We start from the raw sequence: 43170 nt of genomic DNA on the forward strand, positions 1-43170 counted from the left end.
GTCGGCCGGCAGGCCCTCGGCGATGGAGGACCACGTGCCCCCGGCGTCGTCGCTGCGGAAGACCCCGAAGTGGTTCTGCGCGTAGAGCCGGTCCGGATCGCCCGCGTCCACGGCGACCTTGTGCACGCACTGGCCGTACTCGGGCAGCGGTTCGGGCAGGAAGACGGCGGTGATGCCGCGGTTGCGCGGTTCCCACTCCGACCCGCCGTCCTCGCTGACGTAGACCCCGCCGGTGCTCATGGCCACCGTCACCCGGTCCGACGCCGGGTCGGGCAGCACGGTGTGCACCGCGCCTCCTCCGCCGCCCGGCTCCCAGGTCTTGCGATGCGGGTGCTCCCACAGGCCCCGGACCAGCTCGAAGGAGCAGCCGCCGTCGGTGCTGCGCCACAGCGAGTGCGGCTCGCAGCCGGCCCACACGACGTCGGGACGGTCCGCCGAGTCCGGCCGAAGCTGCCAGACCCGGGCCAGTGCGGCGTCCTCCCCCTCCGGGAACCTGATGGCCCCGTGGTCGGTCTCCTGCCAGGTGCCGCCCAGGTCGTCGGACCACATGACGGTCGGGCCCCAGTGCCCATACTGGATCCCGGCGAGCAACCGGGGAGCCCGGCGCCGGGTGTCTACGCAGACCGCCGCGACCTCCTGGCCGAGGAGGTGTGGCCCTTCCACAGCCCAGGTGCGGCGGTCATCGTCACTGCGGGCGAGCCACAGCCCCTTGCGCGTACCGATGGCCAGCAGGTCTGCCATGACGCCCCTCCGGTCGACGGATCGACGTGAGGGCGACCGTATGACCCGGGACCGACGGGAACGAGACCTCTCGGCGCGGGCCGGCACCCTCACGGAGGGTTGGACCGTCCGGGGCCCCGGAACTCAGCGGCGGGTGGCGCCACCTCCACCGGGCTGGTCCGGCCGGGGAGCCTGGCCGGGCTGCTCCGGGTACGTGGCCTGGCCTGGCTGCTCGGGGTACGCGGCCTGGCCGCCCTGACCGGGGTACGCGGCCTGCCCGCCCTGACCGGAATAGCCCCCCTGGTCGGCGCCCTGCCGGGAGCGACCGTCGTGGACGACGTCCGGCGCGAGCTTCTCGGCCTTCGCGCGCAACTGCTCCGCCTCCGATCGGACCTCACCGGCCCGCGCGGCACGCTCGCGCGCCTCCTGCTCGGCCAGCGCCGTCCGCTCCTCGGCCTCGGCTCGTTCGCGGCGCGCACGGGCGGCCTGCTCCTCGGCGAGCGCCTGCTCCTTCTCCGCCTGCGCGCCACGGACCTGCGCCTCGCGGAGGTGCTCCCGTGCCTGCTCCCGCTTGCGGACCTGCGCCACGCGGGAGCGCTTGGCCAGGGCGAGCGCCAGCAGGGCCAGCAGCACCACGACGGCGACGACGATCAGGACGATGACCCAGGTGTCCACGATGACCCCTCCTCGGAACCACCGATCTTGTTCCCTCGAGCCCGGGAACGGAAACGCCGGGAGATCGTCAGGCGGTCACTTCAGGGCGCTGCCGGCCTGCCACTGGTCCCACGGGATCGTCCAGTCGTAGACGGGCGAGCGGAGGGTGCCCGCGCTGGAGCCCCGGATCTCGACGACGTCGCCCGGCTGCGAGAACTCGAAGAACCAGCGGGCGTTCTCGGTCGACATGTTGATGCAGCCGTGCGAGACGTTGGTGTTGCCCTGCTGGGCCACCGACCAGGGGGCCGCGTGCACGAACTCGCCGCTGTCGGAGATCCGGACGGCGTACTCGACCGGCGTCCGGTACCCGTTCGGGCTGTCGACCGGGACGCCGTAGGTGCTCGAGTCCATGATCCGGTTGCGGTTCAGCTCGGTGACCACGTGCGCACCGTTGTAGCTCGGGTTGTCCGGGCTGCCGGCGCTGATCGGGAAGGTCTTCACCAACTGGTCGCCGTCGTACACCTGCATCTGGTACGTACTGGCGTCGGCGATCGACACGTGCCGTGCCCCGATGGAGAACGACACCGTGCGGTTCTTCTCCCCCCAGATACCGTCGCCGAAGTGCACGCCGTAGAGGTTGGCGTCCAGGCGCACCTCGGTGTGGGCCGGCCAGTAGGCGGACGGGCGGAAGTGCACCTCGGAGTCGCTCAGCCAGCTCCAGACGCCGTCGGTCGGCGTGGAACTGGTGACCTGGAGGTGGCTCTCGACGGCGGCCTTGTCGGCGACCGGGTCGTCGAAGAAGACCCGGATCGGCATCCCGACGCCGACGGTCTGCCCGTCCAGCGGGCCGACCGAGGGCGTGGACTGCCTGGCGGGGGTGACGGTGGTGAACGTCGAGGTCGCCGTGGCCTCCTCGCCGTCCTCGTTCGACGCCGACGCCGTCAGCGTGTACCGGGCCCCGTAGGCCAGCGGGGTCTCCGGGGTCCACACGGCGGTGTCCTCGCCGTCCCCGGCCGCCACAGCGCCCGGCACCGGGGCGCCGGCGCCGTCGACCAGCGTGACGTCGCCGAGCTCGCCGTCGGTCACCGAGATCTCGAGCGGGACGACGGGTGACACGTCCGCGGACCCGTCGGCGACCGCCAGGGACACCTGCGCGGGCGGTGCCTCGGCGGCGGTCTCCGTCGCCCGGCCACCCCCGCCGCCGTCGTCGTTCCCGCTGCACCCGGCCAGGAAGATCATCGCTCCCGCGGTGATCATGGCGGCTGTCCGTCGCACCGTGCCCCCGTCCTCTCCTGGAACATCGGCCCGGTGGCACCGGGACCGTGGACCGGACACCAGTGTCCACGGCCAGGCAACCGAGTAACGCGAGGCAAGCGTCACGCCGGGGGCCCGAACCGCCACCGGACGGCGCTGGTATCGTTCTCCCTCGTTGCCCAGCAGTCGGGCGGCACGCGCCATTAGCTCAATTGGCAGAGCAGCTGACTCTTAATCAGCGGGTTCGGGGTTCGAGTCCCTGATGGCGCACCACACCGAGCGGCCGCGTCCACCAGGACGCGGCCGCTCTGTCGTTCGTGCGTCCGCGCAGGCGGCTGCAGGTGAAGACGTCCCCTGGCGCGCCCCCGCGTGGTCGGTGACCAGCCCGCCCTCGTCCGTACCGCCTGGACCGAGGTGACACGAGGGATGATCACGCCACCGGTCGCGGTCGCGTGGGTCGCTAGTCGGTCCGCTTGATCAGCCGCAGGTGCGGGCGCGTGGTGATGTCCTCCCGCTCGTCGCGCACCGGCGGGAGGCCGGCCGCCCGGCGCACCCGGTTCTCGGGAACTTCCAGGGCCCGCGCCAGGAACTCGGCCAGCCCCTCGGTGATGAAACTGGTCCCGCCCGTGCGCGCCATCAGCTTGAGGGTCTCCGGGGGCACGACCCAGCGGGACAGGCGTGCGGCGTCGTCCGTGGTGCGGGCGAGTTCCCAGAGGCGGCGCCGCACGAGGTCCTGCAGGTCCTTGCCGGGCATCCCCGCAGGTTAGGCCCGCCCGGCCGGCGTCGCATCCGGGGAGCTCTCCGTGCGCGCGTCCTCGTCGGGTCCGGGGGTCCGGCTCAGGCGGCGCCAGATCCAGCTCGACGGCACCCGCCGGCCGGAGACCACGTACTCGAGGACGCCGTCGACCACGAGGGTCGTCTCGAGCGCGCGACGCGCCGCCGGCCACCCGGCCAGCAGCAGCTCGTCGCCGGGCCGGAGGACGAAGTCGTCGTCCGGCGCGAGCGTGACGTCCCCGCCGCGCATCACCAGCAGCGTCACGACGTGCAGCGGCTCGTCCCGGTCCTCCGGATTGCGCAGCAGCGTGCCCAGGCGGGCCGTTCCCGAGGCGAGCCAGCTCCCGACCGCGGGCGCCTCCTGCGTCGTCAGCCGCACCTTCCACAGCGCCTGCAGCCGGGTGCCGCAGACCGCGGTGAGGCGGTCGACCAGCGTCTCGGCCCACGCGTTCCCCCGCGCGGGCATTTCTCGCAGGAAACGCCACAGCAGCGGGGTGGACAGCTGCGCGTACACCTCGTGCGCGATCACCTCCGTGGGCACGAGCAGGGCGTCGATCTCCATCGCGGCGAACAGCGGGGCGCTGGCCGGCCGGTTCTGCCGCGCGGCGAGGAACAGCGAGGGATTGCTGCGGCGGGCCGCGGCCACCAGCGACAGGTTCGTCGTGTCGTTGTCCGTCCCGGCGACCAGGCCCACCGCCCGGTCCAGGTCCGCCTGAGCGAGCACCCACGGGTCGGAACCGTCACCCACCAGCAGGTCGGCGTCCTCCACGTCGACGGGATTCGCCTCGATCACGGTGACCTCCAGCCCCTCGGCCCGCAGGTCGATGGTCAGCTCACGGCCGAGCCGGCCGTAGCCGCAGACGATCCAGCGCCCGCTGCGCGGCGGCGCCCCCCGCTCCGGCAGCTGCGCGCCCGGGCCGCTCTCCAGCCACGTCAGCAGCTGGTACGACGCCGGTGAGCGCAGGGCCAACCGCAGGTGGTCGCCGAAGCGGTCGAACGGGTTGACGGTGCTCGGGTTGCCGAACGCCCCCATCCGCTCGGCGATCGTCCGCGAGGTCACCCGCGCGATGACCGGGAGGTCTGGCCGCAGGAGCGCCGCGGCCATGACGACGGCCAGGTTGGCCTCCTCGTCGTCGGTGAGCGCCACGACGGCCTCGCAGCAGGAGTGGCCGAGGCCGGCCACCGCCAGGTGCCCGGGGTCGCGGGCGTCGGCGGTCAGACCAGGGACGTCGGCGTGGTAGGAGGTCAGCTCGAGCTTGTCGATGCGCTCGTCCGAGCGGTCCAGGACGACGAACCGCCGGCCGAGCGCGTCGATGGAGTGCCCGAGCAGCTCCCCCGTGCGGCCGTAGCCGGCGATGAGCAGGAACGGCTCGCGCAGCCGGGAGACCTTGCGGCTGAAGTGCTGCAGCGCCAGCGCGTTGCGGAAGGCGCGGTCCTGCATCAGGGCCAGCAGCGACCCGATGGCATAGGCCCAGCCGACGACGGTCAGGTAGATCGAGATCGTCACCCACATCCGCTGGTTGTAGGTGAACGGGTACGGGATCTCGCCGAAGCCGATCGTCGTGGCGGTGTAGCTCATGATGTAGAAGGCGTCGAAGAAGCCCATCCGCCAGGGGTTGCCATCGTCGTCGACGCCCGGGATCAGGGTCAGGCCGAGCACGCTCACCGAGAAGATGACGATCAGCACGATGAGCGGGGCACGCATGCGCCGCAGGATGAGGAAGATGGTCGCCGAGGCCTGCGCGGCCGAGGTGGCGGCCACCCGGAACGTGGCCCGGCGGATCCGGCGCTCCTCCTCCTCCCGCCCGAAGATGTTCTTCCAGAAGGCCAGCAGCGGGTTGCCCATGGCGCCCTTCGGTCAGCCGCGGTGGAAGGAGACCGTCTCCACGACCAGCAGGACGACGGAGACGATGTTGGCGAGCAGCGCGCCGCCCGACATGGATACGACGCTCGCCGTCCATCCTTCCGTCATGCCGGCGGTCGAGACGTAGGTGGCGTAGCCGAACATGAGGGCGGCACCGATCAGCTGCAGGTCGGCGACCAGGCTGGTGGCCAGGTGCACCGCGCCGATCTGCGTGCGGTCGCCGAACTTGAGCACGGTGGCGATGAGGTTGACGACCACGGCGGCGAAGAGCTCGTAGGGGTTGTGGTGCTCGGGCTCGTCGATGTCGCCGATGAAGAACCCGAAGTTGAGCGTGGCGGCGAGCACGACGAAGAAGCCGAAGACCACCTTCTCCAGGTTCATCCGGCCTCCCGTCTCGGCGCCTGCCCTGATCTTGACCCGGAAAGCCGGGAGCGGCCAGCCGGTCGGCACGTCGGGCCGGCCGCGGGTCCGTAGGGTCTGCCGGTGACCTGGAAGCGCGCCGTGTTCGCGCTGTTCGCCGTGGCGGCGGGCACCAACGTCCCCGTTCCGCTGCTGCTGGTCTACCAGGAACGGCTGGGCCTCTCGGCCGAGGTGCTGACCGCCCTCTTCGGCTCCTACGCGGCCGGTCTGGTCCCCGCCCTCCTGCTCGCCGGGCCGCTGTCGGACCGGCTGGGCCGTCGCCGGGTCGCGATCCCCGGCATCGTGCTCTCCGGACTGGCGTCGCTCGGCTTCGCGGCGGCCGGTGACTCGCTCTCCCTGCTCTTCACCGCCCGGTTCCTGCAAGGCGTGGTCAGCGGGGTCGTCTTCAGCGTCGGCAGCGCGTGGGTCGGCGAGCTCTCGCGCGCCTCCGCGGCAGGGTCCGGCGGACGGCGGGCGGCCTTCGCCATGACGGCCGGTTTCTCGCTCGGCCCGTTGACCAGCGGCCTGCTCGGCCAGTACGGCCCCGCTCCCACCGTGCTCCCCTACCTGCTGCACACCGTGCTCGTCGCCGTCGGGCTGGGCTTCGCCACCCGGCTCCCCGAGACCGTCTCCCGGCAGCGCGCGGCCCCGGACGGTGGCGGGGTGCCGCGGTCGTCGCCGCTCATCCGGCCCGGTGACGGCCTGCTGGTGCTCACCGTGTTCGCGCCGGTGGCCGTGTGCGTCTACGCCTTCCCCTCTTCCGTCATCTCCGCGGTGCCGCTGCTGGTGGACCTGCCCTACGGCGGGGTCGCGGTCACCGGCCTCCTGGCCGGGGTGACGCTCGGGGCGGGGACGGTCGTCGCCGGCCTGCAGCGCCGGCTCGGCGCGTGGACCGCCGTGGCCGGCGCCGCTCTCGGGACGGCCGGCTACGCGTCCGCCGCGGCCTTCGCCACCACCGGCGCGCTGCCCTGGCTGGTCGTGGCCGCCCCCCTCCTGGGATCGGGGGGTGGGCTGTGCCTCGCGGCCGGCCTCACGCTCACCGCCCGGCTGGCCGCGCCCTCCCGGCTCGGCGCGCTGACCTCGCTGTTCCTCGCCTGCGCCTACCTCGGTTTCGCGACGCCGTTCGCCATGGCCGTGGCCGCGCGGGCCACGTCCGCCCCGGTCCCGCTGACCGTGGCCGCCGCCGCCACCGCACTGCTCGCCCTCCGCCTGCTGCCGGTCGCCCGCGCCCGCCGGCTCTAGGAGCCGCCGACCGCGGGAGCGCCCTCTCCGGAGGGCTTCTCCGGGCGGCCGGCCGGATTTTCCTGTGTCACCGCGTCACCCATCCGGACGTCGCTCGTTCCCCTGGTCAACCTGGCCACGTCCGGCGAAAGGCCCACGATGACCCCGACCCCCCGCCCCAGACGACGCATCGCCCGCTCGCTCGGGCTCGCGCTGCCCCTCGCCGTCGCCGTCGCCCTCGCCCAGCCGGCGTACGCCGCGCCCCGCGAGGCCAACCCCGGGAAGGGGCACGGGCGCCCGCCCGCCGTCCAGCCGGAGCAGCCGCGCGCCGCCTTCGACTACACCCAGGTCCAGGGGCTCACCACCGATCGGTACGGCACCGTCAAGGAGACGCTCGAACTACCGATGCACGACGGCACCCGCGTGCACATCGAGGTCACCCGGCCCGCCGACGCTGCCGGGCAGCCCGTGGCCGGGCAGTGGCCCGTCATCCTCGAGGCCAGCCCGTACCACGGCACGCTCGCGGACCGCGAGGGCCGGCGCATCCTGCCCGACCCGGTGGGCGAGGACGGCGTCCCCCTCGGCCTGACCGGCTACTTCGCGCCCAAGGGCTACGCGGTCGTGATGATGGACCTGCGCGGCACCGGCCTCAGCGACGGCTGCCTCGACCACCTCGGCGCGAACGACGCGAAGGACCTGGAGGCGGTCGTCGAGTGGGCGGCGTCCCAGCCCTGGTCCAACGGCCGGGTGGGGATGACCGGGCACTCCTACGTCGGGTCGACGCCGTCCCTGGCCGCGGCGATGGACCCCGAGGGCCTGGAGACGATCGTCCCGAGCGCCGGCATGGCGACGATGTACGACCACCAGTTCCAGGCGGGGGTGCCGTACTTCCTGCAGTGGGCCGGCCCCATGGAGGCGTACGAGCAGATCGCCCTGGAGCGGGACCTGCCCGGCGGCGAGCACGCCGGGCAGAAGCCCGAGGAGACCGGCTGCGGCCTGCCCAACAGCTCCCTGACCGCCGGCGAGGCCCAGCTCTCGGGCCAGTACACCGCCTGGCACGGGGAGCGCGACTGGCGCGCCGGCGCCACGGCGGCCGACATCCCGGTGTTCATGGTCCACGGGGTGAACGACAACGCCGCACGCGTCGCGGGCATGGACTGGTTCACCCAGCGCGCCGGCCGGGACGGCGACAAGATCTGGCTCGGCCAGTGGGACCACGGCTCCGGCTGCTGCCCCACCCGCCGTGGCATCCAGTGGACCTACGCGCTGCACGCCTGGTTCGACAAGCACCTCGCCCAGCGCGACGTCGAGACCGGCCCGGCCGCGGAGCTCTTCCTCTCCGACGGCACGTTCGAGGGCGGACGCACCGGCGACCGCACGCAGATCATGAACGACACCCAGTGGCCGCCGTCCACCGCGTCGATGCTGACCCTGCACCCGGCCGACGACGGCACCCTGGGCCCCACGGCGCCGGCCCTCCCGGGCTCGGTCAACTTCACCGGTGACCCGAGCGGGTTCGCCGACCCGCAGGGCACCGGCGGCGTCGACTTCGTGTCCGAGCCCATGGCGGAGGACACCGTCCTCGCCGGCAAGCCGCTGATGGACCTGGTCGCCTCGGTCACCTCGCCGCGCGTGCACCTGATCGGGACCCTCTACGACGAGAGCCCCGATGGCGAGCGCCGCCGGATCAGCCAGTTCGCCATCAACCCCGAGCTGCGGGTGGGCGTGGCCACGCCGAAGCCGGTCGTGCCCGGGACGCTCTACGAGATGCGGCCCCCGGGGTTCGCGATGGCGCACAACCTGCGGGAGGGGCACCGCCTGACCCTGCGGTTCACCACGTCCGACCCCGACAAGGTGCCGACGTTCGCGGTCGACCCGCGGGTGACGATCGCGACCGGCCCCGGCGGCACCTCGCTGCAGGTTCCGGTGGTGGCGCAGCCGGTCCTCGTCGACGACACCGTCCCGTTCAGCGAGGACCAGCCGGCGCAGGCCGGTCCCGCGCAGCCGGAGGAGCAGGCGTCGGTGACCCCGGCCCTGGGCGGCCCGGCGCGGACGCCGGCCACGGTGGCCGTCCACGAGTTCGACGTCCGCGAGAACTTCGACAACGCGGCCCTGCTGATCAGCGCGGTGCCCAGCCTCGACGCCGACATCGACCTCTACCTGCAGCGGCAGAACTCCGACGGCACCTGGAGCGCCGACCTCGCCTCCGGCGGCAGCAGCAGCCTGACCGAGGAGTCGCTCCGGTACGCCACCCCGGCTCCGGGCCGCTACCGCATCGAGGCGCACAACTGGGCCGGCGCGCCGGGCACGCGGGTCGACCTGACGCTGACCTTCCTCAACTCGGTGGGTGAGACCGGGTGAATGGGAGCGGCGGAGTGGTGACCCGCCGCTGAACGCCGAGGGCCTCCTCCCCCATCCGGGGAGGGGGCCCTCGGCACGTCCGGCGACCGCACCGTCATCGGCCTCGGCGGTGCTCGCCACTCCGGCAGGGGCGCGCGAGGGAAGCCTCAGCGGAGCCCGCTGACCGCAGGGGCGGGCCCGGCGGGCGGAAGTGCCGCGGGATGCCCGGCGTTGTGCCGGGCGTGAGCAGTTCGCCCGGTAGCCGCGAGGTCGACGTGGTGGTCATCGGCGCGGGGCAGGCGGGGCTGTCGACCGCCTGGGCGCTGGTGCACCAAGGGTTCGCGCCCGGCACCGGCTTCGTCGTCCTCGACGCCGACGAGGCCCCCGGCGGAGCGTGGCAGCACCGCTGGCCCTCCCTCACCCTCGGCACCACGCACCGGGTGCACGACCTCCCGGGCCTGCCGTTCGCACCCGGCGCGGGCGAGCTGCGCGCGGCCGACGCCGTCCCGGCGTACTTCGCCGACTACGAGCGCCGCTTCGACCTGCCGGTGCACCGGCCGGTCCGGGTCCGCGCCGTCCGGCGCACCGACGACGACCGTTTCCGCGTGGAGAGCGACTCCGGGGAGTGGACGGCGCGCGCGATCGTCAACGCGACCGGCACCTGGACCCGCCCGTTCGTGCCGCGCTACCCGGGCCAGGAGCTGTTCCGGGGCCGGCAGCTGCACACGGTCGACTACCGCTCCGCCGACGAGTTCGCCGGCCGGCACGTCGTCGTGGTCGGCGGCGGGGCTTCGGCCACCCAGCTGCTCGGCGAGATCTCGACGGTCACGAGCACGACCTGGGTGACCCGCCGGCCGCCGGTCTGGCGGGAGGGCCCGTTCGACGAGGACGCCGGCCGGCGCGCGGTCGCCCTGGTCGAGGAGGCGGTGCGGGAGGGCCGCCGTCCCGGCAGCGTGGTCGGCGTCACCGGACTGCTGGTGTCCACGCCCTACGTCCGGGACGCCCTCGAGCGAGGGGTCCTGGAGCGGCTGCCGATGTTCGACCTCATCACCGAGGACGGCGTCGCCTGGCACGACGGCCGGTTCGTCGCGGCGGACGTCATCCTCTGGGCGACCGGCTTCCGGGCCGCGGTGCGGCACCTGGCCCCGCTCCGCCTGCGCGGTAAGCACGGGGGCATCCGCATGGAGGGCACGCACGTCGCCGGGGAGCCGCGGATCCACCTGGTCGGCTACGGCCCCTCGGCCAGCACGATCGGCGCCAACCGTGCCGGCCAGGCGGCCGCGCGGCAGCTGCGCCGGCTGCTGAAGGATCCCGGGGAACTCCCCCGCACCGCCTGAGTTCGCGGCTGGGGGTCGGTTCAGGGTCGGTTCAGGGCGCTCCCCGATGTGCCGGGACGCGCCCGGCCGACAGGGTTCCTCGCATGACCTCTTCCTTCCCCGGCAGCGGGGCGATCGCATGATCTCCGCGCAGAGCCTCACCAAGATCTACGGCGCCAAGGCCGCCGTCGACGGCCTCACCTTCACGGTCGAGCCGGGCCGGGTCACCGGTTTCCTCGGGCCCAACGGTGCCGGCAAGTCGACGACGATGCGCATGATCCTCGGCCTCGACCGGCCCACCTCCGGCAGCGCCACCGTCAACGGCCGCCGCTACCAGGACTTCCCCGCCCCGCTGCGCGAGGTGGGCGCGCTCCTGGAGGCGAGGGCCCTGCACCCTGGTCGCTCGGCCCGTGACCACCTGCGCTGGCTGGCCGCCAGCAACGGCATCCCGCGGGCACGGGTGGACGAGGTGCTCGGCCTGGTCGGGCTGGAGGCGGTCGCCGACAAGCGGGCCGGCACGTTCTCCCTCGGCATGGGCCAGCGGCTGGGCATCGGCGTCGCGCTGCTGGGCGACCCGCCCGTCGTCGTCCTGGACGAGCCGGTCAACGGGCTGGACCCCGAGGGCATCCGCTGGGTCCGCACCCTCGCCCGCGAGCTGGCGGCGCAGGGTCGCACGGTGTTCGTCTCCAGCCACCTCATGTCGGAGATGGCGCTGACCGCCGACCACCTCGTGGTCGTGGGCCGCGGCCGCATCCTGGCCGACTGCTCCATGTCCGACTTCATCGCCGAGCACGCCGCCTCCTACGTCCGCGTGGCGAGCCCGCAGCGCGGCGAGGTCGCCGACCTGCTGCGGCGGCAGGGCCTGGACGTCGCCGTCCACGACGGGGAGCTCCAGGTGCAGGGGACGGACGCCGCTGCCATCGGGGAGCTCGTCGGCAGGAGCGGCCTGCTGCTCCACGAGCTCACCCTCGTCCGCTCCTCTCTCGAGGACGCGTTCATGACACTGACCGCCGACAGCGTCGAGTACGCCGCTGCCGCCACCCCCGCAGGGATCGCCCGATGACCGTGACCACCACCTCGCGCACCGTGACGCTCGATCCCCACCGCAACGTCCCGGGCGTGCGGCGTCCGGGGTTCCCCGACACGCTGCGCGCCGAGTGGATCAAGTTCTGGTCGGTGCGGTCGACGTTCTGGTCGACCGCGATGCTGTTCCTCCTCGGCGCCGGGCTGACCACGCTCGTCTGCGCGACCAGCGCCGAGTGGCTGGCCGGCGGCGAGGCCGACGAGTCGCCGCTGTCGTTCGTCACCTGGGGGATGATGTTCGCCCAGATCACCGCCATCGCGCTGGGCACGCTCGTCGTCACCACCGAGTACGGCACCGGGATGATCCGCGCGACCCTGGCCGCGACTCCGCGGCGGGGGGCCGTCCTCGCCGCCAAGGCGCTGGTGCTGAGCAGCACGCTCTTCGTCGCGGGGACCGTCACCGCCTTCGCGGGGTTCTTCGGCGGCAACTGGTTCTTCGACCGCGAGGGCATCGGGGTGGCCCTGGGCGACCAGGGCGTGCTGCGTGCGCTGATCGGGAGCGGTCTCTACCTGGCCGGGCTGGGACTGCTGGCCGCTGCGGTCGGGCTGCTGATCCGGCACACGGCGGCGGCGCTCTCCGTCGTCCTGGGCCTGATCTTCGTGGTCGGCAACATGACGTTCCTGCTCCCCGGCACGTGGGGTGAGTGGATCGGCAAGCTGATGCCGGGCAACGCGGGCTCGCGGCTGGCCACCCCGGTGTCGTTCAACCCGCAGCTGCTGGACCCGTGGGTGGGGTTCGCGGTGTTCTGCGGGGAGGTCGCCGCCGTCGTGGTGGTGGCCGGGCTGGTCTTCCGCCGCCGGGACGCCTGAGTTCCGCACCGATCCGGCCCTCCCCCGGACCCGTCGGGGGAGGGTCAGGTCGTGACGCCGGCGCCCCGGAGGGCCTCCGCCACTGCCTCCGGATGACCAGCGGCCGGGACGGCGAAGGAGATCGCGTAGTGCCGGGCCGCGACGTCCCGCGCACTCACGCTGACGTGGACGACGTACGTGCCCGCGGTCAGGTCGCGCCAGAGGAGGCTTCCCGGCTGCCCGCTGTCGGCAGAGGACACCGGCTGCACGCCCGCCACCAGACCCCGACGGAGCTGCCCGCCGTCGGGCACGAACTTCACGTGCACGACGTCGACCAGTCGGGCCACCCGCGGAGGCAGGCTGCCCCGGTCGGTTCGCACGTCGGCCCACTTGAGCTCCCGGGAGGGCGGCTGCTTCCGCAGGGGCTCGGGCGCGTCGATGCGGAGAAGGATCACCCGCACGTCCTCGGCGGTGGACCGCCCATCGTTGGACACGGCCACCCGGAGCCAGTGGACGACGCCGTCGCCGTCGGTGGGGCCCCCGACGACCTTGGCCGCGGTCCCGAGCTCCGGCGGTGGGTCGGAGAGGACCAGCTTCGGGCGGCGGCGCCACCGCTCGAAACCGGGGCCGAAGAGCGCCACCACCACTGCCAGCGTCGTGGCGCCGGCGCTCGCCCAGGCCGCGGCGTCGTCCATGGCCGCAGCGTGCCGGAGCCACCGCCCGGCCGGCCCGTTCGCCGTCCGGAGCCACAGCGGCGGCACCGGTCCGATCGGCATGTCACGCATCGCCGTGGCCGACCAGGCACAGTGGAGGGGTGACCTCCTCCGATCCCCTGGCCGAGGGCGCGCGCCGCGCCGACCGATTCCTCACGCTGCTGAGCACCGACGAGGCGGCCGCGCACGACCTGCTCGACGGGATGGCGGAGGTCCGCGACCTGGTGTACCTGGGCGCGGGTCTGACCGCCGTCGCCCGCAACGAGGCCCATACGCTGCCCCCGGCCCAGCGCGCCCAGGCCAACACCCGGCAGCTGCGGCTGGGCATGCTGCGCGACGCCAACCGTGACGATCCCGACGGGCTGCGGACGTGGCTGCGCCGGTCGGGCGAGGAGATCCTGCTCATCCGCTCGCAGCAGGCGATCGCCAACCGGGTCGGCGCGGAGGCTCGGGAACGGACGGCCAGGCGCGTCGCTGACGAGGCCCTCGGCGGCGCCGGCGACGGTGCGACCGGTTCCCTCGTGCGGTCACCTCGTCCGACGTCGTGAGGGCCCGGCCCCGGCTATCGCTCGTCCTCGTCGGTGTCGCCCTGCCGGTGCTGAACCCGGCGCCGTGAATGCGGTCGGGCGCCGTGGTGCTCCGATCAGCCCAGGACCGCGTCGACGACGGCGTGGGGACCGAACCGGCCGAGGTCGGCCACCATGTCGGTGAGCGTCGCCCGGAACCACTCGTCCTGTGCGACGTCGTCCGGGAAGACCCGCTGCATGCCGAGCAGGCCGGTGACGAGTCGCTGCGCCGACGACCCCGCGGACCCGGTTACCCGGATCAGTTCGTCCGCCAGGGGATCCTCGAGGCTCCACTCGTAGCCGCCGGACGCCGCGCTTCCGACGTACGCCATCCAGGCGGCGACGGCGAGCGCCGCGAGCACGGGCTCCCGCCCCGCCGCGCGGCTCTCGGCCATCGGTCGCAGCAGGCGCTGCGGGATCTTCTGGGTGCCGTCCATGGCGACCTGTCGCGTCCGGTGCCGCAACCAGGGGTTGCCGAAGCGTCGCACGACGCCCGCGCAGAAGGCGTCGACATCGGTGCCCGGGGGTGCGTCGATCGTCGGGGCCATCTCCCGCCGCACCAGCGCGTCGGCGTACGCCGCGAACTCCGGGACGTCGACGGCGTCGGAGATGTGCGGTAGCTGCGCGAGCAGCCCGAGATAGGCGAGGGCGGAGTTGCTCGCGTTCACCAGCCTCAGCTTCATCAGCTCGTACGGCGTCACATCGTGGGTGAACGTGACGCCCACCTGTTCCCACGCCGGACGGGCGCCCCGGAACCGGTCCTCCACGACCCACTGCGTGAAGGTCTCGGTGACCAGCGCCGCCTCGTCGCGCAGGCCGAGCCGCCGCTGCACCTCGTGGACGGCCTCCTCGCTGGTGGCGGGAACGATGCGATCGACCATCGTGCTGGGGAAGGCGACGTTCTCCGAGATCCACTCCTCGAGGCCGTCCGTGCTCTCCTCCGGCAGCAGCCGGCAGAAGTCGCGGACGACCGTCTCCGCGGTCCGCCCGTTCGCGGACACGTTGTCGCACGGGATGATCGTCAGCGGTCCCGCGTCCTCGGCACGGCGTCGCTGCAGACCCCGGACGAGCTGGCCCACGGCGGTACGGGGAACGCGGGCACCGAGGTCGGCGCGAACCTCCTCGTCGACCCGGAGCCGCCCGGTCGCGAGGTCGGCGTGGTAACCCTTCTCGGTCACGGTCAGCGAGACGATCCGCGTCGTCGGGGCCGCCAGACGGGCGATCACCAGGTCCGGGTCCGCTCCCGCGAAGAGCACCTCGCGAAGGCTGCCGACGACCCGGAGCCTGCTCTCGTCCTTCTCCCGCTCGAGCACGCTGTAGAGGAAGTCCTGCGGTGCGAGAGTGTTGAGCACGCCAGGGCTGCGCTGCGAGACCCCGCAGATGCCCCAGTCGCTGGAGCCCGTCGCCGCCGCTGCCGCCTCGGTGTAGACCGCCTGGTGTGCACGGTGGAAGGCGCCGATCCCCAGATGCACGATGCCGCAGGACAAGGCGCCCGGCTCGACGGCCGGCCGATGGGCGGTGTCCAGGCGCGGCAGGGTCTCCAGGCACAAGCGCTCCGTCACGCCGCCATCCTGCCAACCGGCACCACCGGTTCTCCTCCTGCCGCGGCACGCCCGCCCGCACGGGCGGCCTCCGTACGGGCGGCCCGGGGATGACCACCGCCGCTCAGGAGCGCGGGGCCGACCGGGCCGCCGCTGAGGCCAGCGGCAGCGCCGCGGCCAGCGACGCCGCCACGACGACGTAGGTCCAGTCCAGCCCGATCCCGGCGGCGACGAGGCCGAGGACCAGCGCCCCGGTCGCGGTGCCGGCGTCGAAGGAGGCGTTCCACATGGCACTGGCCGTCGTCGTCCCGCCCTCGCCGGCGCGCGCGAAGGCCGAGACCAGCGTCAGGTTCTGCGTGGCGCCGAAGCCGGCGCCGAACACGGCCGCACCGACCAGCACCCAGGCCGCCCCCGCCGCGAGCCCCACGGCGACGACCACCAGCCCGACCGCCGCCACGCCGAGCCCCAGCGGCAGGAGCAGCCGGGTGCCCAGGCGGTCGGCCAGCATGCCGGCACGCCAGCGGGTGATCGCGCCGGTGAGGCCGAACACCAGCAGGGCCGCGGTCGCCAGCACGCCGTCCGGGCGCTCGATGGGCAGGAACGTGACCAGGCCGCCGCCGGCCAGGGTGACCACGAACAGCACCGCCGAGGGCGCGAGCGCGGCGACCACCGCGACCCGGTGCGAACCGGCGGGTCCCGCGCCCGGCTGGGGTCCCACCGTCCGCACGAGCAGCGGGACCAGCGCGACGGCGAGGACCGGCGACGCCGCCAGCCACGACAGCCAGCCCACGTGGCCGTCGAGCACCAGGGCGGCACCGGCCGGGACGGCCACCAGGTTGGGAACGGCGATCGCGAGCCCGTACAGGCCGATCGACTCCCCCCGTCGCCCGGGGGGCGCGACCTGGGCGGCGAGGGTCGCGCCGAGCACGGTGAGCACGGCGAAGCCGGCCCCACGGATCGCCGAGAGCGCGGAGATCCAGGCGACCCCGTCGTCGAGCACGTAGAGCGGCGACGGCGCTCCCATGGCGACCAGTCCGGCGACGAGCACCGGACCCACTCCGAAACGGGCGGTGAGGGCCGGGATCGCTGCCTGCACCGCGATCGTGACCAGGAGGAACACGGCGGTGACGACGCCCGCGGTGCTCTCGGCCGCACCCCCGGACACCGCGTAGACGGGCAGCGATGCCAGGGTCAGGCAGTAGCTGGCGAACCCCAGCACCGTGACCCCGATCAGGGCCTGCATGCCGCGGCCCCGCCACAGCGCCGTCCGCTCCTCGACCGCTCCCCCGCTCACCCCCCGAGCATGTCAAAGGACGTCCTCCCCACACCTCGCCGGCTGGTGCGGGCCCCTGGACGAGGCCGTCAGCGGGACGGGTAGGCAGGAGGCATGCCCCTGCTCACGGTCGGCCACGGACCCGAGGACCGTGCGGCCCTGGGCGCCCGGCTCGCCGCGGCCCGCGTCGAGCGGCTGGTGGACGTCCGCCGGTTCCCCGGGAGCCGCAACAATCCCGACGTGAGCCGGGAGTCGCTCGAGGGCTGGCTGCCCGCGCTTGGCATCGGCTACCGGTGGGAGGAGCGCCTCGGCGGGCGCCGGCGGCTGCCACCGGGTGAGCCGGTCGAGGACGGCTGGTGGACCGTCGCCCAGTTCGCGGCCTACGCCGCCCACACCCGGACGCCGGAGTTCGGGGCCGCACTCGACGAGCTGCTCGCGGAATCACGGCACGAGACGGTCGCGGTGATGTGCAGCGAGAGCGTGTGGTGGCGCTGTCACCGGCGGCTGATCGCCGACGTCGCCGTCCTCGCCCGGGGTGTGCCCGTCGCACACCTGATGCCCGACGGCCGGCTGACCCCGCACCGCCCGTCGGAGGGGGCGGTGGTCGGCGACGGCGTCGTCCGCTGGCCCCCGCCCCCAGCTTTCGGTACAGAAACCTGAGGCGGGAAGCGCAGCTTTAGGTACAGAAAGCGAGGATGCGGGTCAGCTCATGTGCGCGTAGCGGTGGTCGGTCGGCGGGACGAACGTCTCCTTGATCGACCGGGTGCTCGTCCAGCGCTGCAGGTTCTGCGGGGCGCCGGCCTTGTCGTTGGTGCCCGAGGCCCGCCCGCCGCCGAAGGGCTGCTGGCCGACGACCGCGCCGGTCGGCTTGTCGTTGACGTAGAAGTTGCCCGCCGCGTTGCGGAGGAACTGCTGCGCGTGCGCGATGGCGGCACGGTCCTGGGCGATCACCGACCCGGTCAGCGCGTACGGCGCCACCGACTCCATCTGGGCCAGGACGGCGTCGTAGTCGGCGTCGTCGTAGACGTGCACCGCCAGGACGGGGCCGAAGTACTCGGTGGTGAACACCTCGTGGTCGGGGTCGGTGCCCTCGATGATCGTCGGCCGCACGAAGAAGCCCTCGCTGTCGTCGGCGGTGCCACCGGCGACGACGGTCAGCGCGTCGTCGTCCTTCGCCCGCTCCAGGACGCCGGAGAGCCGGGAGAAGGACCTGCGGTCGATCACCGCGCCCATGAAGTTGGAGAAGTCCGTGACGTCGCCCATCGCCAGCGACTCCGTCGTCGCCACGAGGTCGTCGCGCAGCCGTGACCAGACGCTGCGCGGGACGTAGGCGCGGGAGGCGGCCGAGCACTTCTGGCCCTGGTACTCGAAGGCGCCGCGGATGAGGGCCGTCCGGAGCACGTCGACGTCGGCGGAGGCGTGCGCGACGACGAAGTCCTTCCCGCCGGTCTCACCGACGATGCGCGGGTAGCCGCGGTAGGAGGCGATGTTCTCCCCCACGGTGCGCCACAGGTGCTGGAACACCGCCGTCGACCCGGTGAAGTGGATCCCCGCCAGGTCCCGGTCGGCGAGCGCCACCTCCGACACCGGGATGCCGTCGCCGGTCACCAGGTTGATCACGCCGGGCGGGAGACCGGCCGCCTCCAGCAGCCGCATGGTGAAGTGCGCGGCGAACTGCTGGGTCGGCGAGGGCTTCCAGACGACGGTGTTGCCCATCAGCGCCGGCGCGGTGGGCAGGTTGCCGGCGATCGCGGTGAAGTTGAACGGCGTGATCGCGTAGACGAAGCCCTCGAGGGGGCGGTGGTCGACCCGGTTCCACACGCCCGGCGAGGATTCGGGCTGCTCGGCCATGATCTGGCGGGCGAAGTGCACGTTGAAGCGCCAGAAGTCGATCAGCTCGCACGCGGAGTCGATCTCGGCCTGGTAGGCGGTCTTGCTCTGGCCGAGCATGGTCGCCGCGTTCAGCGTCTGCCGCCACGGACCGGCCAGCAGGTCCGCTGCCTTGAGGAAGACCGCGGCGCGGTCGTCGAACGACAGCTCCTGCCAGGCCGGCGCCGCCTCCTTCGCCGCACGGACGGCCGCCTGCGCGTCGGCGTGGGTGGCCTGCGCGGACGTGCCGAGCACCGCGCTGTGCCGGTGCGGCTGGACCACCTCGAACTTCTCGCCCGACGCCATGCGCTGGGTCCCGCCGATCGTGCTGGTCAGCTCGATCGGCTCCGCGGCCAGCTCGGTCAGCCGGGCCTGCAGCGCGGCGCGTTCGGCCGAGCCGGGGGCGTAGGTGAGCACCGGCTCGTTGCGGGGAGCCGGGACCCGGGTGACGGCGTCCATGGTCGGTACCTCTTTCAGGACGGGCGGTTCAGGAGCGGGTGACGAGCGAGCGCAGGAAGAAGCCGACGTTGGCCGGCCGCTCGGCCAGCCGGCGCATGAAGTACGCGTACCAGTCGACGCCGTAGGGGACGTAGGCCCGCACCCGCGTGCCGGCGGCGGCCAGGCGTCGCTGCTCCTCGGGGCGGATGCCGTAGAGCATCTGCACCTCCCAGGAGTCGGGGGCCCGCGAGTGCTGGGCGGCCAGCTCGTGGGCCCGCGCGACCATCGCGGGGTCGTGCGAACCCACCATCGGGTACCCCGGGCCCGCCATGAGGATCTCCAGGCACCGGGCGTACGCGGCGTCGACGTCCTTCTTCTTCTGGTGGGCGACGGCCGCCGGCTCGTTGTAGGCGCCCTTCACCAGGCGGACCCGCGAGCCGGTGACGGCGAGGGCCTTGGCGTCGTCCTCGCTGCGGAAGAGCATGGCCTGCAGCACGGCGCCGGTGCCGGGGTGCTCCTTGCGCAGCTCGGCGAGGACGGCCAGCGTGGACTCGACGGTCCGGTGGTCCTCCATGTCGAGGGTGACCGTCGTGCCGATCGCCGTCGCCGCCTCCGCGACGGGGCGGACCAGCTCCAGGGCGAGGTCGTGGCCGTCGGGCAGCGACTGGCCGAACGCCGACAGCTTCACCGACACCTCGGCGGCGGCGCCCAGCTCCAGGGCGGCGAGCCCGTCGAGCAGGGCCAGGTAGGCGTCCCGCGAACGCTCCGCCTCGGCGCGGGTGGTGATGTCCTCGCCGAGGTGGTCGAGGGTGACCTGGATGCCGTCGGCGGACAGTGCCCGGACGGCGACGAGCGCGTCGTCCAGGGTCTCCCCCGCGACGAACCGGTCGACGACCCGGCGCGTGGCCGGGTTGCCGGTGACCACGCGACGCAGCCCGGGCCGACGGGATGCGGCCAGCAGGGCCTTCTGCAGGACCACGGGACCTCCAGGATGTCGGACGGCGCGGTGTCGGACCACGGGCACCTCGACGCTAGGCAGAACACCCCCTTCGGGCCAGGGACAGATGTCCAGAACCACCGACCGTGCTCTCATACAGTTGTACGAGGTGGCGGCACATCGTGGCCACCAGGGCCCGAGGGAGAGGACGGCGGGTGCGGGACGACCTGCAGGAGCTGGTCGACGAGGTGTCGCGGCTGCTGGGGGCCCCCGCGACGCTCGAGGACGCCGACTTCACGCTGCTGGCCTTCTGCGCGCACGACGACAGCGCCCCGGGGGCGATGGACGCCGTGCGCACCCGCTCCATCCTCACCCGCGGTTCACCCGCCGCCACCCGCAGCTGGTTCGAGGAGTTCGGCATCGCATCCGCCGAGGGCCCGCTGCGCACGCCGGCCGACCCGGACGCCGGCATCCTGACCCGCCTGGTCATCCCGGTGCGGCACGCGGGTCGCACCCGCGGCTACCTCTGGCTGCTCGACGGCGGCCGCATCGATCCCGCGGACGCCGACGACGCCGCGCTGTCGGCCGCGGTCGACCTCGCCGGCGACGCCGGGCGCCTGCTGGCGCAGCGCGCGGCCGCGGACGACGACCTGGCACGGCCGCTGACGGCAGCGCTGACCGGCGGGACGACCGCGCGCGTCCAGGCCCTCCGCGCGCTCGGCGCGGAACTCGGCGCCGACCTGCCGCTGGTGCTCGTGGCGCTGGTGCCCGGACCCGACGGGCTGCCCGAGGGCTGGCGGCGGCCGGCGGCCGGCGCGGTCGCGACGGTGCTCCCCGACGACCCCGCGGGGCCGGTGGCCGCGGTCCTCGTGCCGCTGGCCGGGACGGCGGACCTCCGCCCCGCCGGCGCGCTCGCCGCGGCGTCCCTGGCCGGTCTGCCCCGGGGCAGCACGGCCGGGGTGTCGCAGGTGCGACGCGGCGTCGAGGAGCTCCCCGGCCAGTGGGCCCAGGCGCGCGCCGCCGCACGGGTCGCCGCGGCGGAACCCCGGTTCTCCCCCGTCGCCCAGTGGGCCGAGCTCGGCGCCTGGCGGCCGGTCACCGAACTGGCCGGCCCCGATCCGGTCGTCGTCCCCCTGCTGGCCGATCCGGTCCTCAGCGCGACCGCCGAGGTCTACCTCGACTGCGCGGGCAGCGCCTCGCGCGCCGCGACGGCCCTGCAGATCCACCGCCAGACGCTGTACTACCGGCTCTCGCGCATCGAGGCGCTCACCGGGCTGGACCTGGCCGACGGCGGCGCCCGGCTCCTGCTGCACACCTCGCTCCGGGCGGCACGGCTCGTGCCCTGACCGGCCGCGGGGACGGTCCCCTAGGCTCGCCGGCGATGGCTGAGCGAGACGGGACTGCGCGCGACGGCGACAGCGACGGCGACGTCATGCGCCGGCTCCGCATCCGGACCGCCGACGAGCACGAGCACCTCGAACGCACCCTCGACCTGCTCTCTCCGCAGCTGGGTCGCGGCCGGCTCGGCGAGATCCTCGGCCGGATGCACGGGTTCTGGCTCGCCGCCGAGGCGGGCCTGGACGCGTGGGCCGCCCGCAGCCCGGCCGACGCGGACGACGTCGCCTGGCCGCGGCGCCGCCGGGCGGCCCTCTTCGGCGAAGACCTGACCCGCCTGGGGAGAACGGCGACCGGCGAGGTGCCGGAGCTCGCCGCCGTGGCCGACACCGATCAGGCGCTGGGGCGGCTCTACGTGCTGGAGGGCTCCACGCTCGGCGGCACGTTCATCGACCGGCACCTGGCCGGTCTGCCGCACCTGTCCGACGTCGGCATCCGCGCCTTCGCCCCCTATGGCAGCGAGACCGGGGCGATGTGGGCGGCCTTCCGGCGGGCGACCCGCGCGCGGGCGGCCCGCGGCGGGGACACCGACGTCATGCTGATCTCCGCGCGGGCCACGTTCCAGGCGCTGGCCGCCTGGTGCGGCGCCGTCGCGCCGGCCCCGGCGTCCCGCCCGACCTGAGCCGCGGGCAGGACGGCGGCCCACCCCCGGGAACCTCCGGCGGCGGGCGGCAGGCGCGTCAGCCCTCCGGCTCGGGAGCGGTGAACCGGGGGGTGAGCCCGTCGTCGGGCACTCCGCCCTTCCCGGGCAGCGGCGCCTCGTCCTCGGCGGCGCGCAGCTGCTGCAGGGACTCCTCCACCGGCCGCTCCTGCAGCTTCCGCGCGTCGCGCTCGAGCGCGGCCAGCAGCCGCTCCTCGTCCGGCGCCAGGTCACCGGGGCCGAGGTGACCGCCGGGTTGCCCGGCGTCGGAGCCGGAGGCCATGCCACTGCCGGGAAGCCCGTCGTCGGGGTCGGTGCCGTGCGGTCCGGCCATGCTCATCGGGATCTCCTGACCAGAGCTCATCGGGGGAAGTTCGGCTCGAGCCGGGGCACGATCTGCATCTCCGGCACGAACGCCGTGGGATGCAGCAGCAGCAGCGTGCGCACCATGTCCGCCACCGCGGACGGCGGCATCATCAGGTGGGAGGGGATGCCCCACTGCTCCATCATCGGGGTGTCCATGGCGGCCGGGATGACGGCCTGCACGCGGCACGGGAAGGGGCGCTCCGAGCCGTCGGGCTGCCGGATCGCCTTCTCCCGCAGCTCCCGCTGGATGCACCGCGTGGCGTTGAGGAAGCCGGCCTTCGAGCCGTTGTAGGCGATCGCCCCGCTCCCGGCGGTGATGGCCGACAGGGACACGATGTGCACCACGTCGGCGGTGCGGCCCTCGGGCAGGTGCTGCACCCGCTTCATGAACTCGCTGGTCAGGAAGATGGGGCCCTCGCAGTTCACCGCCTGCACCCGCTGGTAGTCGGCGAGGTCGATGTCGGTGATGTACCCGGGCCGGTCGATGCCGGCCACGTTCACCAGGACGTCGAAGGCGTCCCCGTGCCGGTCGAAGAGGTCGGCAACGACCTCGCGCCGGTTGGCGTCGTCGGTCACGTCCAGCGCCACCACGTCGGCCGATCCGCCCGCGTCGACGACCCGCGCGCGCGTCTGCTCGCTGCCCGCCCCGTCGATGTCGGCGATCACCACGTGGGCTCCGGCCTCGGCCAGTGCCACCGCGGTGGCCCGTCCCAGTCCGCTCGCCCCGCCGGTGACCAGGGCGACCCGGCCCTTCAGGGCACCGGTGTCCTCCATCGACCCCTCCGTCCACGTTCGGTTGCTCTCCGGGAACAGCCTGTCGGAAGAGCCGGCCCGCCGCAGGTCGGGCCGAGGAGGTCAGCCGACCCCGGCGCGACCGCCGGCGGAGGCACCGCGCAGCCGCTGGGCCGGGGTGGCCCAGGCGTCGGCCAGCGTGACGGTGCGCAGTCCGCGCTGCGCGATGAGGTCCAGCAGGTCGCCGTAGACCGTCGTCACGGTGCGGTGGTTGGCGTGCCCGACGATGATGCGCTGCGCCGCGAACCACTCCCGGGCCGCGGCCATCAGCTCCGCGGCGGTCAGGACGCGGGAGTCCTCGAGCGTGCCGTTCCACATGGCGATGGTGGGATGCCCCTGCTCGGCCGCGATCCGGTCGATGCGCTCGTCCCGTGCGCCGAAGGGCGGCCGGAAGAACGGGCTGTCGCGCACCCCGAAGACCGAGCGCAGGAAGTCGCGGTTGCGCCGGATCTCCTCGGCCACCTCGCGGTCGCCCAGCGTCGTCAGGTCGGGGTGGGACCAGGTGTGGTTGCCCAGGGCGACCTGACCGGAGTCGACCAGCGGTCGGAGCACGCCCGCGTTGTCCTCCCACGAGCGGTAGCAACCGTTGGGGAAGAAGGTCAGGCGCGTCCCGGTCTCGGTCGCGAAGGCGGCGAACGCGGCCACGACCTCGCTGTTCGTCCCGTCGTCGATGGTGAGGGCGAGGGAGGTGCCCTCGCCGGGCAGCGCGTCCACGACCCCGGTCGGCGGAGGGACCGGTACGGGCGAGGGCACCTCCACGGTGCGCACCGACGCCGCGGTCCGGGGCGCGGCGACCGGGGGCGGATCGGTGTCGACCAGACCGGCCGTGCCACGACCCACCGCCGCACCGGCCAGACCGGCCGCGAGAGCGAGCAGGAACCTCCGTCGGTCCATGGCGCGGACGGTAGGAGCGACCCGGGACCGTTCCGCGGCAGGCGACGGCCGACGCGCCGGACCACTTCGCCACGCACACGGAGCGATCCGGAACGTAACCGAAAGCCTGACCCAGTGACACCGGAGCGTCACGTGGCGTCGCGATCGGCCACTCACCCGGGCGGGGGGTCTACCGGTCCAGCCATGTACTCCAACGTTCCAGGACTTAACACTGTGTACCGACACAACTACGCACACGGAAGTGCGCACATCACAGGGAGGTGTACGGATGCACAGCAACCAGCAGGAACCTTCGCCGGTCGCGCCCAGTTACGGCGTGACCTGGGGTGGGGTCCCCCGGCACGCGCGACGGGCGATGACCGTTGCCGTGGCCACGCTCGTGGCGGCAGGGCTCACCGGTCCCGCCGTCGCGTCCGCGGCCACGCTGACGTCGTCGGCCGACCCGGTGTCGGTCATCGTGCGGGAGTCGGCCGGCTCGGGGAACGCGCCCGAGCGGGCGGTCTCCGCGTTCGGTGGGTCGGTGGGTCGCCCGCTCGACATCATCGGTGGTTTCACCGCCGAGGTGCCGGCTGACCGGATCGAGGCGCTCCGCGGCGTGGCCGGCGTCCAGTCGGTCACCGTGGACGCCGGTCTCGAGCTCCAGAGCGCCGACGTCGAGAGCCAGGCGGCCCAGGCCGGCTCGCTCTACACCATCGCCAACGAGGTCACTGGCGCGTCGGCGATGTGGGACGCGGGCTACACGGGGGCCGGCGTCGACGTCGCCGTCATCGACTCGGGGATCGTCCCGGTCGACGGGCTGAACGGGACCAAGGTCGTCCACGGCCCGGACCTGACGCTCGAGAACCACACGCCCGCCCAGAACCTGGACACCTACGGTCACGGCACGAACATGGCCGGGATCATCGCCGGCCGCGATGCGGCGGCCGGCACGGTCAGCGGGAACTCCACCGACTTCGTCGGCATGGCTCCCGACGCGCGGATCGTCAGCATCAAGGTCGCTGACGCCAAGGGCCAGACCGACGTGTCGCAGGCCATCGCGGCCATCGACTGGGTGGTCCAGAACCACGACAAGAACGGGATGAACATCCGCGTTCTCAACATGTCGTTCGGGACCGACGGTGTGCAGGACTACGTGCTCGACCCGCTGGCCTTCGCGGCCGAGCAGGCCTGGCACGAGGGCATCGTGGTCGTCGTCGCCGTGGGCAACGAGGGATTCGGCACGCAGAAGGTCAACAACCCGGCGTACGACCCCTACCTGATCGCCGTCGGCAGCGGCAACACCAACGGCACGGCCACCACGGCCGACGACGTCGTCTCCGCGTTCTCGAACGACGGCGACGGCACCCGCAACCCCGACCTCGTCGCCCCCGGCGAGAAGGTCGTCAGCCTGCGGGTGCCCGGGTCCTACCTGGACACCCAGTACCCGGCTGCCCGCATCGGTGAGCGGCTCTTCCGTGGCAGTGGCACGTCCCAGGCCGCCGCCGTGGTCTCGGGTGCCGCGGCGCTGCTGCTCCAGCAGCGTCCGGAGCTGACCCCGGACCAGGTCAAGGCCCTCCTCACGGGGTCGGCCGCGGCCATCCCCGGCGCCACCGCGGCGCAGCAGGGAGCCGGTCTGGTCGATCTGGCGAAGGCCAAGGACACCGCCACCCCGGTGGACGCGAAGCAGTCCTTCACGCTCGCCACGGGTGCCGGGTCCCTGGAGCTCTCCCGCGGCTCGGTGCACGTCACCGTCGCCGGCAAGGAGATCCGCGGTGAGGTCGACATCCGGGGCAAGGCGTTCGACGCCTCGTCCTGGGCCGCCGGTCTCAAGAAGGGCACGAACTGGTCCTCGTCGCTGCTCTCGGGCGTGACCTGGTCCGGCGTGACCTGGTCCGGCGTGACCTGGTCCGGCGTGACCTGGTCCGGCGTCACGTGGTCCGGGGTCACCTGGTCCGGCGTCACGTGGTCCGGGGTCACCTGGTCCGGCGTGACCTGGTCCGGCGTCACGTGGTCCGGGGTCACCTGGTCCGGCGTGACCTGGTCCGGCGTGACCTGGTCGTGACCTGATGACGACGATGACGAACGGCGCCGACGCCGTGCAGAACACGTTCCTGGGCCGGTTCTCCGTGTCCCAGCGGATCATGCTGCTCACCGCGACCGTGGCAGTGGCCGCGGTGGCGCTGTTCGTCATCGTCGTCCGCTCGCTGCCCGGAGCACCCACGGCCCTGAACCTGCCGTGGGTGCTCTGGGCGGGCGCCTTCGCCCTCGGCGAGGTCCTCGTCGTCCACTGGCAGTGGAAGCGGGACGCCCACAGCTTCTCCATGGGCGACCTCGTGCTGGCCGTCGCCCTCTTCCTGGCCACGCCGACCCAGCTGGTGACGGCGATGGCCCTGGGATCCGGTGCGGCCCTCATCCTGCACCGGCGTCAGCGCGGGCTGAAGCTCGCCTTCAACGTCGCCGAGTACGCTCTCGGCGCCGGCGTGTCGCTGGTCGTCTTCCACGGTCTGTCGGCCGGGCTCGGCCCCCAGCTGGACTGGCTGGCCGCGCTGGTCGCCGTCCTGTCCGCGACCCTCACCGCCGACCTGTGCATCTTCGGCATCATGACCATCCTCGAGGGCCGCGCCGACGGTCGGAAGCTCGTGGAGCTCCTGGGCCTGTCCGTCCCCTTCGCGCTGGGCTCGGCCGGGATGGGGCTCGTCGTGGCCCGCACGGTCGTCAACGACCCGGCGGCCCTGGCCCTGCTGGCGCTGCCGACGCTGCTCATCGTCGTCGCCTACCGCGCCTACACCGGCGCCAAGGAGCAGCAGGACAACCTGCAGCTGCTGCACGAGGTCACCTCCCTGCTGCACACCGGCGACACCCAGGAGGCGCTGGGCGACTTCCTCGACTCGGTGCGCTCGGCCTTCCGGGCCGAGATGGCGGAACTCGTGCTGCTCGGCCCGGCCGGCCGTGAGGGCGCCACCGTGACCCGGAGCCGCGAGGGCGCCGAGCCGATCGTCATGGCTCCGCTGGACGACGACCAGGACCACCTGCGGCTGCTGCGCCTGGCCACGGCCTCGGGCGCCCTGACCACTCGCACCGGGACCGGCCGCGACACGCCGCTGGACACCTACGCCGCCGACCGCGGCCTCAAGGACGCCGTCGCCGCGGCCCTGCGCACCGAGGACCGCGTCCACGGTCTGCTGCTCGTCGGCGGCCGCATCGGCGACGTCACCACCTTCACGTCGCGGGACCTGGCCCTCCTGGACACCTTCGCCCGCCACGTCGCCACGTCGCTGGAGCGTGGACGGCTCGAGGAGAACCTCCGCCAGGTCACCGACCTCAAGGAGCAGCTCCGCCACCAGGCACTGCACGACCCCCTCACCGGGTTGCCCAACCGGACGCTGTTCCTCGACCGGGTGCGCCAGGCCGTGGACGTCGCCGGCCGGACCCGGGTCTGGCCCGCGGTCGTGTACCTGGACCTGGACGGCTTCAAGCCGGTCAACGACACGTTCGGCCACGAGGCCGGTGACGCGCTGCTGCGCACCGTCGCCGACCGCCTGCGCGGGTGCCTGCGCCCGGCCGACACCGCGGCTCGGATCGGCGGCGACGAGTTCGTCGTCCTGCTCAACGGTCCGGTCGACCGCTTCCGCGTCGCCCGCGTCGTCGAGCGGATCCGCGCTCAGCTCGCCGTCCCGGTGTTGCTGGGCGACGGCGTGGTGACCACCGTCGGTGCGAGCATCGGCGTCGCCATCGGCGACGTCGAGACCCCCGACGCCGACGCCCTCATCCGGGGCGCCGACATCGCGATGTACGCGGCCAAGCGGGCTCCGGGAACCGACTTCCTGGTGTACGAGCCCGGGCTCGGCACCGCCGCGGACACGGGCAAGGACGCCGCGGCCGAGCTGGCCGCGGCGATCCGCGACGGCGAGCTGCGGACGGTGTACCAGCCGCTCGTCGACCTGCGCACCGGTCGCCCCATCGGCGCGGAGGCGCTGGTCCGCTGGCAGCACCCGATCGACGGGACGCGTCCACCGGACCAGTTCATCGCCCTGGCGGAGGAGAGCGGCCTGATCACCGAGATCGGCGCCATGGTGCTGGACGACGCCTGCCGGCAGGCCGCCCGATGGGTCGCGCAGGCACCCGCCGACGCCGACCTGCTGGTCACCGTGAACCTCTCGGCACGTCAGGTGGCCGACGACCGGATCGTCGACCAGGTCGCGGCGGCGCTGGCCGCCTCGGGCCTGGAGCCGCACCGGCTGGTCCTGGAGATCACCGAGACCGTGCTCATGCACGACCGGGACGCCGCCGCCGCCACGCTCTGGCAGCTCAAGGCGCTGGGCGTGCGCATCGCGATCGACGACTTCGGCACCGGCTACTCGTCGCTGGCCTACCTGCGGCGATTCCCGATCGACATGCTCAAGGTGGCCCGCGAGTTCGTCGACGGCCTCGGACGCGACGCCCACGACGACGTCATCACCCGCGCGATCGTGGAACTGGCCGGCACGCTCGGGCTGCTGACCGTGGCGGAGGGCATCGAGACCAACGAGCAGTCCCGGTACGTCGCCGGCCTCGGCTGCGACCTGGCGCAGGGCTACCTGTTCTCGCGCCCCATCGAGGCCGACGCCGTCGGCACGCTGGTGGCGGAGTCGTGGCTCTCCGGCATCATCGGTCCCCGGTCGCTGGAGGAGGACCGGCCCGGGACGGCCGGCGAGCTGGCCTCGGCCTGAGCCTAGGTCGACGGCACCAGCCCGGCGTCCTCGATCATGCGCGCCTGCTCCCGGCACCAGGGCGACCACGCGTCGCCCTCGGTCTCCTGCCGCCGGCGGAAGCCGGCCCAGTCCAGCAGCTCCCACTCCTCGACCTCGGCGGCGTCCGGAGCGGGCGAGCCGGTGAACCGGCCCAGGTAGACCGGGCAGATCTCGTTCTCGACGACGCCGCGGAACTCCGCGCGGTAGCGGTACCCGGGCAGGGCCGGCCGGACGTCGGCCACGCCCAGCCCGAGCTCGAACCGCGCCCGGCGCTCGATGGCGGCGGCGTCGTCCTCACCGGGGCCCGGGTGGCCGCAGACGGTGTTGGTCCACATGCCGGGGAACGTGGCCTTGTCGACCGCCCGGCGCGTGATGAGCAGCCGGCCGTCGTCGTCGAAGAGGTAGGCCGAGAAGGCGCGGTGCAGCGGGGTCTCGCCGTGGTGCACCAGCGGCTTGGGCATGGTGCCGATGGCCTGTCCGTCGTCGTCCACCAGGACGATGAGCTCCTCCACGGGGGCGATTGTCGTCCCCGACCCGGGTGCGTGCTACGGACGGCGGCCGATCCGCGTCAGCGCCCACAGCGCACAGCGTCGGCAGATGAAGACTCCCGGCGTGGCGGCCAGCTCGTGGACCGCGGACCGCGGCAGGTCGCGCCCGCAGCAGCCGCACCCGGCTCGCCCCGCGCCCGCGTCACCGCGTGGCGACCGTCCCGCACCTACCGCCATCGGCTCACTGTGCGCGACCTCGCGCCGCCTGACCAGACCGCCCCTCCCCCGGTGCATGGTCGCGCAGCCGGTCGGGGCACAGTTCGGGCATGGACAGCTTCCGCCGCGACGGTCTCACCTTCGACGTCCTGGACGCCGGCCCCTCCCACGGCGAGCCCGTCGTCCTCCTGCACGGCTTCCCGCAGGACTCCGCGGCCTGGAGGCGGGTGGCTCCCGCACTGCACCAGCACGGGCTGCGCACGCTCGCCCCCGATCAGCGGGGCTACTCGCCCATGGCACGGCCCCGCGGGCGGTCCTACTACCGGCTCCGCGAGACCACCGCGGACGTCCTCGCCCTCCTGGACGCCGCTGGGCTGGCGAAGGCGCACGTCGTCGGGCACGACTGGGGCGGGCTGGTGGGGTGGGCCCTGGGCGCGTGGCATCCCGATCGGGTTACCACCCTGACCGTGCTGTCGGTCCCCCACCCGGCGGCGATGGCGAAGGCCATGGTCAGCAGCGACCAGGCGCTGCGCTCCTTCTACATAGCGCTGTTCCAGGTCCCGCTGGTGCCCGAGCGACTGCTGCTCGCCGGCGACGGGGCCGCGCTGCGCCGGCTGCTGCGCCGCGGGGGTCTGCCCGAGGACGTCGTCGACCACTACGTCGCCCGGATGCGCGAGCCGGGGGCGCTGTCGGCCGCGCTCGGCTGGTACCGCGCGCTGCCCTGGTCGGGACGTGACCCCGTGGGGCGGGTGCGGGTACCCACGCTGCACGTGTGGAGCACCGACGACGCGTTCCTGGGGCGGGCCGGTGTCGAGGCGGCCGACCAGTTCGTCGAGGCCCCCTACCGGCTGGAGGTGCTCGAGGGCGTGCCGCACTGGATACCCGAGCTGGCGCCCGAGCGGGTGGCCGACCTGGTCACCGCGCACGTCCGCGCGACCTGAGCCGCCCGGAGGGCTGCGGACCTCCGGCGCCGGAAGTCCTCCGCGGTCGCGCCAGGGGGCATTGACCGGTATCCCGTGGCGGGTCTACCACCTCTTCTCGAGGACGCCGGCGGCAGCTGCGCCGGCCATCCCGGGGGGAGCACGCACATGGTCAGCGAGAGCCTCTACCGACGGCTGGTCCCGGATGCGCCGCTGCACCGGCGCACCGACCGCGACCCGGTCGCCGACTCGGCGCTGGAGCGCTTCGAGTCCCTGCGCGCGGCCACGCCGCCCACACCGGGGCTGAAGGAGCCCCGGCTGACCTCCACCTGGCAGGGCCGGATCGAACGGATCCTGTTCGCCGTCCCGGCCTTCTCGGTGGACGACCCGGAGTCGGCCGCGGCCTACCGCTCCGTGATCTCGGCGCTCCGGCCGGGGACCGAGTTCGTCGTCGTCCACGCCCGATCCCGCCGCGACGACGTCGAGGAGTGGTTCCGCGCCGCCGGCCACACCGACACGGTCACCTACGTCCCGCTGCCGGACTACGTCTCCTTCACCGACTGGGCGGAGGACGCCTACCTGGCGCTGACCGATGCCTCGGACGGGTCGCCGTACCTGATGGAGCCGTGGGAGTTCCTGCGGGCCGGGGACGCGCTGATCGCGGACGCGGTCGAGGAGTACACCGACATGCAGGCGTCCCAGGCGCCGCTGGTCTTCCAGGGCGGCAACTGCCTCATCGGAGACGACTTCTGGTTCCTGGGCACCGACTACTTCGCCGACAGCGTGCGCCTCCTGCAGAGCGGTCGCCCACCGGTCGAGCTGCCCGACCGCGCCGACCTCAGCGAGACGGTGCGGCAGCTGTTCCGCGACTACGTCGACGCCGGCCGGCAGCTGACCCTGGTCGGCACCCGCCGGCCGGTCGCGGTGCCCGAGCTCCGCGGTGCGCGCGAGGGCGACCGGTTCTACCTCGACCTCCCGTCGGGCGGTGTCGGCGACTTCCAGCCGATCTTCCACATCGACATGCTGATCACCCTCGTCGGCCGCGAGGACGGCCGGTTCACCGTGCTCGTGGGTGACCCGGCCATGGCCGACGACATGCTCGGCACCTCCTCCCCCTACGCGCTGCGCGAGGCCTACGACCAGATCGCGGCGGCCCTGTCCGCGGAGGGCTTCGAGGTGCGCCGGAACCCGCTGGTGCACCGGAGCACCCCGGGGGCCACGTTCGCGCTCGCGGAGCTGCGGGCCATGGCCGCCCAGGACGGCGACCCGGCGCTGGCCCAGGCCGTGCGTGAGCTGGCCGCCGCGGGAGCGACGGACGACACCCCCGTGACGGTCCGGGACTGGCACCACATCACCTGGAACAACTGCCTGGTCGAGAACAGCGGGAGCGCCGGGCGGCACGTGTACCTGCCGACGTTCGGGCACGGCGAGAACCGCGACCTCGCCGTCATCGACGAGCACATGAGCCGGCTGTGGACCGAGCTCGGCTTCGAGGTGCATCCGCTGGCGGACTTCAACTCCTTCGCCCGCCGGCAAGGTGTGGTGCACTGCATCAAGAAATACCTGCGCCGCGGCGACTGATCTGCTGCAGGCCCTGATGCGTAGGCGGGCCTGGTCTGCAGGTGGGGCGCCGCCGACCGACACTGCTGTGCATGACGGCGACGGCGACCCCGCTCCCCCGGGCCGAACGGCTCGACCGGCTGCCCTTCACCCGCGAGCACGGCCGCCTGGTCGTGGGCTCGGGGCTGGGCTGGGCGCTCGACGCCATGGACGTCGGACTCATCTCCTTCGTCATGGCCGCCCTGGCCGTGCAGTGGCAGCTCACCGCGACCGAGCTGTCGTGGATCGGCTCGATCGGGTTCGCCGGGATGGCGCTGGGCGCGACTCTCGGCGGCCTGCTGGCCGACCGGTTCGGACGGCGTCAGGTCTTCGCGCTCACCCTGCTGGTCTTCGGGTTGGCCACGGGGGCCGCGGCGCTGTCGTGGTCGGTCGGTGCGCTGCTGGTCTTCCGCTTCCTCATCGGGCTGGGGCTGGGCGCCGAGCTTCCGGTGGCGTCCACACTGGTCAGCGAGTTCGCCCCGGCGCGCGTGCGGGGACGGGTGGTCGTCCTGCTGGAGGCGTTCTGGGCGGTCGGCTGGACCCTGTCGGCCCTGATCGGCTACTTCGTCGTCCCGCGCAGCGACGACGGCTGGCGCTGGGCCCTGGCCATCGGCGCCCTCCCCGCCCTGTACGCCGTGGTCGTCCGGCGGGGGCTGCCCGAGTCGGTGCGGTTCCTGGAGCTGCGGGGGCGGGTGGAGGAGGCCGAGGCCGCGGTCCGGCGCTTCGAGCAGGCCGCGGGCGTGGCCGCGGTGGAGTCGCCCCTCCCCCAGCGGACGACGCCGCCGGGTCCCCGGGCGCTGTGGGCGGCCGGGACCCGGCCACGGACGGCGGCCCTGTGGCTGGTCTGGTTCAGCATCAACTTCGCCTACTACGGCGCCTTCATCTGGCTGCCGACGCTGCTGGTGGCCAACGGCTTCTCGCTGGTCCGGTCGTTCGGCTACACGCTGGTCATCACCCTGGCCCAGCTGCCGGGGTACGCGGTGGCCGCCTTCCTCATCGAGAAGTGGGGACGCCGCCCCACGCTGGCCACCTTCCTCGTCGGCTCGGCCCTCGGTGCCGGGTTGTTCGCCGCGGCCGACGGCGAGACCGCGGTCCTGGTCACCGGCATGGTCCTGTCGTTCTTCAACCTCGGGGCGTGGGGCGCCCTCTACGCGGTGACGCCCGAGGTCTACCCGACCGCGCTGCGGGCGACCGGAGCCGGCGCGGCCGCCGGGTTCGGCCGGCTGGCCTCGATCGCCGCCCCGCTGTGCGTGCCGCCGCTGCTCGACGCCGGGGGAACCGGACTGGTCTTCGGCACCTTCGCCGCGTGCTTCGTGCTCGGCGCCCTGGCCACGTGGTGGCTGCCCGAGCGGCGGGGCCGCGCCCTCGAGGACGTCGCGCGCCCGGTACCGAGCGCCTCGGCCCGGTCGGCCGGCTGACCGCGCACGGACGCCTACGGCCGCGCAGGACGACCTCCGTCATGTCCCTCCCTCCCGACCGCTACCGGGTGGTCCCCGGGAACGAGCGGGTCGGCGTTCCTTAGTGCACCCACGTGCCCGGGGACGGCACGCAGGGCCACGTGCACCCGCTGGGCCGGACTGACCGGCCGGAGGTCCGGGCGCGGACGTCGGGCCGCGGAGGTCAGGGTCCGAACGCCGTGGGGTGCCGCGCCTCGTAGAGACCGAGGCGCCCACCCCCGGGCATGCGGACGGCCGTGAGGCGCCCCCAGCCCTGGTCGCTCACACCCCCCTCGACGGGGAAGCCGCGTCTCTCCAGCTCGGCCGCGGCTGCCTCCACGTCGTCGCAGACGAGGTAGAGCTCGGCCGCCCCGGAGGTCTCGGCGGGGTGGACGGCCACCTCGCCGGGGGGCAGCTGCATGATGAGCCACCCGTCACCGGCGTCGACGTGCGGCAGGCCGAGGAGGTCGCGGAGGAACACCCGGTCGGCCTCCGCGTCGGTGCTGTACAGGATGACGTGCGCACCGCGGATCATGTGGGCACGCTACGACCGCGCGACGGTGGCCGTCACCGGTTGACGGCGGGGCGCGGGGGTAGCGCAACTCCATGGCTGACCTCTCACCCGGCCGACTCCAGGGCCGCACCGTCGCCGTCACCGGCGCCAGCGGGAACCTCGGCACGGCGCTGCTGCGCCGGCTCACCGCCCCGGGCAGCCCGGTGGCCGAGGTGCGCGGCCTGGCCCGGCGGCAACCCCCCGACGTGGCCCCGTACGACCGGGTGCGCTGGCACCTGGCCGACCTGGGTGAGGCGGGCAGCGAGCAGGACCTGGCCGAGTTCGTCGACGGCGCCGACGCCGTGGTGCACCTCGCCTGGGCGCTGCAGCCGGGACGCCGGCCCGACGACCTGCGGCAGGTGAACGTCGAGGGCACCCGGCGGGTGATCCGTGCCGCCGCCGCGGCCGGCGCGCAGCAGTTCGTCCACCTCTCCTCCATCGGCGCGTACGCCCCCGGAGCCGTCGGTCAGCGGGTGACCGAGGACTGGCCCACCACCGGCATCCCGAGTTCCCAGTACAGCCGCGACAAGTCCGAGGCCGAACGAGTCGTCCGCGCGGTGGCGGGCCGGCATCCCGGGATGACGCTGACCGTCGTCCGCCCGACGCTGGTCCTCCAGCCGGAAGCCGGCAGTGAGATCGGCCGCTACTTCCTCGGGCCGCTGGTGTACTCGGCGGCCCGCCTGCTGCCGGGCCGCGTCGCGCGCCTGCTGCCCCTGCCCCTGCCCGACCTGGCGGTCGCCTTCGTGCACGCCGACGACGTCGCCGACGCCCTGGAACGGATGCTGGACCGGCAGGCACCGGGACCGTTCAACCTGGCCGCGGAGCCGCTGATGGACGCCGCCGCGATCGCCCGGGTCCTCGGCACGGTGCGGGTGCCCGTGCCCGCCGTCGTGCTCCGCACGGCACTGCAGGCAGCGTTCAGCGCACACCTCGTCCCCACCGAGCCGGGCTGGCTGGACATGGGCACCCAGCTGCCGGCCCTGGACACCACGCGCGCGCGCAAGCTGCTCGACTGGGCTCCGTTCCAGCGCGGCGACGAGATCCTCCCCCAGTTCGTGGCCGCGCTGGGCCGCGGCGAGGGAGCGCCGGGCCCGCTGCTGCGCCCCGAGGACGGACCGTCCCGCGATCCGGCCGGCGACCCCGCGAACGCACCGGGCCCGCGCGCGAACTGACCTGCGCCGGCCGGTCGCCCCGGATCCCGCCGTCAGGCGAGGCCCGGGCCGGGCGGGCGCGTGGCCGCGGGGAACGCCGGGGCCGCCCCCAGGAGCGTCCGGGTCATCGCGTTGCGGGTGTCGAGCAGCTCGTCGAGGGCCGCCTCGAGGTCGCTGGCCGATACCTCCACCCGCTCCTCGTCGCCGGCACGCGTGGCCGCCAGCAGGGCCGCGCGACGCAGGAGCTCCTTCAGGAACGACGCCGTCACGCCCTCGGTGCGAGCCAGCACGTCGTCCATGCGGGAGGTGTCCACCTCCAGTGGGCCGCGGTAGAGCTCGAACAGCGCGCGGCGCGCGGTGGCGTCGGGCAGCTCGAGCGCCACGGCCTGGTCGACGCGGCCCGGCCGGGCGGCCAGCGCGGGTTCCAGCAGGTCGGCCCGGTTGGTCGTCAGGACGAACACGACATCGGCGTCGTCGGCCAGCCCGTCCATCTCGTTCAGCAGCTGGAACAGCAACGGGTGATGGCCCGGATGGATGCCGCGGTCCTCGGCGATCAGGTCGACGTCCTCGATGACCAGCATCGCCGGCTGCAGGGCGCGGGCCACCGAGCACGCCTCGGCGATCAGGTGCAGCGCGTTGCCGGTGAGCTGGATGACCGTCGTCCCGGCCAGGCTGCTCATGAGGTAGCGGACCGTGTGGGTCTTGCCGGTGCCGGGCGGCCCGTAGAGCAGCAGTCCACGCTTGAGGTGCTGACCGGCCGCGAGGAGCCGGTCCTTGTGCCGCGCGACCTCGACCACCTGCCGCTGCACCGCGGCGAGCGTCTCCCCGGGCAGGACCAGCTGGTCCGCGCGGAGAGCGGGTCGCCGGTGGAACTGCAGCAGCGTCTGACCGTGCCCGAAGATCTCCTGCCCGAAGCTGAGCACCTGGCCCCGGAAGACGTTGTGGGCCCGCGCCGCCTCGCGGATGCCGGCCGCCGAGCGCGTCGCGGTCGCCGGGTCGGTGCTCACCACCTGCACCGACATCCGGTCCCGGCCGAACTCGGGCGCGGCCGCGCGGAGCAGGACGGCTGTGCGGACCTCCCCCTCGGTCACCAGGTAGATCCCGTAGCGCACACAGGGGCGGACCAGGCCGTCGGGGCCGCAGGCCAGGTTGACGCGCGCGGCGGTCCCGGGACGGGGACCGTAGGGGTCCCCCGGCCGATCGGGATCGGCCAGCAGCTCGCCCAGCCCGAAGGGCTGGTGCTGGTGGCCGACCACGCCGACCAGCTCCGCCGACCGCCCCGGCTCGGCCAGCCACGCGTCGAGCCCCGCCTGCACGTTGACGTGCTCGTACCCCGGCCACGCCTCCTCCACGACCTCCAGGGCGGCCACGTCCACGCGCAGGTGCGCGACCAGGATGCCGGCCAGGGTCATGCGCTCCCCGGCGCGCGCCGCTCCGACGACGGCGCGCATCCCGCGGCGGACCAGGCGCCCGACGTCGGCCAGCTCCGGTCGTGCGTCCCGGGGCGCCGGCGGGACGTGGCCGCCGGGCCGGGGGCCGAAGGCGGTCCAGCCGAACTCTCGGGTCACCGTCGTCCCTCCGCTGCGTCGTTGGGCGGACGGTAGCCGGAACCGGCCGGTACACCTACGACTTTTCAGCGGCGGGTGGTCCAGGCGGCGACGTCCCGCCCGGTCGGCGCGAAGACGTCGGCGGCCCGCTCGGGGCGCAGCGCCACGAACAGTCCCTCCGCCTCGGCCAGCGTGGTGGAGGGGTCGTCCTCGGCGACCAGCCGGGCGGTCGCCGTGGTCCGGCGCCCGTCGGTCGCGCCCATCTCCGCGGTCGCGATCAGCGGGATCCCCAGCCGGACCGGCCGGCGGTAGGTCACCGTGAGCGTCGCGGTGAGCCCGCCCCGCCCTGCGGCCCGCAGCGCCCGGGCGAGCACGTGGTCGAGCAGCGTGGCGACGACCCCGCCGTGCACCAGTCCGGGTGGCCCCTCGTGCGGTTTGCCGAGGGTCACCCGGCCGGTGGCGCGTCCGTCCGGGGAGTCGGTGGCGACCATCGGGGGCGCCACCGGGTTGCCCGGCCCGTACACCGGGCTGTACCAGCGCTCCCCGGTCTCCGGGTCGTCGACGCTCGCGATGTCGTGCAGGCCACGGCTGTCGGCGCGCAACCGACCGGCCAGCTGCCGGGCGACCTCGGTCGCCGCGGCGAGCTCGTCCACGGGGACCTCGGTCCGCACGGCGGCGTCGAGCAGGTCCCGCAGCGCCGAGCCGAGCGCGCCGACGGCGTCCCGGCGGACGGCGCGCTCCTCCGGCATGAGCTCAGCCACGCTGCATGCCGGCCTCGCGCAGCAGGGCGCCACCCACGATGACCCGCTGCACCTCGCTGGTCCCCTCGTAGAGCCGGAAGAGGCGGGCGTCGCGGTAGAAGCGCTCCACCGGCGTGGTGCGCAGGTATCCCAGGCCACCGTGGATCTGGACGGCGGAGTCGGTGGCCCGCCCGACCATCTCGGTGCAGAAGAGCTTGGCCGACGACGGGCCGACGGAGGTGTCCTCGCCGCTGTCGTACCGGGCGGCGACCTCCCGCACCATGCTGCGGCCGGCCAGCAGCTCGGCGTGCATGTCGGCGATCATCGCCTGCACCAGCTGGAAGCGTCCGATCGGTGCGCCGCCCTGCTTCGCCGTCGCGGCGTAGGCGACGGACTCGTCGAGCACCCGCTGGGCCATGCCGACGCAGAGGGCGGCGATGTGCAGCCGGCCGCGGGAGAGGACCGTCAGCGCCTTCGAGTAGCCGCGGCCCTCCTCGCCGATGAGCGCGTGCGCCGGCACGCGGACGTCGTCGAAGAACACCTCGGCCGTCCACGCGCCGGACTGGCCCATCTTCTTGTCCCGCGGTCCGACCGTGACCCCGGGGGTGGCCGTCTCGACGACGAAGCTGGAGATGCCGCGGCCCCCGCGCTCGTCGGGGTTGCTGCGGGCGAAGACGACGAACAGGTCGGCGAGCGGCGCGTTGGTGATGTAGCGCTTGCTGCCGTCGATCACCCACTCGTCGCCGTCCCGGCGGGCGGTCGTCCGCAGTCCGGCGGGGTCGGAACCGGCCTCGGCCTCGGTCAGCGCGAAGGAGCCGATGAGCTCCCCGGCGGCCAGCCGGGGCAGGTAGGCCTTCTTCTGCTCCTCGCTGCCGAACCGGGCGATGACCTGGCCGGCGATCCCGTTGTTGGTCCCGAAGAGGGAGCGGAACGCCGGGGTGGTGTAGCCGAACTCGAAGGCGAGCTGGACGTCCTCGCTCATGGTCACCCCGAGCCCGCCGTACTCCTCGGGCAGCGCGTAGCCGAACAGGCCCATGTCGGCGGCCCGGGCCCTCAGCTCGTCGGGGATCCGGTCCTCGTCCTCGATCTGCTCCTCGCGGGGAACGACGGACTCGCGGACCAGCTGACGCACGGCGTCCCGGATCTGGCGGAAGTCATCAGCGTCCACCCGGTCATGGTGACGCCTGTCTCCCCCGCCGGAGCCGTGGGGGTGCTCGAGCCGCGCGCGGTCACGTCGTCGCACTCCGTTGTGCCTGCAAAGGGAACCGCCTAGGCTCGGATCGACGGCGCCCCTCTTCGGGCGGACTCATCCGACGACCGGAGGCACGGTGCCCCAGCTCAACGCCGCCCTGGTTCCCGCGCCGGACCAGGTGGTCGTCCGGTTCACCGGTGAGGTCGACCTGTCCACCGTCTCCCTCGTCGCCGACGCGCTCACCCAGGCCGCGGGGCTGGGCACCCGGCAGGTCGTCGTCGACATCGCGGCCGCCCGCTTCTGGGACTGCTCGGGGCTGCACGCGCTGGCGGACTGCACGCGGGAGCTGTCCGCGGCGGGCCGGGCCTGCCGGATCGTGGGCGCGCTGCCGGCGACCCGCCGTCTGATCGGCATGGCCAACCTGGCCGACCGTCTCCAGCTCGACGGGATCGCCCCGGGCGGCACCGGGGCAGCGGCCGGCCACGGGGGCGGGCGCGACAGCGTGCCGGCCCGCCGCCCGGTGCGCGGGCACGCCGCGGCCCGGCGGAACGCCCTGGCCACCGCGGGCCGCGGGCGCTGAGGGCTCAGGCCAGCGCGTCGAGGCGGGCCATGTCCTCGTCGGAGAGGGTCAGCCGCGCCGCGCCCATGTTCTCGGTGAGGTGGTCGACGGACTTGGTGCCCGGGATCGGGAGGACGACCGGCGACTTCTGGAGCAGCCAGGCGAGCGCCACCTGCGAGGGCGTGGCGTCCAGCTCGCGGGCGATGTCGGCGACGGGGCTGTCGGGGGCGGCCAGGTCGCCGGTGGCGATGGGGAACCACGGGACGAAGGCGATGCCCTCGGCGGTGGCGTGGTCGAGCACGTCCTGGCTCGGGCGGCTGGTCAGGTTGTAGAGGTTCTGGACGCTGACGATCTCGACGATCTCGCGGGCGGCCGTCAGCTCCTCCACCGAGACCTCGGAGACGCCGATGTGCCGCACCTTGCCCTGCTCCTGCAGCTCCTTGAAGGCCCCGAGCTGGTCGGCCAGCGGGACCTCGGCGTCGATGCGGTGCAGCTGGATCAGGTCGATGCGGTCGACCTTCAGGTGCCGCAGCGAGAGCTCCACCTGCTGCTTGAGGTAGGCCGGCCGGCCCACCGGGTGCCACTCCCCAGGGCCGGTGCGCACCAGGCCCGCCTTGGTCGCGATGACCAGGTCCTCCGGGTAGGGGTGCAGCGCCTCCGCGATGATCTGCTCGCTGACGAGGGGCCCGTACGAGTCCGCCGTGTCGATGAAGTCGACCCCCTGCTCGACCGCGCTGCGGACGACGCGGACGGCGTTGTCCCGGTCGGCCGGCTCGCCCCAGACGCCGGGGCCGGGCAGCTGCATCGCGCCGTAGCCCAGCCGGTGGACCGGCAGGTTCCCGCCGATGGCGAAGATGTCACTGGGCGCGACCGTGGTCATGCATGCTCCTGACGTTCGTCCTGCCCGCGGTCCCGATGGCCGTGGGCGCTGCCAGGGGCAAGGCGGGGCCATGCGGCGCTCTTCCCGACACCCCGGCACGTGACCCGAGGCACGGAACGCCGAGGAGGCCCGATGGGTGAGGTGGTGGTCGTCCGGCACGGGGCGACCGAGTGGAGCAGGAGCGGCCAGCACACCGGCCTCACCGATCTGCCGCTGCTGCCCGACGGTGAGGACGACGGCCGGCGGCTGGGCCCGGTCCTGGCCGACCGGGCGGTGCGGCACGCCTTCGTGAGCCCGCTGGCGCGGGCGCGCCGCACCGCGGAGCTGGCCGGCCTGCTCGACGGCACCGTCGACACCCGCATCGAGCCCTATCTGGTCGAGGTCGACTACGGGGGCTACGAGGGCCGGACGACGAAGGAGATCAGCGCCGAGCTCGGCCGCCCATGGTCGCTGTGGGCCGACGGGACGGTTCCCGGTGACACCCCCGGCGAGACCCTCACGCAGGTGGCCGAGCGCGTCGACCGGGTGCTCGAGCGGGTCCGGCCCCTGCTCGACGGTGGCGACGTCGCCCTGGTCGCGCACGGGCACGTGCTGCGCATCCTCACCGCGCGCTGGCTGGGCTTGGGCCCGGAAGCGGGCGCGCTGTTCCCGCTGGCGACCGGCCGCTACGGCGTCCTCGGCCGGGAGCACTCGTGGGCCGCGCTCACCGGCTGGAACACCGGCTGCCCTTGAGCGGTCGGCGGCCCGGCGGGCCTGCCCGCGGACGGGCGGGCGACGTCAGCACCGAGTGAGGTCGGCAGCCGGGTGCGACCTTCTGGGCGTCAAGCCTGATACACCGCGTCAGTTGCTGCGGTGAGCAGCGACATCACGCCCGAGACGCGACCGGCCCACGGCCGTGACCCCGACCAGGCCGAGACAGACGCTGACGCCGATCACGAGGGTGGGCGTCCATGACGGCTCCTGGCGGAGGACGTCGCCGGTCGCCGGATCCGTCCATGTGCAGGCGAGACCCAGCGGCAGCCACGATGCGGTCGCCTCGGTGTGCCAGTTCTCGTCGGGCGGGGTGTAGGGCACCCCGCGATCGCGACAGACCTGGCTGCGCCCATCCCCGAGGGATGGCGCCCACGCCGTCACGAGCGTGCCCAGGGCGACCACGGCCGCCAGCACCAGCAGCGCCACGCCGGGAAGCGCGCGCAGACGCGGCCGCTCCACGTCCGGTTCCGTCATGTCAGCCCGCTGCCGAACTCAGCCCCGGGAGAGAGCGACCGGCTGCCAGCGGTCCTCCGTCTCCTCCACCGGGGGCTCGGGCCGAGCCGGCCGGCCGAACAGCCACCCCTGCCCCAGGTCGGCACCCAGTGCGGTGACCTCCTCGGCCAGCTGCTCGGTCTCGATCCCCTCGGCGACGACGACGGCTCCCAGCTGGTGGGCCAGCTCGACCAGCGCCCGGAGGACCGTGCGGGCGCCGTCGTCCGGGAGCTCCTGGACCAGCCCCTTGTCCAGCTTGACCACCTCCGGCCGGACGGCGGCCAGCAGCGAGAGGCTGGACCAGCCGGCGGCGACGTGGTCCAGGGCCACGCGCCAGCCCAGCGAGCGGTAGTGCTCCAGCACCGAGACGAGGTGCCCGCGGTCGGCGATGGCGTGCGACTCGACCACCTCGACGACCAGCTGCCCGGGCGCGATACCGGCGTCGTGCACGGCACGCTCCGTGCTCGCGAGACAGACCTGGGGCCGGTAGATCGACGTCGGGTGGACGTTGATGAACAGGTCGGCACCGCCGAGCCAGTCCGCCGCGCCGACGACGGCGGACTCGCGGCCGATCCGGTCCAGACGATCCAGCCAGCCGGCCTGCTCGGCCACGAAGAAGAGGTCGCCGCCACCCACCTCCCGGCCGTCGACCACGCCGCGCAGCAGCGCCTCGTGGGCCACGACCGAGCGGTCGGCCAGGGAGACGATCGGCTGGTAGACCGACCAGAGCTCCGCCTCGGCCAGGACGCCCACCTCGACGGTGACGCCGCGGCGGGCGAGCTCGACGGCGAGGGTCGGGGCGGTGAGCAGCCGGGCGGTGAGGGCGGCACCCTCCCCCGGCGGGTCGGTGACCACGCGCACCGCCTCGGTCTCGGCGGCGGTGAGCTCGCGCGCGAGCCGCTGGAAGAGGACGTCGAGGCGCCGCCCGCCGCGGTCGTCGAGGAGCTCGGCCAGGTGCGGCGACGAGTGCACGGTCACGCCCATCGCCGTGGCCAGGCGCGCCACCGTCGGCAGGACGTGGTCGATGGAGGTGGCGAGCAGCGCTCGGGTCGCCGGGCCCGGGACCTCCCAGTTCCCCCGGCAGCCGCAGACCCCGCCGCAGATCGTTCCCACGTCCGCAGGATGACTCACCGTTGGGCGCCCCGCGGGCAGGCGCGCGGCGGGGCCGCGGCGCCCTCGTCCGGGTGATCACACGGACAACTCGCAGCCGAGTTGTGGAACGTCCCTATCTTTATTGTCTAAGGTCAGCCCATGTCCGCCGCTCTCTCCTCCGACGTCCGCCCGAGCCGGGGTGGACGCCCCCGCGATCCCAGCCGCGACGGGGTCATCCGCTCGGCGATCCTGCGACTGCTGGCCGACGTCGGCTACGGAGCGCTGACCATGGACGCCGTCGCCTCGGAGGCCGGCGTCGGCAAGGCGACGATCTACCGTCGCTGGCGCACCAAGCAGGACCTGGTCGTCGACACGATCTCCGAGCTCAACCGCGCCCAGGCACAGCCGCCTGGCACCGGCTCGCTGGAGGGTGACCTCCGGGCGATGCTGCGGTCCCTGCTCGACATCGTCACCGGTCCGGCCGGCGCGGCGACCCTGTCGCTGCTGTCGACCGTGCCGCACGAGCCCGCGCTCGCCGCCGCGTTCCGCCACGGCCCGCTGGTCGAGTGGCGCAACGTCTTCGAGCAGGTCTGGCAGGAGGCGCAGGCACGTGGCGAGGTCCCTGAGGGCGTCTCCGGCGCCCTGATCGGCGAGGCCGCGAGCGCACCGCTGGTACAGCGCTGGTTGCTCACCGGCGAGCCGGTGGACCAGGCCTACGCGGACGAGGTGCTCGACTCCGTCGTCCTCCCGCTGATCCGCAACGCCGCGGCCTGACGCCCGGTGCCGAGCGCATTCGGGGTCACCAACCCTGGGTGCCGGCCTCGCCCTTGAACGGCCCGACGACCTCGTCGGTGATCCAGCCGCCGTAGAAGCCCCCGGCCTGCGGCCGCACCTGCCGCCCATCGACGGTGGCCCGGTCGACCCGCCCGGGATAGAAGGCCAGCGCTCCGCGCAGGTGCTCGTACCCGGGGCTCGGGTCCTCGTACGACCATGCGACGGCGGCCA

Annotated in this window: 40 protein-coding genes, 1 tRNA gene and 1 pseudogene (1 of these 42 running past the window's edge); 19 read left to right on the forward strand and 23 right to left on the reverse strand. The window is 74.0% G+C overall.

What is annotated here, in order from left to right; genetic code table 11:
* The 3 genes from ACFSHS_RS17185 to ACFSHS_RS17195 all read right to left on the reverse strand — a co-directional run.
* A protein-coding gene (locus tag ACFSHS_RS17185) for a WD40/YVTN/BNR-like repeat-containing protein (RefSeq protein ID WP_376878689.1) crosses the window boundary here: on the reverse strand, positions 1 to 741 show its 5' portion. It extends 342 nt beyond the left edge of the window; 741 of the gene's 1083 nt are visible here — the first part of the coding sequence; the start codon lies at positions 739 to 741; the stop codon falls past the left edge of the window.
* Between the two features lie 123 nt (positions 742 to 864).
* Positions 865 to 1395 (reverse strand): hypothetical protein, encoded by a 531-nt coding sequence (locus ACFSHS_RS17190; RefSeq protein ID WP_376878691.1) that lies wholly within the window; start codon positions 1393 to 1395, stop codon positions 865 to 867.
* A 75-nt stretch (positions 1396 to 1470) separates the two neighbouring features.
* On the reverse strand, positions 1471 to 2631 hold the full coding sequence (locus tag ACFSHS_RS17195) for a L,D-transpeptidase (RefSeq protein WP_376878693.1): 1161 nt from the start codon (positions 2629 to 2631) through the stop codon (positions 1471 to 1473).
* A gap of 194 nt (positions 2632 to 2825) precedes the next feature.
* Here ACFSHS_RS17195 and ACFSHS_RS17200 point away from each other — a divergent pair.
* Positions 2826 to 2901 (forward strand) — tRNA-Lys (locus ACFSHS_RS17200).
* A gap of 187 nt (positions 2902 to 3088) precedes the next feature.
* Here ACFSHS_RS17200 and ACFSHS_RS17205 read toward each other — a convergent pair.
* The 3 genes from ACFSHS_RS17205 to ACFSHS_RS17215 are packed head-to-tail and all read right to left on the reverse strand — an operon-like array spanning position 3089 to position 5647.
* Complete coding sequence (locus ACFSHS_RS17205; protein WP_376878695.1) at positions 3089 to 3382, reverse strand: hypothetical protein; 294 nt, start codon at positions 3380 to 3382, stop codon at positions 3089 to 3091.
* Positions 3383 to 3391: 9 nt separating this feature from the next.
* Positions 3392 to 5248, reverse strand: coding sequence for a potassium channel family protein (locus tag ACFSHS_RS17210; RefSeq protein WP_376878697.1), 1857 nt, complete (start codon positions 5246 to 5248; stop codon positions 3392 to 3394).
* A 12-nt stretch (positions 5249 to 5260) separates the two neighbouring features.
* Entirely contained in the window at positions 5261 to 5647 is a 387-nt protein-coding gene (locus ACFSHS_RS17215; protein WP_376878699.1) for a DUF6394 family protein, read from the reverse strand.
* 102 nt (positions 5648 to 5749) lie between these two features.
* Between ACFSHS_RS17215 and ACFSHS_RS17220 the strand changes: the two genes are divergently transcribed.
* The 5 genes from ACFSHS_RS17220 (at position 5750) to ACFSHS_RS17240 (ending at position 12435) form a co-directional block, all read left to right on the forward strand.
* Positions 5750 to 6907 carry an MFS transporter gene (locus tag ACFSHS_RS17220; protein WP_376878701.1) on the forward strand — a complete coding sequence of 386 codons (1158 nt, stop codon included), beginning with the start codon at positions 5750 to 5752 and terminating at the stop codon, positions 6905 to 6907.
* 138 nt (positions 6908 to 7045) lie between these two features.
* Positions 7046 to 9247 carry a CocE/NonD family hydrolase gene (locus ACFSHS_RS17225; protein WP_376878703.1) on the forward strand — a complete coding sequence of 734 codons (2202 nt, stop codon included), beginning with the start codon at positions 7046 to 7048 and terminating at the stop codon, positions 9245 to 9247.
* Between the two features lie 221 nt (positions 9248 to 9468).
* Positions 9469 to 10563, forward strand: a complete 1095-nt coding sequence (locus ACFSHS_RS17230) for an NAD(P)-binding domain-containing protein (protein ID WP_376878705.1) — start codon at positions 9469 to 9471, stop codon at positions 10561 to 10563.
* 118 nt (positions 10564 to 10681) lie between these two features.
* Positions 10682 to 11605 carry an ABC transporter ATP-binding protein gene (locus tag ACFSHS_RS17235; RefSeq protein WP_376878707.1) on the forward strand — a complete coding sequence of 308 codons (924 nt, stop codon included), beginning with the start codon at positions 10682 to 10684 and terminating at the stop codon, positions 11603 to 11605.
* Positions 11602 to 12435 carry an ABC-2 transporter permease gene (locus ACFSHS_RS17240; RefSeq protein ID WP_376878709.1) on the forward strand — a complete coding sequence of 278 codons (834 nt, stop codon included), beginning with the start codon at positions 11602 to 11604 and terminating at the stop codon, positions 12433 to 12435. The genes ACFSHS_RS17235 and ACFSHS_RS17240 overlap by 4 nt, the downstream gene beginning before the upstream one ends.
* Before the next feature lie 44 nt (positions 12436 to 12479).
* Here ACFSHS_RS17240 and ACFSHS_RS17245 read toward each other — a convergent pair whose 3' ends face one another.
* Complete coding sequence (locus ACFSHS_RS17245) at positions 12480 to 13109, reverse strand: hypothetical protein (protein ID WP_376878711.1); 630 nt, start codon at positions 13107 to 13109, stop codon at positions 12480 to 12482.
* A gap of 119 nt (positions 13110 to 13228) precedes the next feature.
* Between ACFSHS_RS17245 and ACFSHS_RS17250 the strand changes: the two genes are divergently transcribed.
* Entirely contained in the window at positions 13229 to 13675 is a 447-nt protein-coding gene (locus ACFSHS_RS17250) for a hypothetical protein (protein WP_376878713.1), read from the forward strand.
* 95 nt (positions 13676 to 13770) lie between these two features.
* Here the strand turns inward: ACFSHS_RS17250 and ACFSHS_RS17255 are convergent, their stop codons facing one another.
* On the reverse strand, positions 13771 to 15255 hold the full coding sequence (locus tag ACFSHS_RS17255) for a mannitol dehydrogenase family protein (protein WP_376878715.1): 1485 nt from the start codon (positions 15253 to 15255) through the stop codon (positions 13771 to 13773).
* Between the two features lie 103 nt (positions 15256 to 15358).
* The gene (locus ACFSHS_RS17260; protein WP_376878717.1) at positions 15359 to 16528 is read right to left on the reverse strand and encodes an MFS transporter; all 1170 of its coding nucleotides are present in this window, start codon (positions 16526 to 16528) and stop codon (positions 15359 to 15361) included.
* A 93-nt stretch (positions 16529 to 16621) separates the two neighbouring features.
* Here ACFSHS_RS17260 and ACFSHS_RS17265 point away from each other — a divergent pair, with 93 nt between their 5' ends.
* Entirely contained in the window at positions 16622 to 17167 is a 546-nt protein-coding gene (locus ACFSHS_RS17265; RefSeq protein WP_376878719.1) for a DUF488 domain-containing protein, read from the forward strand.
* A 42-nt stretch (positions 17168 to 17209) separates the two neighbouring features.
* Here ACFSHS_RS17265 and pruA read toward each other — a convergent pair whose 3' ends face one another.
* Together pruA and ACFSHS_RS17275 are read right to left on the reverse strand one after the other, a co-directional pair.
* Positions 17210 to 18835: an L-glutamate gamma-semialdehyde dehydrogenase gene (gene pruA / locus ACFSHS_RS17270; RefSeq protein WP_376878721.1), complete on the reverse strand. Its 1626-nt coding sequence runs from the start codon at positions 18833 to 18835 to the stop codon at positions 17210 to 17212.
* A gap of 28 nt (positions 18836 to 18863) precedes the next feature.
* Positions 18864 to 19793 carry a proline dehydrogenase family protein gene (locus ACFSHS_RS17275; RefSeq protein ID WP_376878723.1) on the reverse strand — a complete coding sequence of 310 codons (930 nt, stop codon included), beginning with the start codon at positions 19791 to 19793 and terminating at the stop codon, positions 18864 to 18866.
* Positions 19794 to 19966: 173 nt separating this feature from the next.
* Here ACFSHS_RS17275 and ACFSHS_RS17280 point away from each other — a divergent pair, with 173 nt between their 5' ends.
* Together ACFSHS_RS17280 and ACFSHS_RS17285 are read left to right on the forward strand one after the other, a co-directional pair.
* Positions 19967 to 21097, forward strand: a complete 1131-nt coding sequence (locus ACFSHS_RS17280; protein ID WP_376878725.1) for a PucR family transcriptional regulator — start codon at positions 19967 to 19969, stop codon at positions 21095 to 21097.
* A gap of 35 nt (positions 21098 to 21132) precedes the next feature.
* Entirely contained in the window at positions 21133 to 21768 is a 636-nt protein-coding gene (locus ACFSHS_RS17285) for a biliverdin-producing heme oxygenase (protein WP_376878727.1), read from the forward strand.
* A 58-nt stretch (positions 21769 to 21826) separates the two neighbouring features.
* Here ACFSHS_RS17285 and ACFSHS_RS17290 read toward each other — a convergent pair whose 3' ends face one another.
* The 3 genes from ACFSHS_RS17290 to ACFSHS_RS17300 form a co-directional block, all read right to left on the reverse strand.
* Positions 21827 to 22126, reverse strand: coding sequence for a hypothetical protein (locus ACFSHS_RS17290; protein ID WP_376878729.1), 300 nt, complete (start codon positions 22124 to 22126; stop codon positions 21827 to 21829).
* A gap of 20 nt (positions 22127 to 22146) precedes the next feature.
* Positions 22147 to 22926, reverse strand: a complete 780-nt coding sequence (locus ACFSHS_RS17295) for an SDR family NAD(P)-dependent oxidoreductase (RefSeq protein WP_376878731.1) — start codon at positions 22924 to 22926, stop codon at positions 22147 to 22149.
* 81 nt (positions 22927 to 23007) lie between these two features.
* A complete protein-coding gene (locus ACFSHS_RS17300; RefSeq protein ID WP_376878733.1) occupies positions 23008 to 23838 on the reverse strand; it encodes a polysaccharide deacetylase family protein in 831 nt (276 codons plus the stop codon).
* 268 nt (positions 23839 to 24106) lie between these two features.
* Between ACFSHS_RS17300 and ACFSHS_RS17305 the strand changes: the two genes are divergently transcribed.
* Positions 24107 to 25879, forward strand: a complete 1773-nt coding sequence (locus tag ACFSHS_RS17305; RefSeq protein ID WP_376878735.1) for a S8 family serine peptidase — start codon at positions 24107 to 24109, stop codon at positions 25877 to 25879.
* Positions 25880 to 25883: 4 nt separating this feature from the next.
* On the forward strand, positions 25884 to 28526 hold the full coding sequence (locus ACFSHS_RS17310; protein ID WP_376878739.1) for a putative bifunctional diguanylate cyclase/phosphodiesterase: 2643 nt from the start codon (positions 25884 to 25886) through the stop codon (positions 28524 to 28526).
* Positions 28527 to 28528: 2 nt separating this feature from the next.
* Here the strand turns inward: ACFSHS_RS17310 and idi are convergent, their stop codons facing one another.
* A complete protein-coding gene (gene idi / locus ACFSHS_RS17315) occupies positions 28529 to 29059 on the reverse strand; it encodes an isopentenyl-diphosphate Delta-isomerase (RefSeq protein WP_376878741.1) in 531 nt (176 codons plus the stop codon).
* Between the two features lie 302 nt (positions 29060 to 29361).
* Between idi and ACFSHS_RS17320 the strand changes: the two genes are divergently transcribed.
* The 3 genes from ACFSHS_RS17320 to ACFSHS_RS17330 all read left to right on the forward strand — a co-directional run bounded on the left by ACFSHS_RS17320 (position 29362) and on the right by ACFSHS_RS17330 (position 33188).
* Entirely contained in the window at positions 29362 to 30192 is an 831-nt protein-coding gene (locus ACFSHS_RS17320; protein WP_376878743.1) for an alpha/beta fold hydrolase, read from the forward strand.
* 147 nt (positions 30193 to 30339) lie between these two features.
* Positions 30340 to 31752, forward strand: a complete 1413-nt coding sequence (locus ACFSHS_RS17325; protein WP_376878745.1) for a hypothetical protein — start codon at positions 30340 to 30342, stop codon at positions 31750 to 31752.
* 71 nt (positions 31753 to 31823) lie between these two features.
* A complete protein-coding gene (locus ACFSHS_RS17330) occupies positions 31824 to 33188 on the forward strand; it encodes an MFS transporter (RefSeq protein WP_376878747.1) in 1365 nt (454 codons plus the stop codon).
* 202 nt (positions 33189 to 33390) lie between these two features.
* On the opposite strand, the gene ACFSHS_RS17335 is transcribed toward ACFSHS_RS17330, so the two are convergent.
* Positions 33391 to 33741, reverse strand: a complete 351-nt coding sequence (locus ACFSHS_RS17335; protein ID WP_376878749.1) for a VOC family protein — start codon at positions 33739 to 33741, stop codon at positions 33391 to 33393.
* Positions 33742 to 33812: 71 nt separating this feature from the next.
* Between ACFSHS_RS17335 and ACFSHS_RS17340 the strand changes: the two genes are divergently transcribed.
* Positions 33813 to 34931 (forward strand): NAD-dependent epimerase/dehydratase family protein, encoded by a 1119-nt coding sequence (locus tag ACFSHS_RS17340; protein ID WP_376878751.1) that lies wholly within the window; start codon positions 33813 to 33815, stop codon positions 34929 to 34931.
* Positions 34932 to 34963: 32 nt separating this feature from the next.
* Here ACFSHS_RS17340 and ACFSHS_RS17345 read toward each other — a convergent pair whose 3' ends face one another.
* The 3 genes from ACFSHS_RS17345 to ACFSHS_RS17355 all read right to left on the reverse strand — a co-directional run bounded on the left by ACFSHS_RS17345 (position 34964) and on the right by ACFSHS_RS17355 (position 38365).
* Positions 34964 to 36478 carry an AAA family ATPase gene (locus ACFSHS_RS17345; protein ID WP_376878753.1) on the reverse strand — a complete coding sequence of 505 codons (1515 nt, stop codon included), beginning with the start codon at positions 36476 to 36478 and terminating at the stop codon, positions 34964 to 34966.
* 65 nt (positions 36479 to 36543) lie between these two features.
* Positions 36544 to 37218 (reverse strand): PaaI family thioesterase, encoded by a 675-nt coding sequence (locus ACFSHS_RS17350; protein ID WP_376878755.1) that lies wholly within the window; start codon positions 37216 to 37218, stop codon positions 36544 to 36546.
* A complete protein-coding gene (locus ACFSHS_RS17355; protein WP_376878757.1) occupies positions 37211 to 38365 on the reverse strand; it encodes an acyl-CoA dehydrogenase family protein in 1155 nt (384 codons plus the stop codon). The genes ACFSHS_RS17350 and ACFSHS_RS17355 overlap by 8 nt, the downstream gene beginning before the upstream one ends.
* Positions 38366 to 38525: 160 nt before the next feature.
* Between ACFSHS_RS17355 and ACFSHS_RS17360 the strand changes: the two genes are divergently transcribed.
* Positions 38526 to 38969 carry an STAS domain-containing protein gene (locus ACFSHS_RS17360; RefSeq protein WP_376878759.1) on the forward strand — a complete coding sequence of 148 codons (444 nt, stop codon included), beginning with the start codon at positions 38526 to 38528 and terminating at the stop codon, positions 38967 to 38969.
* 4 nt (positions 38970 to 38973) lie between these two features.
* Here the strand turns inward: ACFSHS_RS17360 and ACFSHS_RS17365 are convergent, their stop codons facing one another.
* On the reverse strand, positions 38974 to 39828 hold the full coding sequence (locus tag ACFSHS_RS17365; protein WP_376878761.1) for an aldo/keto reductase: 855 nt from the start codon (positions 39826 to 39828) through the stop codon (positions 38974 to 38976).
* A 132-nt stretch (positions 39829 to 39960) separates the two neighbouring features.
* On the opposite strand from ACFSHS_RS17365, the gene ACFSHS_RS17370 reads away from it, so the two are divergent.
* Entirely contained in the window at positions 39961 to 40560 is a 600-nt protein-coding gene (locus ACFSHS_RS17370; protein ID WP_376878763.1) for a histidine phosphatase family protein, read from the forward strand.
* Between the two features lie 108 nt (positions 40561 to 40668).
* Here ACFSHS_RS17370 and ACFSHS_RS17375 read toward each other — a convergent pair whose 3' ends face one another.
* Complete coding sequence (locus ACFSHS_RS17375; protein WP_376878765.1) at positions 40669 to 41007, reverse strand: hypothetical protein; 339 nt, start codon at positions 41005 to 41007, stop codon at positions 40669 to 40671.
* A gap of 66 nt (positions 41008 to 41073) precedes the next feature.
* Positions 41074 to 42186, reverse strand: a complete 1113-nt coding sequence (locus ACFSHS_RS17380; protein ID WP_376878767.1) for an EAL domain-containing protein — start codon at positions 42184 to 42186, stop codon at positions 41074 to 41076.
* 138 nt (positions 42187 to 42324) lie between these two features.
* On the opposite strand from ACFSHS_RS17380, the gene ACFSHS_RS17385 reads away from it, so the two are divergent.
* Positions 42325 to 42939, forward strand: a complete 615-nt coding sequence (locus ACFSHS_RS17385) for a TetR/AcrR family transcriptional regulator (protein ID WP_376878769.1) — start codon at positions 42325 to 42327, stop codon at positions 42937 to 42939.
* Between the two features lie 25 nt (positions 42940 to 42964).
* Here the strand turns inward: ACFSHS_RS17385 and ACFSHS_RS17390 are convergent.
* Positions 42965 to 43170, reverse strand: a pseudogene (locus tag ACFSHS_RS17390) (DUF427 domain-containing protein); the annotation flags it as partial.

Origin of the sequence: Blastococcus deserti (assembly GCF_042682525.1) — a bacterium.
Lineage (GTDB): Bacteria > Actinomycetota > Actinomycetes > Mycobacteriales > Geodermatophilaceae > Blastococcus_B > Blastococcus_B deserti.

Coding starts and splice junctions, on each gene's coding strand:
- ACFSHS_RS17195 (WP_376878693.1), bottom strand. CDS start 2,631: ATGATCACCGCGGGAGCGATGATCTTCCTGGCCGGGTGCAGCGGGAAC.
- ACFSHS_RS17205 (WP_376878695.1), bottom strand. CDS start 3,382: ATGCCCGGCAAGGACCTGCAGGACCTCGTGCGGCGCCGCCTCTGGGAA.
- ACFSHS_RS17210 (WP_376878697.1), bottom strand. CDS start 5,248: ATGGGCAACCCGCTGCTGGCCTTCTGGAAGAACATCTTCGGGCGGGAG.
- ACFSHS_RS17215 (WP_376878699.1), bottom strand. CDS start 5,647: ATGAACCTGGAGAAGGTGGTCTTCGGCTTCTTCGTCGTGCTCGCCGCC.
- ACFSHS_RS17225 (WP_376878703.1), top strand. CDS start 7,046: ATGACCCCGACCCCCCGCCCCAGACGACGCATCGCCCGCTCGCTCGGG.
- ACFSHS_RS17235 (WP_376878707.1), top strand. CDS start 10,682: ATGATCTCCGCGCAGAGCCTCACCAAGATCTACGGCGCCAAGGCCGCC.
- ACFSHS_RS17240 (WP_376878709.1), top strand. CDS start 11,602: ATGACCGTGACCACCACCTCGCGCACCGTGACGCTCGATCCCCACCGC.
- ACFSHS_RS17245 (WP_376878711.1), bottom strand. CDS start 13,109: ATGGACGACGCCGCGGCCTGGGCGAGCGCCGGCGCCACGACGCTGGCA.
- ACFSHS_RS17265 (WP_376878719.1), top strand. CDS start 16,622: ATGCCCCTGCTCACGGTCGGCCACGGACCCGAGGACCGTGCGGCCCTG.
- pruA (WP_376878721.1), bottom strand. CDS start 18,835: ATGGACGCCGTCACCCGGGTCCCGGCTCCCCGCAACGAGCCGGTGCTC.
- ACFSHS_RS17285 (WP_376878727.1), top strand. CDS start 21,133: ATGGCTGAGCGAGACGGGACTGCGCGCGACGGCGACAGCGACGGCGAC.
- ACFSHS_RS17290 (WP_376878729.1), bottom strand. CDS start 22,126: ATGAGCATGGCCGGACCGCACGGCACCGACCCCGACGACGGGCTTCCC.
- ACFSHS_RS17295 (WP_376878731.1), bottom strand. CDS start 22,926: ATGGAGGACACCGGTGCCCTGAAGGGCCGGGTCGCCCTGGTCACCGGC.
- ACFSHS_RS17300 (WP_376878733.1), bottom strand. CDS start 23,838: ATGGACCGACGGAGGTTCCTGCTCGCTCTCGCGGCCGGTCTGGCCGGT.
- ACFSHS_RS17305 (WP_376878735.1), top strand. CDS start 24,107: ATGCACAGCAACCAGCAGGAACCTTCGCCGGTCGCGCCCAGTTACGGC.
- ACFSHS_RS17310 (WP_376878739.1), top strand. CDS start 25,884: ATGACGACGATGACGAACGGCGCCGACGCCGTGCAGAACACGTTCCTG.
- ACFSHS_RS17320 (WP_376878743.1), top strand. CDS start 29,362: ATGGACAGCTTCCGCCGCGACGGTCTCACCTTCGACGTCCTGGACGCC.
- ACFSHS_RS17325 (WP_376878745.1), top strand. CDS start 30,340: ATGGTCAGCGAGAGCCTCTACCGACGGCTGGTCCCGGATGCGCCGCTG.
- ACFSHS_RS17330 (WP_376878747.1), top strand. CDS start 31,824: ATGACGGCGACGGCGACCCCGCTCCCCCGGGCCGAACGGCTCGACCGG.
- ACFSHS_RS17335 (WP_376878749.1), bottom strand. CDS start 33,741: ATGATCCGCGGTGCGCACGTCATCCTGTACAGCACCGACGCGGAGGCC.
- ACFSHS_RS17340 (WP_376878751.1), top strand. CDS start 33,813: ATGGCTGACCTCTCACCCGGCCGACTCCAGGGCCGCACCGTCGCCGTC.
- ACFSHS_RS17365 (WP_376878761.1), bottom strand. CDS start 39,828: ATGACCACGGTCGCGCCCAGTGACATCTTCGCCATCGGCGGGAACCTG.
- ACFSHS_RS17370 (WP_376878763.1), top strand. CDS start 39,961: ATGGGTGAGGTGGTGGTCGTCCGGCACGGGGCGACCGAGTGGAGCAGG.
- ACFSHS_RS17385 (WP_376878769.1), top strand. CDS start 42,325: ATGTCCGCCGCTCTCTCCTCCGACGTCCGCCCGAGCCGGGGTGGACGC.